37 protein-coding genes are annotated in these 41,039 nt (G+C 50.1%); 10 read left to right on the forward strand and 27 right to left on the reverse strand.

What is annotated here, in order from left to right; genetic code table 11:
• The first annotated feature begins 228 nt into the window (after positions 1 to 228).
• Positions 229 to 1,530 carry an MFS transporter gene (locus tag NG42_RS19850; RefSeq protein ID WP_052902475.1) on the forward strand — a complete coding sequence of 434 codons (1,302 nt, stop codon included), beginning with the start codon at positions 229 to 231 and terminating at the stop codon, positions 1,528 to 1,530.
• On the opposite strand, the gene NG42_RS19855 is transcribed toward NG42_RS19850, so the two are convergent.
• The 5 genes from NG42_RS19855 to trxC all read right to left on the reverse strand — a co-directional run bounded on the left by NG42_RS19855 (position 1,531) and on the right by trxC (position 7,274).
• Positions 1,531 to 1,851: a YfiM family lipoprotein gene (locus NG42_RS19855; protein ID WP_052902477.1), complete on the reverse strand. Its 321-nt coding sequence runs from the start codon at positions 1,849 to 1,851 to the stop codon at positions 1,531 to 1,533.
• Between the two features lie 49 nt (positions 1,852 to 1,900).
• Complete coding sequence (gene pssA / locus NG42_RS19860) at positions 1,901 to 3,256, reverse strand: CDP-diacylglycerol--serine O-phosphatidyltransferase (protein ID WP_052902479.1); 1,356 nt, start codon at positions 3,254 to 3,256, stop codon at positions 1,901 to 1,903.
• Positions 3,257 to 3,373: 117 nt separating this feature from the next.
• The gene (locus NG42_RS19865) at positions 3,374 to 6,031 is read right to left on the reverse strand and encodes a bifunctional acetate--CoA ligase family protein/GNAT family N-acetyltransferase (protein ID WP_052902481.1); all 2,658 of its coding nucleotides are present in this window, start codon (positions 6,029 to 6,031) and stop codon (positions 3,374 to 3,376) included.
• Between the two features lie 33 nt (positions 6,032 to 6,064).
• A complete protein-coding gene (locus NG42_RS19870) occupies positions 6,065 to 6,766 on the reverse strand; it encodes a tRNA-uridine aminocarboxypropyltransferase (protein ID WP_052902483.1) in 702 nt (233 codons plus the stop codon).
• Positions 6,767 to 6,854: 88 nt separating this feature from the next.
• Positions 6,855 to 7,274 (reverse strand): thioredoxin TrxC, encoded by a 420-nt coding sequence (trxC, locus tag NG42_RS19875; protein WP_052902485.1) that lies wholly within the window; start codon positions 7,272 to 7,274, stop codon positions 6,855 to 6,857.
• Positions 7,275 to 7,481: 207 nt separating this feature from the next.
• On the opposite strand from trxC, the gene NG42_RS19880 reads away from it, so the two are divergent.
• On the forward strand, positions 7,482 to 8,516 hold the full coding sequence (locus tag NG42_RS19880) for a tRNA/rRNA methyltransferase (RefSeq protein WP_052902487.1): 1,035 nt from the start codon (positions 7,482 to 7,484) through the stop codon (positions 8,514 to 8,516).
• 61 nt (positions 8,517 to 8,577) lie between these two features.
• On the opposite strand, the gene emrB is transcribed toward NG42_RS19880, so the two are convergent.
• The 13 genes from emrB to NG42_RS19945 form a co-directional block, all read right to left on the reverse strand.
• A complete protein-coding gene (emrB, locus tag NG42_RS19885; RefSeq protein WP_052902489.1) occupies positions 8,578 to 10,113 on the reverse strand; it encodes a multidrug efflux MFS transporter permease subunit EmrB in 1,536 nt (511 codons plus the stop codon).
• A gap of 17 nt (positions 10,114 to 10,130) precedes the next feature.
• Positions 10,131 to 11,303 (reverse strand): multidrug efflux MFS transporter periplasmic adaptor subunit EmrA, encoded by a 1,173-nt coding sequence (emrA, locus tag NG42_RS19890; RefSeq protein ID WP_052902491.1) that lies wholly within the window; start codon positions 11,301 to 11,303, stop codon positions 10,131 to 10,133.
• 153 nt (positions 11,304 to 11,456) lie between these two features.
• Positions 11,457 to 11,987 (reverse strand): transcriptional repressor MprA, encoded by a 531-nt coding sequence (mprA, locus tag NG42_RS19895; RefSeq protein WP_052902493.1) that lies wholly within the window; start codon positions 11,985 to 11,987, stop codon positions 11,457 to 11,459.
• Positions 11,962 to 12,411 (reverse strand): hypothetical protein, encoded by a 450-nt coding sequence (locus NG42_RS22770; protein WP_156322245.1) that lies wholly within the window; start codon positions 12,409 to 12,411, stop codon positions 11,962 to 11,964. Before NG42_RS22770 ends, mprA begins: the two co-directional genes overlap by 26 nt.
• Before the next feature lie 33 nt (positions 12,412 to 12,444).
• Positions 12,445 to 13,629, reverse strand: a complete 1,185-nt coding sequence (locus NG42_RS19905) for an MFS transporter (protein WP_052902498.1) — start codon at positions 13,627 to 13,629, stop codon at positions 12,445 to 12,447.
• Positions 13,630 to 13,800: 171 nt separating this feature from the next.
• Positions 13,801 to 14,796, reverse strand: a complete 996-nt coding sequence (gene proX / locus NG42_RS19910; RefSeq protein WP_052902500.1) for a glycine betaine/L-proline ABC transporter substrate-binding protein ProX — start codon at positions 14,794 to 14,796, stop codon at positions 13,801 to 13,803.
• A 68-nt stretch (positions 14,797 to 14,864) separates the two neighbouring features.
• Positions 14,865 to 16,046 carry a glycine betaine/L-proline ABC transporter permease ProW gene (gene proW, locus NG42_RS19915; RefSeq protein WP_052902502.1) on the reverse strand — a complete coding sequence of 394 codons (1,182 nt, stop codon included), beginning with the start codon at positions 16,044 to 16,046 and terminating at the stop codon, positions 14,865 to 14,867.
• Positions 16,039 to 17,238, reverse strand: coding sequence for a glycine betaine/L-proline ABC transporter ATP-binding protein ProV (gene proV / locus NG42_RS19920; protein ID WP_052902504.1), 1,200 nt, complete (start codon positions 17,236 to 17,238; stop codon positions 16,039 to 16,041). The genes proW and proV overlap by 8 nt, the downstream gene beginning before the upstream one ends.
• A 396-nt stretch (positions 17,239 to 17,634) precedes the next feature.
• Entirely contained in the window at positions 17,635 to 18,597 is a 963-nt protein-coding gene (gene nrdF / locus NG42_RS19925; protein WP_052902506.1) for a class 1b ribonucleoside-diphosphate reductase subunit beta, read from the reverse strand.
• Between the two features lie 30 nt (positions 18,598 to 18,627).
• Entirely contained in the window at positions 18,628 to 20,778 is a 2,151-nt protein-coding gene (nrdE, locus tag NG42_RS19930) for a class 1b ribonucleoside-diphosphate reductase subunit alpha (protein WP_072133293.1), read from the reverse strand.
• Complete coding sequence (nrdI, locus tag NG42_RS19935; protein WP_052902508.1) at positions 20,751 to 21,161, reverse strand: class Ib ribonucleoside-diphosphate reductase assembly flavoprotein NrdI; 411 nt, start codon at positions 21,159 to 21,161, stop codon at positions 20,751 to 20,753. The genes nrdE and nrdI overlap by 28 nt, the downstream gene beginning before the upstream one ends.
• A gap of 4 nt (positions 21,162 to 21,165) precedes the next feature.
• Positions 21,166 to 21,408, reverse strand: coding sequence for a glutaredoxin-like protein NrdH (nrdH, locus tag NG42_RS19940; protein ID WP_052902509.1), 243 nt, complete (start codon positions 21,406 to 21,408; stop codon positions 21,166 to 21,168).
• A 289-nt stretch (positions 21,409 to 21,697) separates the two neighbouring features.
• Entirely contained in the window at positions 21,698 to 22,012 is a 315-nt protein-coding gene (locus NG42_RS19945) for a DUF883 family protein (RefSeq protein ID WP_052902511.1), read from the reverse strand.
• A gap of 163 nt (positions 22,013 to 22,175) precedes the next feature.
• On the opposite strand from NG42_RS19945, the gene NG42_RS19950 reads away from it, so the two are divergent.
• The 4 genes from NG42_RS19950 (at position 22,176) to NG42_RS19965 (ending at position 25,536) form a co-directional block, all read left to right on the forward strand.
• A complete protein-coding gene (locus NG42_RS19950; protein ID WP_052902513.1) occupies positions 22,176 to 22,511 on the forward strand; it encodes a DUF2002 family protein in 336 nt (111 codons plus the stop codon).
• A gap of 150 nt (positions 22,512 to 22,661) precedes the next feature.
• A complete protein-coding gene (mmuP, locus tag NG42_RS19955; protein WP_052902515.1) occupies positions 22,662 to 24,080 on the forward strand; it encodes an S-methylmethionine permease in 1,419 nt (472 codons plus the stop codon).
• Entirely contained in the window at positions 24,070 to 25,002 is a 933-nt protein-coding gene (mmuM, locus tag NG42_RS19960) for a homocysteine S-methyltransferase (protein ID WP_052902518.1), read from the forward strand. The genes mmuP and mmuM overlap by 11 nt, the downstream gene beginning before the upstream one ends.
• A 114-nt stretch (positions 25,003 to 25,116) precedes the next feature.
• Entirely contained in the window at positions 25,117 to 25,536 is a 420-nt protein-coding gene (locus tag NG42_RS19965; protein ID WP_052902521.1) for a putative periplasmic lipoprotein, read from the forward strand.
• A 92-nt stretch (positions 25,537 to 25,628) separates the two neighbouring features.
• Here NG42_RS19965 and speG read toward each other — a convergent pair whose 3' ends face one another.
• From speG to NG42_RS20005, 8 genes are all read right to left on the reverse strand, one after another.
• The gene (gene speG, locus NG42_RS19970) at positions 25,629 to 26,186 is read right to left on the reverse strand and encodes a spermidine N1-acetyltransferase (protein WP_052902523.1); all 558 of its coding nucleotides are present in this window, start codon (positions 26,184 to 26,186) and stop codon (positions 25,629 to 25,631) included.
• Positions 26,187 to 26,218: 32 nt separating this feature from the next.
• Positions 26,219 to 27,214, reverse strand: a complete 996-nt coding sequence (locus tag NG42_RS19975) for an AEC family transporter (RefSeq protein ID WP_053115984.1) — start codon at positions 27,212 to 27,214, stop codon at positions 26,219 to 26,221.
• 42 nt (positions 27,215 to 27,256) lie between these two features.
• Positions 27,257 to 28,486 (reverse strand): beta/alpha barrel domain-containing protein, encoded by a 1,230-nt coding sequence (locus NG42_RS19980; protein ID WP_052902525.1) that lies wholly within the window; start codon positions 28,484 to 28,486, stop codon positions 27,257 to 27,259.
• 170 nt (positions 28,487 to 28,656) lie between these two features.
• Positions 28,657 to 29,343, reverse strand: a complete 687-nt coding sequence (locus tag NG42_RS19985) for a sugar phosphate nucleotidyltransferase (protein WP_052902527.1) — start codon at positions 29,341 to 29,343, stop codon at positions 28,657 to 28,659.
• 80 nt (positions 29,344 to 29,423) lie between these two features.
• Complete coding sequence (locus tag NG42_RS19990) at positions 29,424 to 30,407, reverse strand: aminotransferase class V-fold PLP-dependent enzyme (protein WP_053115983.1); 984 nt, start codon at positions 30,405 to 30,407, stop codon at positions 29,424 to 29,426.
• 461 nt (positions 30,408 to 30,868) lie between these two features.
• Positions 30,869 to 31,846: an iron-containing redox enzyme family protein gene (locus NG42_RS19995; protein WP_241488387.1), complete on the reverse strand. Its 978-nt coding sequence runs from the start codon at positions 31,844 to 31,846 to the stop codon at positions 30,869 to 30,871.
• A 460-nt stretch (positions 31,847 to 32,306) separates the two neighbouring features.
• The gene (locus NG42_RS20000; RefSeq protein ID WP_052902529.1) at positions 32,307 to 32,885 is read right to left on the reverse strand and encodes a TetR/AcrR family transcriptional regulator; all 579 of its coding nucleotides are present in this window, start codon (positions 32,883 to 32,885) and stop codon (positions 32,307 to 32,309) included.
• 215 nt (positions 32,886 to 33,100) lie between these two features.
• Complete coding sequence (locus tag NG42_RS20005) at positions 33,101 to 33,436, reverse strand: SMR family transporter (protein WP_052902530.1); 336 nt, start codon at positions 33,434 to 33,436, stop codon at positions 33,101 to 33,103.
• Positions 33,437 to 33,867: 431 nt separating this feature from the next.
• Here NG42_RS20005 and NG42_RS20010 point away from each other — a divergent pair, with 431 nt between their 5' ends.
• Positions 33,868 to 35,304 (forward strand): glycoside hydrolase family 1 protein, encoded by a 1,437-nt coding sequence (locus NG42_RS20010; protein WP_052902531.1) that lies wholly within the window; start codon positions 33,868 to 33,870, stop codon positions 35,302 to 35,304.
• 63 nt (positions 35,305 to 35,367) lie between these two features.
• Here the strand turns inward: NG42_RS20010 and ddlA are convergent, their stop codons facing one another.
• Positions 35,368 to 36,468, reverse strand: a complete 1,101-nt coding sequence (gene ddlA, locus NG42_RS20015) for a D-alanine--D-alanine ligase (protein ID WP_052902532.1) — start codon at positions 36,466 to 36,468, stop codon at positions 35,368 to 35,370.
• A 733-nt stretch (positions 36,469 to 37,201) separates the two neighbouring features.
• Between ddlA and NG42_RS20020 the strand changes: the two genes are divergently transcribed.
• From NG42_RS20020 to NG42_RS20030, 3 genes are all read left to right on the forward strand, one after another.
• Positions 37,202 to 38,158: an Abi family protein gene (locus NG42_RS20020; protein ID WP_162231042.1), complete on the forward strand. Its 957-nt coding sequence runs from the start codon at positions 37,202 to 37,204 to the stop codon at positions 38,156 to 38,158.
• A gap of 261 nt (positions 38,159 to 38,419) precedes the next feature.
• Positions 38,420 to 39,400: a PDDEXK family nuclease gene (locus NG42_RS20025; RefSeq protein WP_052902537.1), complete on the forward strand. Its 981-nt coding sequence runs from the start codon at positions 38,420 to 38,422 to the stop codon at positions 39,398 to 39,400.
• A gap of 59 nt (positions 39,401 to 39,459) precedes the next feature.
• On the forward strand, positions 39,460 to 40,758 hold the full coding sequence (locus NG42_RS20030; RefSeq protein ID WP_052902539.1) for an FRG domain-containing protein: 1,299 nt from the start codon (positions 39,460 to 39,462) through the stop codon (positions 40,756 to 40,758).
• Positions 40,759 to 41,039 lie beyond the last annotated feature (281 nt).

The following is a 41,039-nucleotide window of genomic DNA, read 5'->3' on the forward strand; positions in this document are numbered from 1 at the left end:
GGTCTCCCCATGCGAGAGTAGGGAACTGCCAGGCATCAAATTGCGATAACCCTCAGCGAGAGCTGAGGGTTTTTTGCGTTTAAATCCCCGCCAAATTCCTTCCCCTAACCCCTCTGACTTCACATAAACTCAGGTAAATATACAAAATATTTACTTAACAATCGTCGAAATGCTTTACTGAACACTTTGGCGCTGAGGATCAGCAAGGAAAATAAGAGGGCAGTAAATATGGCTGAGGTAATAACAGAGCAGGAAAAGCAGCCGGAAACGGCAGAGCAGACAAAAAAACGCATCTGGGCGATTGTTGGCGCTTCATCGGGGAATCTGGTCGAGTGGTTTGATTTCTATGTTTATTCATTCTGCTCACTCTATTTTGCGCATATATTCTTTCCGGCAGGAGATACCACCACTCAGTTAGTGCAAACCGCCGGAGTATTCGCCGCTGGCTTTCTGATGCGTCCCATTGGCGGCTGGTTATTTGGCTATATCGCCGATAAGCACGGGCGTAAAACCTCAATGCTGATCTCAGTTTGCATGATGTGCTTTGGCTCACTGGTGATTGCCTGCTTACCGGGTTATGCCACATTGGGGATTTGGGCACCAGTATTGCTGCTGCTGGCACGACTATTTCAGGGACTTTCAGTGGGTGGTGAGTATGGCACCAGTGCCACCTATATGAGTGAAGTCGCGGTTGAAGGGCGCAAAGGTTTCTACGCCTCATTCCAGTATGTCACGCTCATTGGTGGGCAGCTGATGGCACTGTTAACGGTGGTAATCCTGCAACAGGTTCTGTCTGACGAAGATCTTCGAAGCTGGGGCTGGCGTATTCCTTTTGCGATAGGTGCGGTGCTGGCGATTGTCGCGCTGTATCTGCGTCGTTCACTTAACGAAACCTCCGATCATAAAACACGTGCGCACAAGGATGCCGGTAGCTTACGTGGTCTGTGGAAGCATCGTCGTGCCTTTATTATGGTGCTGGGATTCACGGCTGGCGGTTCGTTAAGCTTTTATACCTTTACCACCTATATGCAGAAGTACCTGGTGAACACGTCGGGAATGGATGCGAAGACCGCCAGTGCATTGATGACGGCAGCGCTGTTTATCTTTATGTTAGTGCAACCATTGATTGGCGCTTTATCGGATAAGATCGGTCGCCGCAGTTCTATGCTGATCTTTGGTGGCTTTGCGGCGCTGCTGACGGTGCCGATCCTGACGGTACTGCAAAGTGTTAACAACACCTGGATCGCCTTTGCGCTGGTAATGATCGCGCTATTGATCACCAGTTTTTATACCTCGATCAGCGGTATTCTGAAGGCGGAGATGTTCCCACCGGAAGTGCGGGCACTGGGCGTGGGCTTATCCTATGCGGTGGCGAACGCCATTTTTGGTGGCTCAGCGGAATATGTCGCGCTGTCACTGAAAGCGGCGGGCAATGAAACCAGTTTCTTCTGGTATGTGTCGGCGATGGGCGCGGTGGCATTTGTGGTGTCGCTGATGCTGCATCGCAGAGGTAAAGGCATTAAGCTCTGATTATTGCCCGATATTCCATAATGCATAGCCGGTGGCAGCACCGGCTACATCCCAGGCAAAATCCTTCCAGCTCCAGCCGGTTCCTGTTGCACGGCTGTCATACAACTCTTTGGCGGCACCGAGACTGATGGCAAACATCAGGCCAAAGCTGTTGCTGCGCGTATCGCTCCAGTGCTGTTTCTGACCATACTCGTTGCCGGCGGCAGAGATCACCGCCGAGGCAATAAAGTGCTGAGCTTTATCTTTACCGGTCCACTCGTCCTGCGCCATATGGCTACAGCCGGTGCAGAAAATAACTGGCAGAAGCAGATATTTAACCATTGATAGCCCAATAAAAAGCCCCGTCACAGTGCGGGGCTTACAGCATTAATCAGAGTATACGGCTGATCAGCCGGTCAATACGGATGCGGCGTAAGCGTCGAATCAGCTTGCGCACTTTAACCGGGTATTCAGCGATACTGTCTAAATCACGGAAGTGTTTTACCACCGTGGTATGGGTTCGAATTAATGCCAGTTCGCGTTCGCGCTGTTCTGTCAGCTGTTGCAGCGGATCATGAATCAACACCGCATTTTCCAGATCCAGGCGCCATGCGCGCGGATTAAGGTTATTGCCGGTAATCAGCATCCATTCGTCATCTACCCACATGCCTTTCAGGTGATAGCTGTTTTCACCATCTTTCCACAGTCTGACGGTCAGCTGGCCACTGGTAACATAGTATTGCAGGCGACTCAGGAAACGCCGCAGATTGATTTCGTACAGATAAGGCAGCGCGCCGATAATCTTAAACGGCTGATCTTCCGGAATATAGAAGTCGTTGGCGGTCTTGTCACCAATGATAATTTCCACTTCTTTACCCTGGCGCAACAGATAAATGATGTTGCGCACCAGCAGGGCTGGCAGGTTGAAGTAAGGGGTGCAGAGCGTCAGTTTCTGCTCGGCGCACGGCATCAGATGGTAGATGGTTTTGTTCAGCAGACTGCGTTTGCCGAGGCCAACTAACGGAGTAACCGCCAGCTGTTCATTATTGGCATCGCCGGTAAAGTGATAATCAAAACCCCGCAGATCCTGGCGGAACTGACGGGTTTCATTTTTAATTTCCGGGCTTTTCGGGCGTTCGTGCTGATCGAGGCGATGAACCGCTTCTGCCGCTTTAAGATTATTGTCGATCCAGGCCAGCATGGTGTCGGTCAGTCGATCATTGCGGATGAGCTGGTAGCGGTCATAGCGATATTTGTCATGCTGATGCAGATAGACATCGTTGATGCTGGCACCGCTATAAAGCAGAGTATCATCAATGATAAACCCTTTCAGGTGCAGTACGCCGAGCGCCTCACGGGTATTGACCGGAATGCCATAGACCGGAATCGCAATCCCCGGATTCTGATCGGCCATCTCACAGTACCAGTCAGCATTGGTTGCCGCTGCTGCTGCGCCAATACGCCCGCGTTGTGCACGATGCCAGTCAACCAGCACACTGACCTCAAGCTCTGGTCGTGCGCGTTTCGCGGCATAGAGCGCCGACATAATGCTGCGCCCGGCATCGTCATTTTCCAGATAGAGCGCCACAATGCAGATGCGACGCGTTGCACCGGCAATTTTTTCCAGCAACGTTTTGCGGAAATCAGCCGGTGAAAACAGCGTTGTCACATCAGCAACTGACTGAGACAGTTTTGGCAGTTGTGCAAGGTGTTGTTGGTGTTTATTGCGCTTAAATTTGGACAACATCACAGTGCGCTTCTTCTCTATTCATTGAGTGGCCTTTTGCCATTAAATCATGGCTGTAACCAACAATATTACCATCAACTGTAGCGGAAGGCGTTAATTTTACTTTTCTCTACAAGGTCAGACAATTGTTGGCGCCAGTGGTAAAGCCAGGCTGACAATCCCGTCCTCCAGCTGAACATCAATGGAGAATCCCAGCTTGCGTGCCAGGGTAATCATGCCGCGATTACCTGGCATGGTAATACCATTCAGCTGTTGCAAGCCATGTTCACGGGTGTAGCCGATCATTTTTTCCAGCAGACGACGCCCTAATCCAAGACCTTTAAGATCGGAGCGTACCAGTACCGAAAACTCGGCATCAATATTGTCCGCATCAGAGATCGCCCGCGTGACACCGATGATCTCGCTCTCGCCCTGATACTGACGTACTGCGACGATCGCCATTTCACGATCGTAGTCGATCTGCGTCATATTGGCTAAGTCATCGTGAGTGAACTCGTTGATCTCGCTAAAGTAGCGATAGTAGAGATCCTCTTTAGTCACCTGAGCAATAAAGCGCTGTAGCAGCGGCTCATCTTCCGGCAGGATGGGACGAAACAGACAGCGCTGCCCATCTTTCAATTCGACCCACTCTTCCAGCGCATGCGGATAAGGACGAATGGTGAGGCGATCTTCGACATCACCGGCAAAAGGCGCCAGCTGCATCGTGACATCAAGCAGGGTGAATTCGTCACCGGCTGCCAGCAGCGGATGAATATCCAGTCGTTGGATATCAGGGCAATCGACAATCAGGTTGGATACCTGCACCAGTACCTGACTGACACCGGCGATATCCAGCGGACGCAACGCGCTGCGCCCGCGAATTTTGCCGCTATTAATCGCCTGGATCACCAGATAGCGTGCCAGCGTCATATTCAGCGGCGGTAGCGCGACCACCGCCTGACGGTCGGCATGCCACTCGATGCCGCCTTCGCCCAGCATAATAATCGGGCCAAACAGCGGATCCTGCTCGACCACAATGCGTAGCTCCTGCGCACCGGCGCGATTAGCCATGCTTTGCACCAACAGGCCATGGATGCGTGCCTGCGGCCAGGCCAGTTTCACACGATCAATAATCGCATCGGCGGCCTGCTGCACTTCACTGGCGGTGCGCAGATAGAGCATGACACCCTGAACTTCTGACTTATGCGGAATATCCGGTGAACGCAGCTTCAGCGCCACCGGATAGCCAATTTGCCCGGCGATATGCACCGCCTCCACACTGTCATTAGCGATCCAGGTCGGCAGGGTAGTCAGCCCATAGGCCTGGAGAATCGCCTGGACTTCATGGGTATCCAGCGTGGTTGGCCCGGCGTTTAGCGCCTGCTGAATCAGCTGATGCGCGTAAGCGGTATCCTGCTGCAAACTTGGCGGTAATGCTGGTGTTTCGCGCAGCTGCTTCTGGTTACGCCGGTATTCCACCATATGCATAAAGGCGGTGATGGTGCCTTCCGGGGTGCGATAGGTGGGAATGCCGGCATCGCTGAACGCCCGCCGCGCTTCCAGTGATGAGTACTCGCCGCACCAGTTAGTCAACAGAGTGACAGCATTGCCACGCGGATGCTGTTTGATGCCCTCAATCAGTCGCTGTGCCGTCACGGTGGCGGGGGCCACGGCGCTCGGGGCATGGACGATCATCAGCGCATCAAAATCATGACTGTCCAGCAGTAAGCTCAGCGCGTGCAGATAGTGCTCTGGCGTGGCATCGTCTTTTAAGTCGAGTGGATTACCCGGTGTGATGTCCGCCGGTAGCCCGGCAGCTAAAGCGGTGAGCGTGCTGTCGCTGAGATGAGCCAGTTTCCCCTTGCGCGCATCAAGTGCATCGAGCGCCAGCGCGGCCGGCGCGGCGCCGTTACTGACAATCATCAGGCGTTCGCCGCGCAGCGGGCGCATATGGCTCAGGGTTTCGACCGCAGAAAATAGCTCATGAGTATCCTGCACGCGCAATAATCCGGCGCGCTGGATCGCAGCATCCCAGGCAGCATCAAGTCCCGAATGGGTTTTCAACAACGCTTGCGCCTGCGCGCTGCGCCCACTTTTGATCACCAGAATCGGTTTATTACGTGAGGCGCTGCGGGCTGCTGAGACAAACCGGCGTGCATCGCTCAGATGTTCAAGATAGAGCAGAATGGCGCTGGTTTTACCGTCGCGGGCGAGAAAGTCGAGCAGGTCATCGGCATCGATATCCAGGCTGTCACCCAGCGCGATAAACCACGAGAAGCCCAGCTGGCGCTGTTGCGCCCAGTCGAGAATGGTGTTGGAGACCGCCGCCGACTGCGAAATAAATGCCAGCTTACCTTTCTCAATCGGTACCGGAGAGAAACTGGCATTCAGCCCCTGCCAGGGAGCCAGCAATCCAAGGCTGTTCGGCCCCAGTAAGCGGATTTGCCACTGACTGGCGCAGGCTTTCAGCTCGGCAAGCTGGCTTTCGGGGGCAGAGAGAATGATGCAGGCTTTACAACCGCGCTCTCCCAGTTGTTGTAATAAGCTCAGGTTACGGCTGGCGTTAGTACAGATCACCGCCAGATCGGGAGCCAGCGGCAGGCTGGCAATATCCGGCCAGGCGAGCACGCCGCATACCGCTTTATATTGAGGCGTAACCGGCAGAATCGGGCCGCTGAAATTGCCATCGAGCAGATTACGCATCATCAGATAACCCGCACGTTGCGGTTTGGTTGATGCGCCTATCACCGCAATCGATTTAGGACGTAACAGCGCTTCCAGCCCACGTTGGCTCATTTCCTGCTCCCGAAAACATTGAATAGCCTGATTCTAAACGCTTTCGGTTACTTCTGCCGTGAGATGGATTGGATGATGAGGTTTTCCCGCCAGATAACGTTGCCGGAACAGGCTGAAATGATTGGCCAGCGCCTGGGCTGCTGAGCTGTCACCGGCCTGCGCTAATAATTCGGCAGCGACTTCGGCGGTGCAATGCTGTCCGGCACCATGAGCTTCGCGCAGTGTGTAGTTAGACGGTGTGGTCAGCGTCAGCGACATCACCGGCAGGGCATCGAGCCACGGGCTTTTGCGAAACATCTTCCGCGCTTCGGTCCAGGTGCCATCCAGCATGATAAACAGCGGCGGCTTCCCGCTTAGCGGCGGCGTATTCAGTACCGGACGTCCGGCATCGGCATAGGATTCGGGAAATACCACCATCGGTTGTACGTGCGGATTCTGCACCGCGGCAAGCAGCGCCGGGTCTGGCTCGGTGCGCGACCAGCCAAAAGCCTGGGTGTCCGGCAGAATATCGGCTATCAACCGCCCGGTATTGCTGGGTTTCATTGGCTCAGTATCGAACATTACCAGACAAAAACGGCTGCGTGCGGGCTGAGGCGCGAGGGTGGCACACAAACAATTTTTTTGCGGCAGCAAACAGCGCTGACAGCGAATGATGCGATTTCCACGTGCAAGAAAAGGGCGGGTGGCGCGGGCGAGACGCTCAGCGCGTAAACGGAGGACGGCGTTTTCGTTCATAAGGCGGTATCTGAGGAAAACTCTATATTATCCGAAAATCCTCGACAAACGTAGGGCGGTATTTTCACCGCCCTTTTTGCTGCTTCAATCAAAGTGACTCATCCAGCCATGCAGAGAAGGGGGCTTTTGGCATTGCGCCGTTCAACATATCCACCATCTGACCCTGCTTAAACAGCATAATGGTCGGAATACTGCGGATACGGAAACGGGCACTCAGCTCGGGTTGCGCTTCCGTGTTAACCTTTATAAAGCGCACCTTACCGCTGCGCTCTGCCGCCACATCTTCATAAACTGGCGCGAAGTTAAGACAAGGGCCGCACCACGGTGCCCAGAAATCAACCACTACCGGCAGATCATCCTGCAGGTATTTATCAAAAGTCTCGGTTGTGGCGTTAATCACCTCACCGTCGAATAACTCGCTACCGCAACGACCGCATTTCGCCTTGTCACTGATACGATCTTCCGGAACGCGATTCGTTGCCTGGCATGATGCACAAACCGTATTCATTGTTCACCTCAAAAAGTCGGTTATTGGTGAGCGTTTACTTACCGCTCTGCACATTTATTTAGGCTAATTATCGATCGGGCTTGCCACATCAACAACGTGGAATCCTCAATGGGTATAATAGTTAATAGCTTTTGGTGGAAGTTAATAGCTTAGCGTGGTCACATCAGGTAATCTGCGCGCTTCGCGCTCAGCCAGGTGGAGGAAAAGATGAACGACGAATTTAAAGGTAAAAGCGGCAAAGTCAAAGTGATGTATGTCCGCGGTGATGACGAGAATGAAAAGCGTGGAAACAGTAATCCACGTACCGGTAAAGGTGGCCGTCCGGCCGCATCTCGTCAGGATGGCAATCGTCGTCCTTCCCGAAATGCTGAAGATAAGCCCCGCGGCGGGCGCGATAGCGGTCATAGTGACTCGCCATGGCGCACGGTTTCACGTGCTCCAGCAGATGATAGCAAGCCCGATCACGGTGGTATCAGCGGGAAAAGTTATATTGATCCAGAGCAGCTGCGTCGTCAGCGCATGGAAGAAACCCGCGTGTATGGCGAAAATGCCTGTCAGGCGCTGTTTCAAAGCCGTCCTGAATGCATCGTGCGTGCATGGTTTGTTCAGGAAGTTACACCACGTTTCCGTGAAGCGTTGCGCTGGATGGCGGCCAACCGCAAAGCCTACCATGTGGTAGATGAAGCGGAACTGGCAAAAGCATCCGGTACTGAGCATCACGGCGGCGTTTGCTTCCTGATTAAGAAGCGCTCCGGCATGCCGGTGAGCCAGTGGTTATCGACTGCGGGCGAAAAAGATTGCGTGCTGGCGCTGGAAGATATCGGCAACCCGCACAACCTCGGTGGCATTATGCGTAGCTGTGCCCACTTTGGTGCCAAAGGTTTGCTGGTGGACGATGCTTCACTGCTGGAATCCGGTGCGGCTGTTCGTACCGCCGAAGGTGGCGCGGAGCATGTGCAGGCGATTAGCGGCGAAAGCTTTGTTGCTGGTCTGGATGCATTCCGTAAAGCGGGTTACACCATTGTCACCACTTCCAGCCATAAAGGCACGCCGCTGGCGAAAGCACAGCTGCCGGCTAAAGTGGTACTGGTGCTGGGACAGGAACGTGATGGTCTGTCAGACAGCGCATGGCAGCAGGGTGACCTGAGCGTGTCGATTGGCGGTACCGGCAAGGTGGAAAGCCTGAACGTTTCCGTTGCGACCGGTGTGCTGTTGGCAGAATGGTGGCGTCAGAATAGTTAATTGACTATTTTGCTGCCACAATAAAAAACGGGCTTTCGCCCGTTTTTTTTATCCCTGAAAATCAGTGCGCGCCACCGCCTCCGCTGCCGGAACCAAACGGCGGACGGGCAAACCATACCAGCACCAGCAGAATCACAAACACCCCCGCTGAAGCCCAGAAGATCTCATTAGCCGAAATAATCAGCCCCTGATTGGTAATCTGCTGCGCAATATATGCGGAAGCCTGCTGCTGCGTCATGCCGAGCTGTTCCAGTTGCCGGTAGGTTTCCTGCGAGTTGAGATTAAACGGCGTAATCGACTCGGTCAGATAGCTGTGGTGCATCGACTCACGGTTAGTCCACAGGGTGGTGGTGATCGAGGTACCAATGGAACCGGCAAGGGTTCGGGTAAAGTTCGACAAACTGGATGCTGCCGCCAGCCGCTCAGGCGGTAAGCCCGAAAGGGTGATGGTGGTCAGTGGCATAAAGAAGCAGGCCACGGCAAAGCCCTGAATAAACTGCGGCCACGCGGACGCGGCGAAATCCATACCTGGCTCGAAGGTGTAAGCACGCCAGTAGAAGCAGACGGCATACATAATAAAGCTAAAGGTGACCAGCCGTCGCATATCCAGCTTATGGGCAAAACGACCAATTATCGGCGACAGGATCACCGGGATAATCCCTACTGGTGCCGATGCCAGACCCGCCCAGGTCGCGGTATAACCGTAGACCTCCTGCAATAGCTGCGGCAATAGCACTATCGAGCCAAAGTAGAGCATATAGGCAAGGCTGATCGACAAGCAGCCGATAGTAAAGTTACGCGACTTAAACAGCGACAGGTCGACTATCGGGTTGTCGTCGGTTAACTCCCACACCAGCAATGCCAGTAGCGATATTACCGCCACCACCGTCAGGATGATTATCTCGGTCGAGTTAAACCAGTCCAGCTCTTTACCCTGATCGAGCATCACCTGCAGGCAGCCGACCCCCAGCACCAGCAGCACCAGACCGACAGTATCAATCGGCCTGATTTCGGTTTTGGTTTCGCGGCTCCGCAGCGTTTGCAGTGCCAGCATCACCACCACCGCACCAATTGGCACGTTGATAAAGAAGATCCAACCCCAGTGATAGTTATCGCTAATCCAGCCGCCAAGTATCGGGCCGCAGATTGGCGCGACAATCACCGTCATCGCCCAAAGTGACAGGGCGATACTGCGTTTGGCGGGCGGATAGTTGCTCAGCAACAGGCTCTGAGACAGCGGAATCAGTGGGCCGGCAACAATACCCTGAAGCACGCGGAAAAAGATCAGCATGCCCAGGCTGTCAGCCATACCGCATAACCACGAGGCTACCGCAAACGCGGCGGTAGACCACAGGAACAGTTTGACCTCACCGACCCGTTTCGCCAGCCAGCCGGTAATCGGAATCGAGATAGCATTGGCGACGCCAAACGAGGTGATAACCCAGGTGCCCTGAGAGTTAGAGGCACCGAGGTTACCGGCAATCGTCGGGATTGCCACGTTAGCGATGGTGGAGTCCAGAACCTGCATAAACGTCGCCAGTGATAAGGCGATGGTCATCAGGACCAGCTGGGCTCCCTCAAGCGGTTTTTGTGCCATAACAGCCTCCCGCTTTCTTAGCCCGCATTGGCGCGAATAATATCGGCAATCATCTGGTTAGCTGGCGCTAAATCCAGTGCCAGCGCATTACTTTCATAAGCCGGCGTCTGACGCACGCTATTCGCCAGCACCATACCGTCGGTATTCTGGGTATCCACTTTCACCAGCGTGGAGAGGCCAATCCGCAGCGGATGTTTCTCAACCTGTCCGGCATCAAGTTCGATACGCACTGGCAGACGCTGGACGACTTTAATCCAGTTACCGGTGGCATTTTGTGCCGGTAGCAGTGAGAAGGCGCTGCCGGTACCCATATCCAGGCCGACAACTTTACCGTGATACACCACGTCATCACCGTAGATATCGCTGACCACCGTTGCCGGTTGGCCGATGCGCACATTGGCGAGCTGCGTCTCTTTAAAGTTGGCGTCGACCCACAGGTTTTTCGCCGGGACGACCGCTAATAAAGGAGTAGAAGAAGTGATCTGTGAGCCGACCTGCACACTGCGACGCGAGACAAAACCGTCCATTGGACTGACGATTTCGGTACGCTGCAACGCCAGCCATGCATCACGCAGTTCTGCCGCGCTTTGTTTCACTGCCGGCTGGTTTTCCAGCGAGGTATTCATGATCATCGCCTGGTTGGCATTGTACTGCTGAACCGCGACGTCAAGCTGGGCTTTGGCGGTGGCCACTGCATCACGCGAGTGTTGCAGCTCTTCACGGCCAATTAAGTTAGCACTTCCTAACGGTTCACGACGCTTCAGGTCTGCTTCAGCCTGCGCCAGTGCAGTTTTTTGCAGTTCAATCGTCGCCTGATACTGTTTACCGTTGATCATCAGCTGATGAGTCTGACGGACGCTGGTGGCCAGTGCGGTCTGCGCTTTTTCAAACGCTTGCTCAGCATCGGTTTTATCCAGCGTAATCAGCACATCGCCTTTTTTCACATAGTCGGTATCATCGAACCACACTTTATTGACGCTGCCTGAAACCTGCGCCATCACCTGCACCTGATTACCGGCAACATAGGCGTCGTCGGTTTCCTGATAATGACGTAAAACCAAAAACCAGTAAGTCAGATATGCAATACCAATCACGATAAACACGACAGCCAGAAAAATCAGCGCTGTTTTACGCTTTTTCTTTTTATTAGCTGGCTGCTGCGGTTGTTGCAGCTCCGCATTTGCACTCATGGTGTTCTCCACGTTGTTCACGTATTACGGGCTCACGCACGTCCCTGCACGCAAGGTCCCGAGCCTAAAATGCCAGCGGGATTAGCGCTGGCATGGATAAATGGGGGGTTAAAATAGCGGTTTACTGGCGTGATTGTGTCGCAGATATTGCTATTATCGGGAAAGCGAGGCGATAACTTGTTCTTCGTCCATTTGATCCAGACGGTTCAGCAACTTACGGGTGATTCCTTCCAGCTGGCTCTTTTCTGAAGTGCTCAGTGAAGACCACAGATGTTGCAGGCTCTGATGCTGTGGCGGCAGCAGCTGAAGCAGGAACTCTTTACCCTTTTCGGTAAGATGCAGGTACAGGCAGCGGCGGTCGTTGTCGCTTTCACGGCGCTCAATCCAGCCGCGTTTTTCCAGTTCGTCGGCAATACGTGTGGCGTTGGTGCGTGATGAACCGAGCGCAGAGCTCAGCTCAGACGGCTGAATGCTGTGGTTTTCCTGCGCATCGAGCGTAATCAACGCCATAAACAGCGTCTCGTTAATCCCTTGAGCTTTCAGCATTTTATTGCGGTTATCCAGCAATTTGCTTTGCATATGCATGCACAGGCGCGTCAGCATAATTTCCTGCAAAGGAAAATCTTTCTGGCGATTAGCGCGAAAATTTAGCATCTGTTCAATGGGAGTAAACGAACTTTCCATCTTGGGGGAACCTCACTAGTTGCAACTGGTATAGTAACGATGGTGATTTAATAAGTGTATACACTTTGAGAGTGGTAACCGTTTTCAGGTTCACATAATCATCATCAACAATTTCCAGGTCATTCCATAACCCAGGGCGTACAACAGCATGACAAATCCAGTGCTGTTGGGCAGAAAATTGGCCGCATTCGACTTTGCCGCGAAAGTACAGAGATTGACGACAGGTCGGGGCGGCAGGAACAGAATGGCGGGAGATGTGACTGTCAGCATGCGGCAACGCATCGCAACCTGCCAGTAGCGTGTCGGACACGCCACCAGAGATCATTGCTTTCCGATTGCTTAATAATTGCATGCGTAAAAATAACCAGCCTGAATAAGTAACGTTAAACAATACCAGAGAGGGGAAGGGCTTAATACCCCGCATTAGCTGAAAATTCCTCAATTTACTATATGCAGGCTAATTACTGTCATCTTCGTGACGGTAACCGCTCCACCAACTGAGCAGATTCAGCAGCGTCAGTACCACGCCGGCTGCACAGACACCGTACCAGCCCGCGTGCTGGAAGGCGCTGGCAGAGACCAGTGAACCGACGGCACCGCCGATAAAGTAGCTGGTCATATAGCCGGAAGTCAGGCGATTACGTGCTTCCGGCATCCGGCGGTAAATAACACTCTGATTGGTAATGTGCACGCCCTGTACCGCCAGGTCGAGCAGAATAATCCCAACTATCAGCGCCAGAAGTGAGTGAGCACCAACTGCGGTGATTCCCCAGGACGCCAGCATGATCAGTAAACCCAATGTGGTGGTGATGCGGGCTTTGCCCTTATCGGCCAGGCTGCCCGCCTGACGTGCAGCTAACGCACCGGCCGCGCCGACCAGACCCAGCAGGCCAATCATGCCTTCCGAGTAATTGTAGGGCGGCGAGGCCAGCAAAAATGCCATTGAGGTCCACAGCACGCTAAAGTTGGCAAATGACAGACATCCGACCATTGCACGGGTGCGCAGCACGCGGTTACCGCCATACAGTTGGAAAATCGAACGTAGCAGCTGCGGATAGTTAAGCGGAACCGACTGACGGTAGCGCGGTAACCCGCGCCACAACGCCAGCGCCATCAGTACCATCAGGATGCTGGCGACCCAGTAGACGGTGCGCCAGCCGCCGAGTTGCGCTAAGCCACCGGCAACGGTACGTGCCAACAGGATGCCCAGCAGCAGGCCACTCATCACGGTGCCAATCACTTTGCCGCGTTTTTCCGGCGCGGCCAGCGTGGCCGCCAGCGGCACCAGAATTTGCGCCACCACCGAAAACAGCCCGGTTAATACCGTACCCAGCAGCATCATAGCCAGGGAAGATGACAGCGCGGTGATCACCATTCCCCCTGCGGCCAGCAGGCTCATCACCACAATCAGACCGCGCCGTTCCAGCATATCGCCAAGCGGAACCAGCAGCAGTAAGCCCGCGGCATAGCCGAGCTGAGCGGTGGTGACAATAAATCCGGCCTGATTGACCGATAAATCAAAATTGCGGGCGATAGTTTCCAGCAGGGGCTGAACATAGTAGTTACAGGCAACGGAAAGACCGGTCGCCACGGACATCAAAGCGACAAGCGCCGGGCTAAGCCCCTGTGGTGCGGATTTCATAAGCAGTTAACAACATTGATAAGTGGAATAAGCTAATAGTAACCTAAAAAACTATTTCATTGTTGTGATGATTAACAGGACAAACCAGTAAAACGCAAAAAGCAGCCCGCAGGCTGCTTTGGAATTTCATCGCAGGAGCAGCTTTTCGCCGCCCCTGATGAGAGTGAATAATTACTTCGCTGCTGCGGCGGCGTCAGCGACCCACTTATCAAACTGCGCCTGGTGGGCTTTAATCCAGCCATCAACATGGCGGTTGATATCGCTCTCTGAGGCTTCACCGGCATGCATGCGCGCATTCTGCGCATTGATATCAGCGATAGGCAGCTTCATTTCAGCAAACAGTTTGGCGGCTGCGGGGTTTTTCTCTGCCCACTGTTTATTAGCAACGATATGCATGGTATTAACCGGGAAGCCATAGTTGGCACCGTTAGGCAGTTTGGTATCAACATCTTTCTGCTCCCCTGGCAGGGAAGAGAACGGCACCTGCAACCAGACCACATCTTTACCCGGAACCAGCACGTCACTCAGCCAGTAAGGCGTCCAGGTGTAATAGATAACCGGTTTACCCTGCTTAAAGCGCGCCATGACATCCGCGATCATCGCAGAATAGTTACCCATATTGGCTTCGACTGTCTGGGTGAGACCGAAGGCCGGCATCTGATGATTAATCACCGTTTCACAGCCCCAGCCCGGTGAACAACCGGTCAGGTCGGCTTTGCCATCCCCATTGGTATCAAACAGTTTGGCAATTTTTGGATCTTTCAGCTGATCGATACGCGTGATGTGATACTTCTCAGCGGTTTTTTTGTCGATCAGATAACCCTGAGCCGCGCCTTCAACGTAATTACCCTCGCGATAAAACTTTTTGTCACCGCCCGCCGCTTTATACATATCGTCATGCAGCGGCTGCCAGTTGACGGCAGTAAAAGTGGCATCGCCAGAGGCAATGGAGGTGTAGCCAACGTTGTAATCCACCTCGCTGGTGCTGTCCACGGTGTAACCCAGTTTTTCCAGCGCGCGGCTGACCAGCAGCGTCTGAAAACTCTCTTCGGTAATGGTGCTCTGTACCGGTTTCACCGTAATGCCTTTACCCGGCAGGTCTGCTGCGGAAACCTGTGTCGCGGCCAGAGTGGTTAAGGCGGCTGCCAACATTGCTGTCTTGCGCATAGTGATTCCTTATTAGTGGTGTTATTGCGGGTCTTGCCGGCGGTGCGACTGGCACACCGCCGGAAAAATTATGACTTGATAAACGGACGGGTCAGCAAGCCAATCGGACCGCTGGCGTACCAGCGGCGGCTGCCACGGCTGCGGCTGTCACGGCCCAGCGACTGCGTCAGGCGATCGAGGATGATCGCCAGGATCACGATGCCGACGCCGCCGACGGTGGCGAGGCCCATATCCAGACGGCCAATACCGCGCAGTACCATTTGTCCCAGACCGCCAACGGCGATCATTGAGGCGATCACCACCATCGACAGGGCCAGCATCAGCGTCTGGTTAACCCCGGCCATAATGGTCGGCATCGCCAGCGGTAGCTGAACCTTAAACAGCATCTGGCGCGGGTTGGCACCAAAGGATTCGGCAGCTTCGATCAAATCAGCGGGTACCTGCTTAATCCCGAGAATCGTCAGGCGCACAATAGGCGGCAGGGCAAAGATAATCGTCACCACCACGCCTGGCACGTTACCGATACCAAATAGCATTACAATCGGTACCAGGTAGACAAACGCGGGTGTGGTTTGCATCGCATCCAGCAGTGGCCGAATGATTTTCGCCGCCCGCTCGCTGCGTGCCAGCCAGATCCCCAGCGGCAGCCCGATAACAATACAGAACAGCAAAGCGGTAAGAACCAGCGCCAGCGTCACCATTGCCTGCGACCAGGCGCCAATCGCACCAATCGCAATCAGTGAGACCAGCGTGGCGATCCCCATACCGAAGCTGGAAAGCTGCCAGGCAATCAGCGCAAAAACAATGATCGCCACCGGCGCGGGCATGCCCAGCAGCAACTGCTGGAAGGCGCTGAGGATATAATCCACCGGTACGCGAATACCCTGGAACACCGGGCGGAAATGCGTGACCACCCAGTCAATGCCTTCGGTGACCCAACTATCCAGCGGGATCAGGGTTTTGTGGAAGGGATCAAGAATATTGAAGTGTTCTGCCTGGGGCGCAGGTGCGCTGCTCAGCCAGTCGCTGCTGCTGTTGGCCGCATCGTGACCGCCGCCAGACGCGGGTGAACCCCAGGCATCACTGCCAGCGCTGCCGGATGTGGTATCCGCAGGCGCGGCACTGCTGCCGGTATCGGCAGACGTTGACCAGGGATCGCTGGCCGGAGCAGCACTGCTGCTGTCAGCTGCCGCAGTTGATTCAGTCTGCGCGGGTGCGGTTTCCCACGGATTCGCCGTTTGATTACTCATTGTTAGCCCCCTCGCGATCTAATGCCTGTAGTAACGTGCCTTTGGAAATAATACCGATGTACTGCTGGTCTTCGCCGACAATCGGCACGGCACAAGGTGCTTGCGCCACATGCGACAGCAGCTCATTCAGTGAGGTATCACCCGGCACGGCGACAGGGGAGGCGAGCAGGGCTGAATCCAGTCCTTCACCGGCGGCCAGCGCCGCTTTTAGTGAGTCGACAGAGACGATACCGACAAATTTCTGTCGCTCCAGCACATAACCGTATTCGCGATCGGCATCCTGCAACAATTTGATGGCAGAGCGTGGCCCGAGACCAGGCGCTTTACGAATCAGCGCGCCTGCGCTGCGACGGGCAATATCTTTGGCGCTGAATACATGACTGATATCGACGCCGCGGAAGAAGGTACGCACGTAGTCATTGGCGGGGTTATTAAGAATTTCGTCGGGCGTGCCGACCTGCACCACTTCGCCACCCTGCATAATCGCAATACGGTCGCCAATACGCATCGCTTCATCAAGGTCATGGGAGATAAACACGATAGTGCGCTGATGTTTTGATTGCAGCTTGACCAGCTCGTCCTGCATTTCAGTACGGATTAACGGATCAAGTGCCGAGAAAGCTTCGTCCATCAGCAAAATATCCGGATTAATCGCCAGCGCGCGGGCTAATCCGACACGTTGACGCATGCCGCCAGAAAGTTCATCAGGATAAGCGTGAGCATAATTATCCAGCCCGACCTGACGCAGTGCATCGAGTGCTTTTTCCTGACGCTCCTGCAACGGTACGCCGGCTAATTCCATGCCGAATGCGGCATTATTTAATACCGTCATATGTGGCATCAGAGCGAATGACTGAAATACCATGCTGATTTTATTTCGGCGTACCTGACGCAGGGCGCTGTCAGATATTTTCGCGATGTCGACACCATCAATTATGACCTGACCGCGAGTCGGTTCTATCAGACGATTGAGAAGGCGAACCATGGTGGATTTACCGGAGCCGGATAATCCCATGATGACAAATATCTCGCCTTCTTCAATGGCCAGACTGGCGTCTTTTACCCCGAGAGAGAGGCCGGTTTTCTCCAGCAGTGCCTCTTTGCTGATGCCTTTCTCGATGTGCTTAAACGCACGCTCGGGATTTTCCCCAAATACTTTATATAAATTCTTAACTTCTAATTTAATTGCCATGCAAAAATTAAGTTCCCGTTAGTTGATTAATTATCTTATATTTCTTTTTATATCCTGGTTAAATAAAAGCGGCATATACCCTAACACACTGAGAGTATCTGACAACCCTTCACGGGCGTGCGAAGAATTGATATGAGACAGTGATCTCTGTTAATGCCAGAGCGCATAAGGGATTGAGGGGGATCAAAAAAGTGAAAAACAACTTGATATTTACATAAGAATGTAATGAATCAGGGGGGAAATAGTGGTGTGAAAAGGTCACGATATTTTATCAAATCAGCAGAATATGAAGGGTTTATTATAAGTAAATAATCTGGCTTGCTGGCTGAAATTTGGGGAATTAACCGGAATTAATTTGAAATACGGGGCGCCTGAGCGGCACCCACGCGATAGCGGTCAGAAATTCCAGTCATCATCCTCGGTATCGACCGCTTTGCCCATCACATAGGACGAGCCGGAGCCGGAGAAGAAGTCATGGTTTTCATCGGCATTTGGCGACAGCGCTGAGAGGATTGCCGGGTTCACTTCGGCCATTTCCGCCGGGAATAGCGCCTCATAGCCAAGATTCATCAGCGCCTTATTGGCGTTGTAATGCAGGAAGGCTTTCACCTCTTCACTCCAGCCCACCTCGTCATACAGCGCTTCGGTATAGGCCAGTTCGTTTTCATACAGTGCCAGCAGCAAATCATAAGCAAACTGTTGCAGCTCTTCGCGCCGCGTATCGTCCACTTTCTCCAGCGCTTTCTGATACTTATAGCCAATGTAATAACCATGCACCGCTTCATCACGAATAATCAGGCGAATCAGATCGGCGGTATTGGTCAGCTTGCCGCGGCTGGACCAGTACATCGGCAAATAAAAGCCGGAATAGAACAGGAACGATTCCAGAAACACGCTGGCGATTTTCTTCTTCAGCGGATCGTCATTGTGATAGTGCTCAAGAATAATATCGGCCTTGCGCTGCAACGGCTGATTCTCTTCACTCCACTGATAGGCGGCATCGACATCGCTGGTGTGGCACAGCGTTGAGAAAATCGAGCTGTAGGAGCGTGCATGCACCGCTTCCATAAAGCTGATATTCGACATCACCGCTTCTTCGTGCGGCGTAAGCGCGTCGGCCATCAGTGCCGGTGCGCCCAGCACATTTTGGATGGTGTCGAGCAGTGTCAGGCCGGTAAACACCCGGATGGTCAGCTGCTGCTCCTGCGCATTCAGGCTGTTCCATGACGGCAGGTCATTGGATAACGGCACCTTCTCCGGCAACCAGAAGTTCGCGGTCAGACGGTTCCACACTTCCAGATCTTTATCATCCTGGATCTGGTTCCAGTTGATAGCTTGTATGCGTTTTAATGTGTTCATGTTTTCATCTTTAACGGTGAAAAGGGCGGCTTACAGCGAGCAGGAGACGCAGCCCTGCACTTCGGTTCCTTCCAGCGCCATCTGACGCAGACGGATGTAGTAAAGGGTTTTGATCCCTTTCTTCCAGGCGTAAATCTGCGCTTTATTAATATCGCGGGTGGTGGCGGTATCACGGAAAAACAGCGTTAACGACAACCCCTGGTCGACATGGCGCGTGGCCTCGGCATAGGTATTAATAATCGCTTCCGGCCCGATATCATAAGCATCCTGATACAGCGCCTGGTTATGATTATTCATAAACGGTGCCGGGTAGTAGACGCGGCCAGTTTTGCCCTCTTTGCGAATCTCAATCCGCGAAACGATCGGGTGAATGCTTGAGGTGGCGTGATTGATATAAGAGATCGAACCGGTCGGCGGAATCGCTTGCAGGTTCTGGTTATACAATCCGCTACTCATCACCGCCGCTTTCAGCGCACGCCACTCCTGTTGCGTTGGCAGAGTGATACCTGCGTCGGCGAACAGCGCGGCGATACGGGCGGTGCGCGGTTGCCAGCTCTGCCCGGTATACTGGTCAAAGTATTCGCCACTGGCATAACGTGAGTCGCTAAATCCGGCAAAGCTTTGCTGACGTTCGCGTGCCAGCAGGTTCGAGGTGCGCAGCGCGTGGTAAGTGACGCAATAAAAGTAGATATTGGTGAAATCCAGCGCTTCTTCCGAACCATACAGCATGCCTTCGCGCGCCAGATAGCCGTGCAGATTCATCTGGCCCAGACCGATGGCGTGCGACTGGGCATTACCCGCGGCGATTGACGGCACCGACGCAATATCACTCATTTCCGACACCGCCGTCAGGCCGCGAATGGCGACTTCCACCGTGCGGGCAAAATCTTCCGAGTCCATCGCATGCGCAATATTCAGCGAGCCGAGATTGCAGGAGATATCCTTGCCGATCTGACGATAGCTGAGATCGTCGTTATAGTCGGTCGGCGTATTGACCTGCAAAATCTCGGAGCAGAGATTGCTCATATTAATCCGCCCCTTGATCGGGTTGGCGCGATTCACCGTGTCTTCATACATGATGTAGGGATAGCCGGACTCAAACTGAATCTCCGCCAGCGTCTGGAAAAACTCGCGCGGATTAATAAAGGTCTTACGGATACGCTCGTCCGCCAGCATCTCGTCATATTTTTCACTGACGCTGATATCAGCAAACGGCAGGCCATACAGGCGCTCGACATCATAGGGCGAGAACAGCGCCATGGGCTGATTGGCTTTGGCCAGCTGGAAAGTGATATCCGGGATCACCACGCCAAGTGACAGCGTTTTAATACGAATTTTTTCATCAGCATTTTCGCGCTTGGTATCGAGAAAGCGCAGAATATCCGGATGGTGCGCATGCAGATAGACCGCGCCCGCGCCCTGGCGTGCACCTAACTGATTGGCATAGGAAAAAGCATCTTCCAGCATTTTCATCACCGGAATCACGCCGGATGACTGGTTTTCGATGCGTTTGATCGGTGCGCCGGCCTCGCGCAGATTCGACAGCAGAAATGCCACGCCGCCGCCGCGTTTTGATAATTGCAGCGCTGAATTCACCGAGCGGCCAATCGACTCCATATTGTCTTCGATGCGCAGCAAGAAGCAGGAGACCAGCTCACCGCGCTGCTGTTTGCCGCAGTTCAGGAAGGTGGGCGTGGCTGGCTGAAAACGCCCGCTGAGCATCTCTTCCATCAGCGCCGTTGCCAGCGACTCGTCACCGCGCGCCAGCGTCAGCGCCACCATGCAAACGCGATCTTCGAAATTCTCCAGATAGCGTTTGCCATCAAAGGTTTTTAGCGCGTAGCTGGTATAGAACTTATAAGCGCCGAGAAACGTGCGAAAGCGGAAGCGACGCTGGTACGCGCGGGCAAACAGCGCTTCGATAAACTCAAATGGCCAGGCGTTCAGCACTTCTGCTTCGTAGTAACCTTCTGCCACCAGATATTGCAGGCGTTCGGCCAGCGAGTCGAAGGCGACGCTGTTGGGAATCACATGTTGCAGGTAAAACTGGCGCGTCGCTTCGTGGTCCTTTTCAAACTGGATATTACCGTCGGCATCATAAAGATTAAGCATCGCGTTCAGCGCATGATAGTCGAGCGCAGTGGCGGCGGGTTTTATGACAGTGCTGTCTGTTGTTGCCAAAATTGGGTTACTCCCGATTTTACGTTAGCAATATCGTCGGCGGTTCCCAGCAGCTCGAAGCGGTAGAGGTAAGGAACCTGACATTTTTGCGCAATGATGTCGCCCGCCATGCAGAACGCGGTACCGAAGTTACGGTTCCCGGCGGCAATCACGCCGCGGATCAGGCGGCGATTGGCTTCATCATTAAGAAATTGAATCACCTGTTTGGGCACCGCACCGCGAGCGGTGCCACCCCCGTAGCTCGGCACCACCAGGATAAAGGGGCAATCAAGCTGTAAGCGCTGGCTGCCGTCCAGTGGAATCCGCCGCGCCGGTAAGCCCAAACGGCTGATAAAACGGTGCGTGTTTTCCGACTGGCTGGAAAAATAGACCAGTGGAAACATGATATTAGCCCTGTGCCATCGCCATCTGGCTCAGTGCGGAAATTTTGTCCGGGCGAAAACCGCTCCAGTGCTGGTCGGCGGCCATCACCACCGGAACCTGGCGGTATCCGAGCGATTTCAGGGTTTCCACCGCACCCGGTTCGCTATCGAGATTGACCAGCTGGTAGTGGATGCCTTTTTTATCCATGGCATTTTTTGTCGCGTTGCACTGGACACAGTTATCTTTAGTGTAAATAATAATGCGCATGATTCGTATTTACCTTGGTTATTAGAAACACGGTGTTATGCGAATCGTTTTTACTGTCGATTCGCGCCAGCCTTGCCACCATCTGTAGTGGTTATTTAATGGTGGTAATACTAGATGTAGTGTCTGGTGAAATCAACCTGACTATATATAGTGTTTTTGACTTTGCAGATGCGCAGGGCGGCTAAAGCCTGATGCCACGGGCTTTTTGCGACAAGAATATTTTTTGGGAATTTTTGACAAAAAAATCCCCGCCGCTGAGGCAGGGACAGTACAGGGGGGCAGAGGGGGGTTAGCGGCGGGAAGCCAGCAGGGCACCAATCACGATACCGACCGCAGTACCAATTCCCACGCCGTGCCATGGCTTATCATGGACATAGCTATCAACATGATCGCCAGCATCTTTCGCCGCCTGAGTCACACGATTACGGCCATTCAGTTTGGCGCGTGTCTCTTTTAACAGCGATTCAGCTTTACCGCGTGCGGAGTCAACCTCTTCCTTTGTTTTGCTGCCGTAAGATTTCAGCAGATCATCAAGCGTATCAGCCAGCAAAGAAACGTCCTGATTGATATCGGTATCATCATTTTTCGTCGTTCTGTTAAACATTTTTCGCTCCCTTCGCGTTAATAACTAATACTCAGTGTAGACCATCATTACTCTGCGCAGTGGTTTTGACCCGGGATTGCCACCTTTATGGATAATTCCGAATGCCCTGAGCGCGTGGCCTGATGTAAGGTTGCGGGGCTTTGAAAGACTAAGAGGATCGAGCATGTATTTACGACCTGATGAGGTGGCACGCGTACTGGAGAAAGCCGGATTCGAGATGGATGCGGTCACACCCAAAACTTACGGATATCGTCGCGGTGAAAACTATGTTTACGTCAATCGCGAAGCACGTATGGGTCGTACTGCATTGATTATTCATCCGACGCTGAAAGAGAAGAGCCAGAGCATTGCTGAACCGGCCTCGGAAATTAAAACCTGCGACCACTATGTGCAGTTTCCGATGTATCTGGTCGGCGATACGCATGACCACTACGGCATTCCCCACGGTTTCAGTTCGCGTGCGGCGCTGGAGCGCTATCTCGACTGCCTGTTTGATTAAGCGCTGTTCCCCATCGGACAGGCCTGTCTGCTGGGGAAGTGCTTACCCGCCTGCCGTAATGGCTTACATTTTGCAACGTTGCATTCTGGCGATGCGCCCTGTATAACATTTTTCCATATAGCAGTTTAGACGTCCATATGGTTAAACACGATGCAGTCAACTCAAGAAAATCTCCCCTCCGGCCAGTTTAAACGCACCATGAAAGCGCGCCATCTGGTGATGCTGTCACTGGGCGGCGTAATCGGCACCGGACTGTTTTTTAATACAGGCTATATCATTTCCACCACCGGCGCGGCGGGCACCCTGCTGGCGTATCTGATTGGCGCGCTGGTGGTGTATCTGGTAATGCTGTGCCTCGGCGAACTGTCGGTAGCCATGCCGGAGACCGGCGCTTTCCACGTCTATGCTGCCCGTTATCTCAGCCCGGCCACCGGCTATACCGTCGCCTGGCTCTACTGGCTGACGTGGACGGTGGCGCTGGGATCCAGCCTGACCGCCGCCGGTTTCTGTATGCAGTACTGGTTCCCGCAAACCCCGGTGTGGGTATGGTGCCTGCTGTTCTGCGTGATTATCTTTTTGCTGAATGTCGTGTCATCGCGCTTCTTTGCCGAAGGGGAATTCTGGTTCTCGATTATCAAAGTGGTGACGATTCTGGCGTTTATCATTCTCGGTGCTGGCGCGATGTTTGGCTTTATCCCGATGAAAGATGGCTCCAGTGCGCCGTTCCTGCACAATCTGACCGCTTCTGGCTGGCTGCCGCATGGCGGGCTGCCGATTCTGATGACCATGGTGGCAGTCAACTTTGCTTTTTCCGGCACTGAGCTTATCGGCATTGCCGCCGGTGAAACGGAAAATCCGCATAAAGTGGTGCCCATGGCGATCCGCACGACTGTGGCACGGCTGGTGATTTTCTTTATTGGTACCGTATTTGTGCTGGCGGCGCTGATCCCGATGGAGCAGGCTGGCATCGTTAAAAGCCCGTTTGTACTGGTATTTGAAAAAATTGGTATTCCGTATGCAGCCGATATTTTCAACTTTGTGATTCTGACGGCGATTCTGTCGGCGGCCAACTCGGGTCTGTATGCGTCGGGGCGGATGCTGTGGTCACTGTCGAATGAGCGCACGCTGCCGCGCTGTTTTTCGCGCATGACCAAACGCGGTATTCCGCTGGTGGCGATTTCGGTCAGTATGCTTGGCGGCCTGCTGGCGCTGTTCTCCAGCGTTATCGCGCCCGATACGGTGTTTGTTGCGCTGTCCGCGATTTCCGGTTTTGCCGTGGTGGCCGTCTGGCTGAGTATCTGCGCCTCGCACTACGCTTTCCGTCGCCATCATCTGCGTTCAGGATTGCCGCTGTCCGACCTGAAATATCGCGCGCCGTGGTTCCCGCTGACGCCGGTTGTCGGTTTCGTACTCTGTTTACTGGCCTGCATTGGGCTGGCATTCGACCCTGAACAACGCATTGCGTTATGGTGTGGCCTGCCATTCGTTGCCATCTGCTATGGCGCGTACTATTTTACTCAATTGCTGAAAAAGCGTGAACTTGCTAAGGAAGCCGAACATGTCGCTTAATAATCCCGTTGCTGAAATCCTGAAGCATCATGCCACTCTGGTGCTTGATGGTGCGCTGGCCACTGAGCTGGAAGCGCGCGGCTGCGATCTGGCCGACAGCCTGTGGTCGGCTAAAGTGCTGATGGAAAATCCTGAGCTGATTTATCAGGTTCACTACGATTATTTCAACGCCGGGGCGCAGTGTGCGATCACCGCCAGCTATCAGGCGACGCCGCAGGGCTTTGCCACGCGTGGGCTGGATGCCGCGCAGTCGCAGGCACTGATTCGCCGCAGCGTCGAACTGGCCGCACGGGCGCGTGCTGACTATCTGGCTCAGCATCCGCAACGTGAAAAATTACTGATTGCCGGTTCGGTCGGGCCCTATGGCGCTTACCTGGCCGACGGCTCCGAATATCGCGGTGATTATCAGTTGCCGCAGGCTGAAATGATGGATTTCCACCGCCCGCGCATTGCGACGCTGGTGGCGGCGGGCGTTGATCTGCTGGCTTGCGAAACGCTGCCGTCATTCACTGAAATTAAGGCGCTGGTGGCGCTGCTACAGGAATTCCCGTCAACCCCGGCGTGGTTCTCCTTCACCCTGCGTGACAGCGAGCATCTTAGCGACGGCACGCCGTTATCTGCTGTGGTGGCGTTGCTGGCCGCTTCGCCGCAAGTGGTGGCAATGGGTATCAACTGTATTGCGCTGGAGAGTGTCACTGCCGCGCTTCACACCCTGAACGCACTGACCGCCTTGCCGCTGGTGGTCTACCCCAACTCCGGTGAACATTATGATGCGAGCAGCAAAACCTGGAGCAACGACGCCGACGGCTGTTCGTTAAGCGATAAATTGCCGCAGTGGCAAGCCGCTGGCGCAAAACTGATTGGGGGCTGCTGCCGCACCACACCGGCGGATATCGCCGCCATCGTAAAATGCTGCTATTAAAGATAACCCACTGAAAATTTGCGTTATTACGCCTGGCTATACCGGGCGTGAGTAATGAAAAGCCAGCGCCTGGCGTTTAGACTAACGGCATAATTTATTGATTCAGGAAGCATGATGAAATCGATTCTGCTGGCACTGGTTTCGCTGGTGATGCTGAGCGGTTGCGCCACAATAGTCGGTGATGACGCGCAGGCAGTACATATTGATTCACGTCCACAGGGTGCCAGCTTTGTGGTGCAGGATGAAACCGGACGCGCGGTGGCGCAGGGCAGGACACCACAAACCGTGATGCTGGAGAAATCGGACGGCAGTTATTTCGGCAAAAAGCAGTTCCGGATCATGCTGGAAGCGCCAGGTTATGTGCCGCAAACGCTGGCGCTGAAACAGCATGTCAGCCTGTGGTACAGCCTCGGCAATATCCCGCTCGGTGGCTTTATTGGCTGGCTGCTGGTCGATCCTTTCCATGGCGGCATGTACTACATTGAGCCGCAAGCAGTGCAGCCGATCATGAATCCGGTCGGTGCACGCAGCTAGGGGGCTGATGGTGTAGTGTTGCATCTTTGTCATGGGCGGCGAGAACGCCGACCCTGCAAATATATGTTATTGCTGTGATTTTTCTGTGCGACTTACTGTGCGGTGGGCTTAACCATCGAGCCTTGGGTTTTGTATTTTGCCAGATACTGTTGCTGGAAAATGCACATGCGGATGGTGTTGCGGTATTCGCCATTAATAAAGAACTCGTGGATCAGTTCCCCTTCAATATCAAATCCCAGCTTGGTGTAGATATGGATCGCTTTTTCATTCTCTTTATCGACAATCAGATAGAGTTTATAGAGATTGAGCACCGAAAAACCATAATCCATCGCCAGTTTTGCCGCCTGACTGGCTAAGCCTTTTCCCTGATGTGACGGGTCGATAATAATCTGAAATTCTGCGCGTCGGTGGATATGGTTAATCTCGACCAGCTCAACCAGTCCAACTTTCACTCCGCTGTGTTCGACCACAAAACGGCGCTCGCTCTGGTCGTGAATGTGCTTGTCATAGAGGTCTGACAGCTCAACGAAAGCTTCATACGGCTCTTCAAACCAGTAGCGCATCACGCTGGCATTGTTATCCAGTTGATGAACGAAATGGAGATCTTCGCGCTCCAGCGGGCGTAGTTTAACCGCAGTATTGGTGACCATTCTGGCATCCTTGTTATGCTGATTTGCCCGGATTATAGCGCTAAACCCCCGACCAGAGGCAAATTGGCGGTGTCGCCCGCAAATAACTGCAGAATAAGCGGCAAAGTGAACAGCGCCATCAGCAGTGAGATAATAATCGCCAGTGAGACCACTTGCTGATTACTGCCATACTTACTGGCGAACACATAGACCCCGGCACCAATCGGCTGTGCAGCCATGACCACCGCGGCAATTAACCAGATATTGTCAGACCGCAGACCAAAGACTAGCATGGCGACCAGCAGGGTGATCGCTGGCTGTATCAGCAGTTTTAGCAGCACCATCGGTGCAACCAGCCTGAGAACGCCGGGATTAATCTGTTGCCACAGATGGCAGCGGGCCAGCCCTAAACCCAGAGCAAATAATGCCGTCGGACCCGCAGCATTGCCAAGAAAATGGCAAAAGCTGACCAGAAAGGCGGGTAGCGGCAGGTCAAAAATCACGAATATCATCCCGGCAATGACCGACAACGTCAGCGGGTTGGTCAGCGTCACGCGCAGCGCTTTGAACAGGCTTTGCCGGGCTGAAAGGCGGGTTCCATTCGCAGTAGCAGAACAGAGATCGTGACTAATAATTACCGCCATCATCGCCGGAATGTTATGCAGAATGGTGGCAATTGCCGCAGGCAGCGCGGCTGATTCGCCAAATACTGCCAGGAGAATCGGCACCCCCATATATCCAGTGGTACCATAACAGGCGCCCATACTGAGGATCGCGCTTTGCGGCAGATCAATCCGCTGGGCTTTTGCGATATAGCTGGCGATAATATAGACCACCACGATGCCCGAGAGAGTGGCGATAATAAAGCCGGGTTGATTGAGATCGCTGCTGTCTGCACGTGCAATAGCGAGAAACAGCAGGGCAGGCAGCGCCACATACAATACATAGTCGTTGATAAGTTTATCTGCCGCAGTGCTCTGCGCGTATTTACGACCAAACAGATAACCGATCATTATCACCATAAATATCGGGGCAACGATAATAAACATGCTATTCCCTCATTTTATACGCAGAAAGACGCAGTGTATGTTTTAACTCATTAGATCTTTGAGAATTTTTTTCAGGTCGTCACTGTACAGAATATCTGTCCTGTAAAACTTCTTAATGGATTCTTTAATTTTTTCGTATTCCTTTCTTTTTCTGGTAGCGGTGTTATTTAGCTCCACTTCAAGCTTGTGCTTAAATTTTTCAATAAGTAAGGTTTCTTGTTTATCGTCTGGCATGCATTCGTCGACTATTATTTTTCTGATAGTTTCATCATGTAAACCCACGTCATTAAGAAAATAAAGGTCATTTCCCGTCACGCCCAGATAGGAAGGAATATTAGCGACCCCCATATTCTGTTGTTCAACCATATAACCACTGACAGGCCGATAAAGGTCAGGCACGGAAAGAAAAGTACTTTCTGTTAAACATGCGGCAGTCAGCACTTTCTTACTGTCAAAGTACTTTCCTTTAATGGTAATTTTCTTTTCTTTGAAAATATAATCCAGGATTTCAATTGCGGGCAAACCTGAGCGATTTCCAGTCCCTGCAAATCCCCCTTCAATCAGATTAAATCCATTGTAAATTGATGTCAGCGCGTTCTGAATCCCCAAGCCACGATCATTATGCGCGTGCAAACAGAAGTTTAATGCGGGATAGTCGTAACGGAGATTAGCTGCAAGGATGGTGACCATCTCCGGATAAAGTGTGCCAAGTGAATCATTTATGCGAACGATATCTATGCCGGCCGCAACGGCACGATTAATTTCTTCGGTGATTCTGTGATAAGTTGTCTCATCAACACCTGAGTTGAAATTATTGAGCAAACTTACACGAAAGCTATCAAATCCCCATGCACGCAAAGTCTCAGCCGTTTTTTCGAAGATATTTTTATTGGCCAGGTAGGAAATCATGCCGAAACTTATTGTGATATGTTTTTTCAGATGCCTCGGAAATTTTTTGAACTGTGGCAGAATAGGTTGATGACAATTTAGCAGCATAATAAATGAAAATCGCAGGTCAGGTGCCAGACGATTTTGCTGTTCCAGTTGATTAAGTATGCGGAATAAGTCCTCAGGATCTTGAGGTCCGGAGCCATAAACAATATCCTTTATGCCCGTATCCATAATAGCATTTACCAAAGCGGACTTTTCTTCCGCTGGCACTGAGAATGGGCATCTTTCCGCACCTTCTCTTAGTGTTTCATCTAAAAAACAATCTATTGAAAAGTGATCAAATCTGGGAGTATGTGATCGGGGTATTGTTAATAAAGGCATGGCGACTTTCCTCTTATCCAGTGGGTTTTGCGCGTCAACAGTCAGCGCCAACCCTATTCACGGTTAGCTAAATATTTGCAGCGTTTGTGGCCTGAATCGCTTAATGCTTGACTCAGACCGGATTAATTTTATCTTCAGCAGGCTATTATTTTCATCGGCAGAGCAGGCGTTTAAGAATTAACAATTTCCTCTGCCAACAGGCTGGCGCGCCGTAGCTCCTCCAGGTTATCAATTCTGATCCACGGCCGACCTGCCGTATCAATATAAGTGGTGGAAAACAACATAAAAGCACGCTGTAAAATCTTATACAGTTGAATTTCTCCTTCGTAAGGCTGAATCGCCAGCTGCTCAACGACAAACTGGCGCGCGGCAGCACCCAGCTTCACCAGCGCAATAAATCCACCACAGATACCGTTTTGCTGCGGCGTAAGCTGCCAGGCGTTTGCACCAATCCCCTGGCAGGCTGAGTCCATAGCAACGCAAATCTCGTCCGGATGGTTGTTAACCTCTTTTAACAGCGAGGAGGGTATCAGCAGGTCGCCTTCGTAATAGATTACCGGCCCGTCGTCCTGATGCAGCGCCAGCCAGGCACTCCAGTCAAGATTAAATGAGTGATAGAGAGGATTGTTTAACAGCGAAAAGTGGCTGTTTTGTAGTGATTCGAACAGCACTCTGGAAAGCTCGACTGCACCATGGCCGAGAACAAAGGTTTTATGGCCTATGCCTGCCCGCTCAAAAGTGCTGAGCTGGTAATCAATAATTCTGCGCTTATCCAGCTGTAAACAGGCTTTATGGTGTAACGTCGTTAACGGCATCAGGCGGCGTCCGGTTCCTGCCATCAGACATGCAAGGCGCATAATTGATCTCCTTTTCAGCGGCGTGGATACAGCAGCCACGCCCGTTTATAAACCTTGGGAGAGATTAACCCGAGGGTAACTCACTGAGGGTGGACTCGCTGCACTCGGGCCAGGTCGCGAAAGGCGGCCACCAGACTGTCGATATCGGTAAGACTGAATTCACCCATCACACTAATCCGGAATGACCTCGGTTCTTCACCGGGTGTGACACGCAATGCCAGCTGGCGCTGGCGTATGCACTCGTTTAGCTGACCGATATCAAATTGCTGCCCACCGCGTGCGGCCAGCGTAACTAACAATGGCGCACAGTATTGCGGCTCAATGCATGGCCTGAACCCCAACGCAGCCATTCCTTTCAACAGATGAATCATGCGCTGGCAATACAACTGATAGCGCGCTTCCCGGCCGCCTTGCTGCAGGTAGCGCTCTATCGCCTGATGCAACCCCTCCATCATCGACAGGCAGGGCGAGATACGCCACTGTCCCTGTTGCTCCAGTGCGCGATGTTGCGCTTTAAGGTCGAGGCTATAGGTGCGTGGTGGCGTCCGCTGTGCCAGTTCGCTTTTGCATACCAACACAAAGGCGATACCCGGCGGTGCATGCAGGCATTTATTGGAAGAGAGTGCGACAGCGGCCAGGGATGGAGCCGTGTAATTGAGGGGAAGTGCGCCAAACGTATACACTGCATCGACCATCAGGCGACAGCCATGCACCCCTGCCAGTTGCGCCAGGCCGTCAATATCGTTCTTCACCCCGTGCAGCTTCTCAAAATGCGCTGCAGCGATGTGGGTAATCGAGCGATCCTGTTCCAGTGCCAGGGCTACCTGATTCAGTTCAATGCCGCGCCGGGGATCAAAATGCAATACCGAATGGCGGATATGATAGATATGGCAAATCTCTGCCATACGGTAGCCGTAACTACCATTCTCAACGATTAACAGATGGTCGGTGGCGGTCAGCAGTGAGCAAAGCATCGCTTCTACGGCAAAGCTATCGCTACCCTGCAGTGGAATTGCACTCCAGTGTCTGTTGCAGCCGGCGATCTGCAATAAGGCTTTGCGCAATGAGGTACTTAAGCTTCTGAGGTAATTTAGATTTTTACACGTCATCGGAATAGGTGACGCGGAATTTATCTGTGGACTGTGTTGCTCCGGATAATTATCCCTGTTATTCGGAACCACGGTAAGATTGCTCTGTTGGGAACATCCCTGAATATTCATGAGTCCATTCTCAGTTGTCGTGTTGCAGGCGAAAGTGGGCCTGATCCGCAGGCCCGGGATTATAAGTCGTCAGCACAGGCTAAACGACAGATAGAGCCAGGTATAAAAGGAATCGTCGCTTGCATTAAAGCCATGGCATACTTGTGTCACGGTCTTTTTATGCATCAAAAAGCCCCGGCATTCACCCTGAGGGAGTGCCGGAACTGCATATTTCGCCTGGTATTCAGAATAAAACCTGTTAGTGCATTCCGGGAATGAATTAGTCATTATCGACGTTGCTGCGTGTAAAATGTTTTTATCGCCAGCTAATTTATTTTTTTTACTTCTTCAAGTAAGTAATCGTAGTATTTATCGACAGTATTAAGTCGCAGATTGGCACCAATCCAGATTTCTGTCATCGCTGCCGGTGTTTGATAAACGACAGGGGTGATAACGTTTTGTAACCAGCCATTGGCGTGAATAACATCCACATCAATATGTTCAGTATAGTAGTGAAGCTGCTGATCGCTCAGTCCCAGCCTTTTACTGCCATAAACCAGTTTCTGATACTGGCTGGGATCGAGCAGTTCGGTAATCGCCAGTGCACCAATCAGTTTGAAGTAGTGCTCCCGGTTTATGCCGCCAAGTAAAAATAGGTTATAACCGGTCAGCCCTTGCCAGCCTAACAAATGGACGTAATTATCGTCCGGCAGAGGAATCAGGTTTTCTGCCAGCAAGGATTTATACAGATTCACATGAGTGAAGTAATCGCTTCCCATACCCGACTCATCCCACATATTCCGGCTCAGTTCACCGCGGGTATCCGGACGTGCTCCGACCAGCGCCATGGCTATCAGGTCGAAAAATAACAGATTGAGCGCACTGTCAGATTTGAAGAAATAACTGAGTTGTGCTCTTGATGCCTGATGTTGTAGAAATTCATAGATCGGATGCTCAGACGCGCGATGATTAATCCATAACTGTTGTAAATGCTGGGAAAAAGAAGCGGGTGAAACAGTTAAGGGCAGCCCAGGCATGCAACAATTTTGCATTTCGTACGCCAGCCAGGTTTTTTCAATCATTCTTCGTAACGTAACCATCACCGCGTTATGTTGGTTTTTACTTTCCGGTGCCAGTGGGTCGACGAGTGTGGTCTGATAAAGCCAGAATAAAGTTTTTTGTATTGTTTTACGGCTGTTATCAGTGCTGCTGTCGCCATAGGCTGATGTCAGTTCAGTTTCTACCGCTTCGGTCAACTGGGCAACCAGTGACGGATAATGACTAAAAATAGAATCAAGATGCATGGTACCCAGAAGAGTGCATATATATTCATCTAAAGCCGCAGGTAAAAATCTCCCCGAGAGAGATGAGGCGTTATGGCTGACTGAACTTTCCATAGAGTTAATCCCTGAAGCTCCTTTATAAAAAAGAAATTAAAGTAAACAGATCTGTTTTTCAATGAAAATATTAAATAATTGTTTATATTTAATCTATCCTGTTGATTTTGTTTGAAGCGTTTTTTTATAAATTCAGATAAACCCTATATTGGATTGCGCTAATTATTGATAATAATACCGTACGGTCTGTATGGATATGAAGTTAAAATACGTATTATTATAAATTTTATTATTAGTGTGTTATTTTTTAATATGTAATTAATTTATTAATCATTTATATTGGTTTTTGTTAAAGCCAGTCGACAGCAGAGTAGCGGCTGTCAGAGGATAATGGTTTCACCCTCTCTGACGGATTTTAATGTCGCTGTTATTGAATAATAATCCCTTCAGATTCAAGAATGGTTTTGGCGGTTGACCATGCCACCAACGCGGGCGAGTATTCATTTTGATCGCGCCATGTCAGCTCTGCTGTAATCGATCCATCAATCAAAATAATAAAAATATAGGCAATGCGATGTGCTCTTTCGCCTTTAACTAACGGTGATAAAATTGTCATTAATATTTGCATTAAATGCCGCTTTATCTCTTGATTAATTTCCGCTACGGCTGTCGATTTACGACCAAACTCTGAAAGTGAGTGGGTAAACATACAACCGTAAAAATCTTCATGTTTAAACCAATTATGATAAAAGTAAAAGAAAGAAAAGAGCTGATCTTTTGTAGTCTTATGGTGTTGAATCACTAATGAAAGGTTTTGCAGAAAGTCTTCTTTGCGCTTGCACAACACTTCATTAATCAGACGCTCTTTCGAAGGAAAATGACGGTAAAGTGTCAGTTTAGAAACCCCGGCTTCCGCCGCGATTTTATCCACGCCAACCGACTGATACCCCTCCTTATTGAAAAGAGTGGTCGCGACATCCATGATAATCTCTTTTTTTAATGACATGATAAGCACTTTACTTGTTATTGATTTCTGAAAAACGGTAGTCTGGACAGCATTTATATTAAATTGGAGAGTGAAGCATTGAGCTTGTTTCTTCCATGTTTAATATAAATGACGAGCCGCTATTTGTTTAATTGTTGTAGAAATGAAACGCCAGAACACTCATTATTTTAAAGTAACTTAAAGCAAAAGCAGGTCTGAGTGTTTCAAAACCCGCCCTAATGCGGAACCGTTTTAGAAAACACGTTTACGATGATGACCCCAACAATAATAAATGCCAGTCCGATAATTGCTGCCAGATCCAGCTTCTGACCATTAAGCACCCATGCTGCCAGAGAAATCAATACAATACCGACCCCAGACCAGATTGCGTAGGCAATGCCGGTAGGGATATGTTGCAGGGTTAAAGACAGACAGTAGAATGCCACACCGTAACAGGCCAGCGTTGCCACGGTGTATCCGGGTTTAGTGAAGCCCTCAGCGAATTTCATCAGTGTGGTACCAATGACTTCAAATATGATGGCAATAAACAGCGGTAAATAGATAGTGTTCATGTATAAACCTGAAATAATGGAGGAGTTTTCTTGCCGACTCATCAGGCAGCTCAACCATGCCTGGTCGACGTTATTCAGTAAGCGGCAGTGAATCAGTGAACAGCTTAACCTTACTTTATGGCAAATAACTATTAAAACTTAAGTTATAAGATGAAAAATGAGGAAATTTAATTTTGTTAATAATATTAAATGAAATTATTAATATAAAAACTAATATAATAATACTTAATGAAAAGTGATATCTTCGCCATGAAAATGGCGATGCTAATTTGACTTACTATCTGATGTAAATCAGTAATATGTCTGTTCTGTCGCGCCATCCCTGTTCCGCGGTGTCATTTTCGCATACACTCGAAAAAAGCCTGATCGCTCAGTAGCATGGCGCTGCGGGTGACAATAATCTTTGATTGTTAACAGCAGGAGTGTGGTTAATGAATGGTAAGTTTCCTCAAAATTTTTTATGGGGTGGTGCAACCGCCGCAAACCAGGTTGAAGGGGCGTGGGACGAAGAGGGGAAGGGGCCATCCATTGTCGATGCGATACCAGGCGGCAAACAACGGTTAACTATCGTCTCCTCGCCAGAGTTCGACTTTTCACTTGACCCGCAACGGTTCACTTACCCCAATCACAAAGGCATTGATCACTATCACCGTTTTAAACAGGATATTGCGCTGTTTGCGGAGATGGGTTTTAAGTGTTATCGCTTCTCGATCGCCTGGACGCGTATTTACCCGAATGGCGTGGAAGAGACGCCGAATGAAGCCGGTCTGGCGCATTATCAGCAGGTGATTGATGAGTGCCTCGCTTATGGCATCGAACCGGTGATCACCCTTTCGCACTATGAGATGCCGCTAAAGCTGGCAACGGAGTATGGCGGCTGGAAGAACCGTGCGCTGGTAGCATTTTTTGAGCGCTTTGCCCGCACGGTGCTTGAACGCTTTGGTGATAAGGTCAAATACTGGATGACCTTCAACGAAATCAACAGCGCGGCCCACTTCCCGATCATGAGTCAGGGGTTGATTGTTAACAGCGGGGCGCTTGAGCCGCAGGCGAAATTCCAGGCCTGGCATAATCAATTTGTTGCCAGCAGTACCGCAGTGAAAATCGCCCGCGAGGTGAATCCGCAAATCCAGATGGGTTGCATGATCCTCTATGCCACGACTTATGCCTGGGATTGTCATCCAATTAATCAGCTAACGGCATTGCAGTCCCAGCAGGCATTTAATCTTTATTGTACCGACGTGCAGGCCGGCGGCAAATATCCTTACTACGCCAAAAGCCTGTGGAAAAAACTCGGGGTGGAACTGTCGATCGAGCCGGGCGATCTGGCGCTGATTGCCGACTACACCGTCGACTATATTGGCTTCAGCTACTATATGTCGACCACCCTTAATGAAACCAATCCGGATGTGGATAGCGCGCAAGGTAACCTGTTGGGTGGCGTGCGTAACCCGTTCCTCGAAGCCAGTGAGTGGGGCTGGGAAATTGATCCGGTTGGTCTGCGTATCGCGCTTAATCAACTCTATGACCGCTACCAGAAGCCGCTGTTTATTGTTGAAAACGGACTCGGTGCCATCGATAAGCCGGATGAAAATAATTACATCGCTGATGATTATCGTATTAACTACCTGCGCAAACATATCGAAGCGATGGCTGAGGCGATTGACGACGGCGTTGAGCTGATGGGGTATACGCCGTGGGGATGTATTGACCTGGTCAGTATGTCGACCGGTGAGATGTCTAAGCGTTATGGTTTTATTTATGTCGATCTGGATGACAATATTGCCGGCAGCGGTAATCGCTACAAGAAGAAGTCATTTAGCTGGTATCAGCAGGTGATTGCGTCAAATGGGGCTGATTTGAGTTAACCGCCTGCATCGACTTTTCTGTAACCCGCGATGCTGAATCACGGGTTACAGGATTGGGCAGTTTCAGGAAGTAATCGAGCTTTTAAGCGCTGATTCCTGCTGATGACGTTCCAGCGCCAGTTCAATCAGGCGGGTAATCAGCGCTGAATAACTGCGTCCGCTGGCTTGCCATAGTTTCGGATACATACTGATATTGGTGAAGCCAGGCAGCGTATTGACCTCGTTGACAATAATTTGATTATCGTCAGTCAAAAATACATCTACCCGCGCCATCCCGCTGCACTCCAGCGCGAGGAACGCACGTATGGCCAACTGGCGAATCGCATCGCCAGCCTGCGGCGAAATATCAGCAGGCACCACTACGCGTGCACCATTTTCATCAATATATTTAGTCTGATAAGAGTAGAAGTCGTCACTTAACACCACTTCACCACACAGGCTGGCTTCAGGATTTTCGTTACCCAGCACTGCACACTCTATCTCACGCCCGTTAATCGCTTTTTCAATCAGCACTTTGCGATCAAAACTAAAGGCCAGATCCAACGCCTGTTCAAATTGCTCAGCATCATAAACTTTGCTTACGCCGACCGAAGATCCCTGATTGGCCGGTTTAATAAACATGGGTATGCCGAGCTGCGTTTTGATGTCATCAAAATCGGCATGCTGGCGTCGGGAACAGGTCAGGGTGACAGAAGGTGCGACGGTGATACCGGCATCACGCAGCAGGCGCTTGGTAAAGTCCTTATCCATACAGACCGCAGAACCCAGTACGCCAGAACCGACAAAAGGCAGATTAGCCATACGCAACATGCCCTGCAGCGAGCCATCTTCGCCGAGAGTACCGTGCACAATGGGAAAAATCACATCCAGCTGGGCAAGCTGACCCGCGCTGGAGGATTCGATGAACTGATGGTGAGTTTGTCCGGGGATGAGCGCGACATTTTTTCCCGACTGGTTAAGGGCAATCAGCGAGGGGTTTTCTGCGTTCAGCAGAAAGTCGGAAGCTTCATTCAGATGCCACTGCCCCTGTTTATCAATACCCAAAAGCGAAATGTCAAAGCGGGATTGATCAATGGCATCAATGATATTTTTTGCTGACTGTAAAGAGACTTCATGCTCCGCTGACTTACCGCCAAACACAATGCCAACCCGAAGTTTTGTCATTTTTTACCGCACCTTAACGTGAATTAACCCACGACATAATAGGGAGTTAACGGCAGGGGAGCACGTGAAATTTTTGGGCGGGGAAGTGAGAGTGTGTTGATCATCTGGTATCTGATATTGGAACTTTTAAGGCACAAAAAAGCCCGCAGGGCTTTCAGGGCTGGCGGAATCTGAATATGTTTCGCAAGCACATGTATTTAAGTGTTTTTATCTAATTCAACTTTGTTCTGTGTACCTAAACGTGTACCAATTATTGGATCTCATACCCCGGAACGGTTTCGCTAAGATAATCAACGGTCAACCTAAAAATCAAATAAAATGATTTCAGGTAAAAGTGTTCACACTATTCACTTCGGGGTTTTATATAATAACTTCAATTAGTTAAGTGGTGAATAGGTTGAGGCAAGTTGTACACTAGTGTGCACTCAGGATGAACACCTTAGCTTAGATAAGAAAAAAGCGACCGAAGCCGCTATGCATCATGTTGAAATTATTAGGCGCTGATGCTGTAAATAGGTCTGCTTTCTACTAGGGGCGGATCTTCAACCGATACAACGATTTCTGGTGAAGATGCTGGCTATAAAAACAACAAAAGCGCCAAAAGGCGCTTTTGTTGTTGGGCAAACACATTACTAAATTCATGTATCTGACCGCATTCAGCATATGTATTATGTAATTACAGGGAATGACATACGCGTTCATTACGATAAACTCTACCAGTAGAGAGGGGACTTTGCAACCACACAACAACATCGCGATTGAAGCCTACATATCTAAGGCTCGACTTAAATCATACATTGCTCTAACAGACAATGGCACTCTTGGAGAGTGCATCGGAGCCTATGTCTGGAACAAACGCGTAGGCGCTGCACTTTTCCCTCTCTTGCAATGCCTTGAGGTAACCTTAAGAAACGGCATTCATAATGGGGCTTCAGCCCACTTTAACAACTCTGCTTGGTTTGAGCCTTTAACAAAGCTGGCTGGACATGATTATTTTAACTCCTTCATGACCCAATATCCCCATTTGTCGAACGATTTCTATCGAAAAAGCGTAAGCACTGGAAGTCGTAAGAGCAAAAAGATATGGACATCACGGCATGAAAGCATGCTGAAACAAGCAAAAGAAAAGCTGATCAGTGGCCATAAGCCTCAGCATGCAGATGCAATTGTTGCAGAATTGATGTTTGGCTTTTGGGTTGGCATGTTTGAGAAAAACTATCATGATCTCAATACATCTGATCGATTATGGCCAAATTTAGAACCGATGGTTTTTCCAAATTTATTACCTTCAGAGCGCAGACATGGAAGTGTTCATAAGAAATTGTTACCTATTAAAGAGTTGAGAAATAGAGTTGCACACCATGAACCTATCTGGAAGCACGTTTCTGTAGGAAATAGTGTCGCCGCAATCAAAATGCTTACAGCAATAATCGATGATATAGTCTTCTTAATTAATGGAATTAGCCGCGAACGCGCAGAAATGTTGCATGAATCTGGTATAGAAGGCATGGCCCGAGCAATTTGCCGTAAAGAATCGCTTGATTTTTACCTAACTGGACGGATTTCTAAGGAGATATCGTTAAGACGTTTGAAAAGGGATTTACTTCGCCATATTGAGGGAAAAAGCCTTTTCCCATTTACGTTCAGTAATGCAGGTAAAGAAACGGTCATTATTAACTTCAATATTTAAACTGATATCATGGATTGTCGGACTTAATGATAGATATGTTATTTTAGCATTAAGCTTTGTAAGTTTTCCGCATAGTCGTATTATTTTCATTTGGGCAACGTACGGCAATCCAAGTTAATTTTTCGCTCTTAGTGGCTCTTATGCTTTGCTTAAGCAGTTGAGTGGCAAAACTGAGTATAGACAAAATTTTAGATAATGATAAAAAACATTTTCAACTGAAAAAGATTCACTACTTTAAGAGTAATTAGGAGATAAAAGTATATGAAATTTAGACCTAGAAACCTTAGAGCTATTGCGGAATGTATAATTGGAGATAATCAGGTTTTTACCTATAGATCCAGTTCATTCATAACTGAGTTTTTTCAAGAGTGCGATTTGGATTTCGTTCATGATGGCTCAACTCGATGGATATGGACGGTAGAAAGATTAGAAGAACTACTTCAAGAGCCACAACCAAAGGCTTATGCATTACCTGAAAGTTTTGTTCAGGTTCTTAGAGTATTGATGTTAAAAGAAGATGCTAGCGACGAAGATCCAGAAAGGAAGGATGCATTAAACGAATTAAATAAGCCCTTAATTCGTGAAGGATACGAAGCGTTTTTTGATGACGACAATTTATTATATATTCGTCATATTGGAACTAAAATAGTTTCAATGACGAATAATCCACATCGACCCTTTACTCCTCAGGAATTAAAACGGAGATCCTTACTAATACAGTATCTTGATACCTGTTCTGAAGATGAATTAATTGAGGAAATACTCCTCCCCTTATTCCGGCAACTTGGTTTTCATCGTGTGTCAGCTTCAGGTCATAAGGATAAAGCGTTAGAATATGGTAAGGATATTTGGATGCGATATACACTTCCAACTCAGCACGTTCTTTATTTTGGCATCCAAGCAAAGAAAGGAAAACTTGATGCATCCGGAGTCAGTAAGGCTTCTAACGTTAATGTATCCGAGATTCATAACCAAGTTTTAATGATGCTTGGTCATGAGATATTTGACCCAGAATCTAGTAGAAAAGTGCTTGTTGATCATGCCTTTATAGTTGCAGGTGGCGAGATAACTAAACAAGCAAGGAATTGGCTTGGAGGAAAACTTGATGCTAGTAAAAGAAGTCAAATAATGTTTATGGATAGAGACGATATCCTAAACCTATACACTGTAAGCAGTATTCCTTTGCCTAAGGAAATATTTCATCATGAAGGTTCGATAAACAGCGATGAAGTCCCGTTCTAGATTTTTAGCTACATTCTTATCATCTTGAAAGTTGAATGTATATTCTATGGAGGAGCAAGTTGGAACACTTTAAAGTTAAATCCCTTAGTGAATTAGAAAGTTTAATCACTAGGTTTGATGGTGATTTTTTGTTTAGAGGGCAACTTAATCATTATGGTGAAATAAATAAGCCTTCTGTAGTTGCCTCATTTGATCGGCACGTTTGCGTTCCATCCGAAACAATAAAATGGATGCGTTATGCAAGTAAAGTTCTTGAAGGAATAGTTGGCGAGCACGTAAATGACAATAATTATGTTCAAGCACTTTTACAGCATTACGGTTGGCGATCTTTTTATGTTGATTGCAGTTCAAGTCCAGCAGTCAGTGCATGGTTTGCTAGTCATAAATACACTGAAAGCCCCGGCATCGATATGTGTGAAGATTGTTTCGAAAACTTTCTTTTGGAGCGGAAAAAATTTGCTCAATACGAATATGAGGCAGGAGATGGACATTTTTATGTAATTGATAAATCTACTGCTAAAAAGGTTGGTCTTGTAAATTTAGCTTCATTGACAATTAATGGGTATTTACCCCGCACTGAAGTGCAAAAGGCATGGTTGCTAGGTCCTACTTTGGGAAAACCGATCCCAAGTGAATGCTTTGTTGCTCACATTACAGCAGAAAGGTCGTTATTTCGTGAATATGCTGCTAAAAAAGGTTTTAAAGATACGGATTCTATATTCCCTCCATCCAATAAAGATCCAATGCTTAAAGCTCTTTTGGAGCTGCCTTGGAGAGAAATAGAAGAAATACGTGATCCCAATTTCCCGGTTCCTGTATTTAAACGAGCATTAGATTTGCCTGAGTATCAAACAAGTTTCGAAAAAATTGCATCCCCATCAACAGCTTTTTATCGTGGAGGGCAAGTCAGTGAGTTATTTGATTTTATTGAAACTAGCGGAGGTAAAATTTCTGGTGGCACATTTATTAATGTGCCTAATATTGTAATTTTCGGTTCTGCTAATTTGATCGCACCATTGCGGCTTCCTAAAATTGAAAAAATACTAGAGAATAAAAAATATTTAGCTTTAGAAGTTGATGAGCTTATTAAACATCCTGGTAGGGGATATGAGACTGTCTATCAAAAGGGTGTGGGCATTATAAATCATGCGCATAACCTGATTGAAATTTGTGAATTAGTCGTTATGCATCCCGGCATAGAAATGACCAAGGCAGGTTTTAGTCCCGGTTGGTTTTATCTAAGGAGAGATGATGGTTTATGGGAACGCCATGCGCATGTGAATGATTGTGGCTGTAGGGATGAAAATATTCATAAAAGACATGTTTCTGCTCTAATAATAGCTGAAGATATTATTTAAGAGCCGTAATTATCATTGTCATGAATTGCAAATAATTCCTGAGTAGATTAACTGCATGGCCTTTAAATAATAGGTTGATCTTTTTATAAATGTGAAACTTGAAAATAGCCTCTATTAAATATGAAAATAGCTTACATCCGCTGTTCGCTCTTAGTGGACATTGATAAGTTCATCAAATGTAAAAACCGGCCTAAGCCCTGAGGGATCCCCACTAAATCAGCGCTAATAAACCAACACCATATTACGGTAGGTTTTGGCGAGGTGGCTGAGGACAGCGTCTA

Origin of the sequence: Winslowiella iniecta (genome assembly GCF_001267535.1) — a bacterium.
GTDB lineage: Bacteria > Pseudomonadota > Gammaproteobacteria > Enterobacterales > Enterobacteriaceae > Erwinia > Erwinia iniecta.

Excerpts from the sequence above, each read along its gene's own strand:
- emrA (WP_052902491.1), bottom strand. The coding sequence starts at position 11,303 with ATGAGTGCAAATGCGGAGCTGCAACAACCGCAGCAGCCAGCTAATAAA.
- proW (WP_052902502.1), bottom strand. The coding sequence starts at position 16,046 with ATGAGTAATCAAACGGCGAATCCGTGGGAAACCGCACCCGCGCAGACT.
- NG42_RS19865 (WP_052902481.1), bottom strand. The coding sequence starts at position 6,031 with ATGAGCCAACGTGGGCTGGAAGCGCTGTTACGTCCTAAATCGATTGCG.
- nrdH (WP_052902509.1), bottom strand. The coding sequence starts at position 21,408 with ATGCGCATTATTATTTACACTAAAGATAACTGTGTCCAGTGCAACGCG.
- mmuP (WP_052902515.1), top strand. The coding sequence starts at position 22,662 with ATGCAGTCAACTCAAGAAAATCTCCCCTCCGGCCAGTTTAAACGCACC.
- emrB (WP_052902489.1), bottom strand. The coding sequence starts at position 10,113 with ATGGCACAAAAACCGCTTGAGGGAGCCCAGCTGGTCCTGATGACCATC.
- NG42_RS19980 (WP_052902525.1), bottom strand. The coding sequence starts at position 28,486 with ATGCCTTTATTAACAATACCCCGATCACATACTCCCAGATTTGATCAC.
- NG42_RS19870 (WP_052902483.1), bottom strand. The coding sequence starts at position 6,766 with ATGAACGAAAACGCCGTCCTCCGTTTACGCGCTGAGCGTCTCGCCCGC.
- NG42_RS19965 (WP_052902521.1), top strand. The coding sequence starts at position 25,117 with ATGAAATCGATTCTGCTGGCACTGGTTTCGCTGGTGATGCTGAGCGGT.
- trxC (WP_052902485.1), bottom strand. The coding sequence starts at position 7,274 with ATGAATACGGTTTGTGCATCATGCCAGGCAACGAATCGCGTTCCGGAA.
- nrdF (WP_052902506.1), bottom strand. The coding sequence starts at position 18,597 with ATGAACACATTAAAACGCATACAAGCTATCAACTGGAACCAGATCCAG.
- NG42_RS19950 (WP_052902513.1), top strand. The coding sequence starts at position 22,176 with ATGTATTTACGACCTGATGAGGTGGCACGCGTACTGGAGAAAGCCGGA.
- NG42_RS20005 (WP_052902530.1), bottom strand. The coding sequence starts at position 33,436 with ATGAACACTATCTATTTACCGCTGTTTATTGCCATCATATTTGAAGTC.
- NG42_RS19945 (WP_052902511.1), bottom strand. The coding sequence starts at position 22,012 with ATGTTTAACAGAACGACGAAAAATGATGATACCGATATCAATCAGGAC.
- proV (WP_052902504.1), bottom strand. The coding sequence starts at position 17,238 with ATGGCAATTAAATTAGAAGTTAAGAATTTATATAAAGTATTTGGGGAA.
- mmuM (WP_052902518.1), top strand. The coding sequence starts at position 24,070 with ATGTCGCTTAATAATCCCGTTGCTGAAATCCTGAAGCATCATGCCACT.
- NG42_RS19855 (WP_052902477.1), bottom strand. The coding sequence starts at position 1,851 with ATGGTTAAATATCTGCTTCTGCCAGTTATTTTCTGCACCGGCTGTAGC.
- NG42_RS19880 (WP_052902487.1), top strand. The coding sequence starts at position 7,482 with ATGAACGACGAATTTAAAGGTAAAAGCGGCAAAGTCAAAGTGATGTAT.
- speG (WP_052902523.1), bottom strand. The coding sequence starts at position 26,186 with ATGGTCACCAATACTGCGGTTAAACTACGCCCGCTGGAGCGCGAAGAT.
- NG42_RS20010 (WP_052902531.1), top strand. The coding sequence starts at position 33,868 with ATGAATGGTAAGTTTCCTCAAAATTTTTTATGGGGTGGTGCAACCGCC.
- nrdI (WP_052902508.1), bottom strand. The coding sequence starts at position 21,161 with ATGTTTCCACTGGTCTATTTTTCCAGCCAGTCGGAAAACACGCACCGT.
- NG42_RS19905 (WP_052902498.1), bottom strand. The coding sequence starts at position 13,629 with ATGAAATCCGCACCACAGGGGCTTAGCCCGGCGCTTGTCGCTTTGATG.
- NG42_RS20025 (WP_052902537.1), top strand. The coding sequence starts at position 38,420 with ATGAAATTTAGACCTAGAAACCTTAGAGCTATTGCGGAATGTATAATT.
- NG42_RS20000 (WP_052902529.1), bottom strand. The coding sequence starts at position 32,885 with ATGTCATTAAAAAAAGAGATTATCATGGATGTCGCGACCACTCTTTTC.
- mprA (WP_052902493.1), bottom strand. The coding sequence starts at position 11,987 with ATGGAAAGTTCGTTTACTCCCATTGAACAGATGCTAAATTTTCGCGCT.
- NG42_RS19975 (WP_053115984.1), bottom strand. The coding sequence starts at position 27,214 with ATGTTTATTATCGTTGCCCCGATATTTATGGTGATAATGATCGGTTAT.
- NG42_RS19850 (WP_052902475.1), top strand. The coding sequence starts at position 229 with ATGGCTGAGGTAATAACAGAGCAGGAAAAGCAGCCGGAAACGGCAGAG.
- NG42_RS19985 (WP_052902527.1), bottom strand. The coding sequence starts at position 29,343 with ATGCGCCTTGCATGTCTGATGGCAGGAACCGGACGCCGCCTGATGCCG.
- NG42_RS19995 (WP_241488387.1), bottom strand. The coding sequence starts at position 31,846 with ATGCATCTTGATTCTATTTTTAGTCATTATCCGTCACTGGTTGCCCAG.
- NG42_RS22770 (WP_156322245.1), bottom strand. The coding sequence starts at position 12,411 with ATGCGGGGTATTAAGCCCTTCCCCTCTCTGGTATTGTTTAACGTTACT.
- ddlA (WP_052902532.1), bottom strand. The coding sequence starts at position 36,468 with ATGACAAAACTTCGGGTTGGCATTGTGTTTGGCGGTAAGTCAGCGGAG.
- pssA (WP_052902479.1), bottom strand. The coding sequence starts at position 3,256 with ATGTTGTCCAAATTTAAGCGCAATAAACACCAACAACACCTTGCACAA.
- proX (WP_052902500.1), bottom strand. The coding sequence starts at position 14,796 with ATGCGCAAGACAGCAATGTTGGCAGCCGCCTTAACCACTCTGGCCGCG.